This window comes from Delftia sp. RIT313 (assembly GCF_000632165.1).
In the GTDB taxonomy this organism is placed as follows: domain Bacteria; phylum Pseudomonadota; class Gammaproteobacteria; order Burkholderiales; family Burkholderiaceae_C; genus Comamonas; species Comamonas acidovorans.
This window is the reverse complement of record NZ_JFYT01000070.1, coordinates 1-41,659: the sequence shown is the minus strand read 5'-3', so window position 1 is coordinate 41,659 and position 41,659 is coordinate 1. Positions and strand designations below refer to the sequence as shown.

The following is a 41,659-nucleotide window of genomic DNA, read 5'->3' as shown; positions in this document are numbered from 1 at the left end:
GGCTGGTGGATGTGGCGGGGGGGGGGGTCGTTGGGCGCTGCCTGGGCTTCAGGCAAGGCCTGCGCCACGTCTTCCCAGTGCGTGCCGGTCCAGCGGCGGCCGAGCACCGAGGTGTCGTAGCGGGGCAGAGGGAGCAGGTCGGGGGCGTTGAGCTCGGCGTGGGTTTCGGTGATGGCGAAGGCCACGCCGGCGGGGGTGAGCTGGGCGTAGTGGTGGGGCATTACTTGAACTCCACCAGTTCCCATGACATGGAGAACCCAGTCCCATAGCCAGTATATGGAGGGAGCGTGCAAGTCCCCTCGATTTGGCTACCTGAAATCAAGGCAACGGTTCCTCCGTTAAGAATGCCTTCGTTGTTCCACTGCCGAACACCCGTACTGCCCAGGTAAGTCATGGACGCTTTGGCGGGATTGACTGGCGAAATGCTGACAACTACTCTGGTAGTGCCTCCGGTTGCATTGGCGGGGGTATCGATTCGTCCTCTCTGAACGCTCTTGATGACAGTGCTGCTGCTGACCTGATTGCTTAGTCCTGCAACCTCGCTGCGTGCGGCCGCAAGGGAGCTGTTCAAGGCGGCAATCTCCGCCCGCGTCTTCACCAGATCGGCACTGATGACGGCATCCAGGCTCATGCAGGCACCTTTGCGCAAGCTGCGGTGTTGACGGAATCGACAGTGATGGTCTGTGTCATGCTGAAGTTCATGCAGCCAAGGCGGCCAGGTTGTCCTTGCAGGGCTTGGCGCCTGCCGCCTGCAAGGCCGCTGGCGCTGTGCCCGGGTTGCATTGATGTTCTCGCGGCGGGGGCTTGGGCACCAGCGACCTTGGCTGTGCCGGAGGGCTGCACAGAGGCTTGGTTTGGCGCTGACTTGTTGTGCCGATCAAGCACGGCAAAGCCCCGGCCGCGTAGGGCGCCGGAGCTTGAGGATTGAATAGGGGTATCGCTAAGGAGGTGGATTGCCGACGTTCGGCCTCTGCGGTTCAGTACTCTTCGATGCGGATATAACCCCCCATACCTGGTGAAGGAGTTGTGGGATTGATATGGCCGTAAGTTCCGCCGCCACCCGCACCGTAGCCAGAAGCGTTGCCTGCCACTGGAGTGCCGTTGGCACCACCTTTCCCGAGCAGGGAGTCTCCCCCGCTGGTCAACGTGCCCGTATTGCCGGGTGTGATGCCATAGCCTTGGCGGGAAGACACAGTGGTGGGAGATGCATCCCCGTCCGTGCGTCCGCTATTGCCCCTGACGCCTCCTGCAACCCACAGATTTCCGAACTGGGTTTGGCCACCGTTGTTTACACCGCCGATCCCGACCTGATAGGCAATGCCACCTTTGAAGATAACTCGACGGTAGAGTTCATCGCCGGCTGCGCCCCCCGAGCCCCAGTAGGTGTATCCGTTGGAGTAGCTGCGGTAGCCGTTGCCGCCGCCGCCGCCAGCACCTATCAGCAGGATGTACTGGTAGGAGCTCTCCGGTAGAAAGACATGCATCCCCGAGCCTGACGTGTACTCCGTCACTCTCAACGGCTTGCGCGACGCAGCCTGCGCCGTTCCCAGATTGGCCAGCGCGCTCTCGATCTGCGCCAGCTTGGTGGTCAGCGCAGTCGTCTGCGACTGCACCGTGTTGACCTGACCCTGCAGCGCCTTGACGCCTGCATTCGTGATGGGGTCGAAACTCATCCCTGTACCTCCGTCGCATTCACCCCCGACACCCGCCCCGTGGCGGCGTCGTAGGCGTAGGTTTCCGTGCGCACGCGCCCGCGGTAGCTGGTCTGCTGCTGGGAGACGCGGCCGGCGCCGTCGTAGCTGACGGCGGTGGTGGCGCTGAAGCCGTTGACGCTGCGCGTGATGCTGCTGATGCGGCCCTGGGCGTCGTAGCCGAAGCTTTCGCTGGTGGCGCCGTTGGCCGGGCCCAGCGCGATGTGCTCGGGGTTGAGCTTGACGTTGACGCCGGCCACGCCGTTGACGCTGGCCACCTTGCCGGTGCTCAGCGACTGGACGGCGGTCTCCAGTTGCTCTATGCGGTGAGCCACCACGTCCATTGCGTCCTGCACGCCCTGGGAGCTGGCCTTGGTGTCGATGAGCTGGCGCGCGTTGGTCAGCGCCTGGTCCACGTCCTGCACGGCCTGGCGCAGGCGCAGCACGTCGTCTTCCAGGCGGTTGTCGGGATGGGGCAGGGGCCAGCCCTGCGCTGTCTTGTCGTCGTGCAATGTCATATCACGATGGCTCGCAGGTTGGTGACCTGGGGACGGGCGCCGTGGCTGCCCGTGAGGACCAGGCGGACACGCAGGCGCTCGGCGCTGATGCCGGTGAGGCGGTAGCTCAGCTCCAGCACGCCTGCGGTCTGGGGGCTGGTGCTCAGGTAGGGCACGTTGGTCCAGGCGCTGCTGCCTTCGGCCTGCATCTGCACGGCCAGGGCGCTGCCGGCGGGCAGTACGGCCTCGGCCACGACGTTGAGCGTGACGTTGGTGCCGGCGTTGATAGCGGGGCTGATGTAGTCGCCCGTGGCCTGCAGGCTGCCGGCTACCAGCTGCATGCCGGGCAGCAGGTGGGCTGCGTGGTTGGTGTTGCCAGAGAGCTTGGCGCGCACGGCCACGTTGCCGCTGTAGCGGCTGGCCAATTGCACGGGCTGGCCTGCGGCAGCCTCGAGCGTGGTGCCGTCCTCCAACTGCATGGCGAAGACCAGTTGCGCGTCGGCCGCGGGCAGCATGGCGCCGGCCTGGACCATGAGGTCGGTGGCGTCCTGCACGGCGATGCTGCCCAGCTCGATGGTGCGCGTGTTGGCCGTGTGTTCGGTCGCCAGCAGCTCGAATGCCATGTCGCGTGTCTGGTGCGGTGTCCAGGTGCTGGCGTTGCTGCTGGACAGCAGCACGCCCACGCTGTAGGGCTGGCTGGTGACCCACTGGGCACGTGCGGCGTCCCAGCCGCCCAGCTCGGCCACAGCCAGGGCCGTGGTGTTGTCGTTGGTCAGCACGACGATGGCGTATTCGACACCGGACTCCAGCAACGCAGGTGCCCATTGCGCCTGGGTGGGCTTGGCGCCAGCGATGTCGGCCTGGATCTGTGTGGGCTTGAGCACGCATTCCGCCAGGATGCTGCGCGATGGCACACCGCCGGTGACTTCGCGCAGCTGTACCTGCACATCCTTGTCACCCACGGTAGAGAACCACAGGCGCGTGCCGCAGATCTCCCGGGTGGAGCTCAGCGTGAACGTCTGGGCCAGCGGGTCGTAGATCTGGACAGTGATCTTGGACACGCTGCGTTCGAGCAGTTGGCCCTGGCCGGTGAAGACGGCTTCGGCGTGGCTGCCGGCGCGGCCTGTGAAGCGCACGCTCTTGGTGCCCGAGGGCACGCCCGCCGGGATCTTGAACTTGCCCTTCAGGCCCTGGGCCGTGGCCACGAGCGTGCCGCCTGCCAGCGGCTGGGGCGTGACGGCAATGCCGCCGAAGATCAGCTCGGTGAGGGTTTCGCCCAGCGGGAAATCCAGCCAGAACTGCACCTCGATCTGCCGCAGATGCTCCAGTGCCGAAGTGGACTCGGACAGCAGCTTCTGGGTCTCCGTGGGACGCGCCTGGCTGGGTGTGAGCCAGACCAGGATGGGGTTGGCCCACTGGGTCTGCACGTCGGTCCAGTAGTCCACGGCGGGTGTCAGAGTGGCGGCACTGGGCAGAACGTCGAAGGCGCCGTATGGGTTGACCAGCATGGTGCCGGTGCGCCCCAGCTGGCCCAGCACGGACACGGCCTGGTAGGGCGTGGTCTGGGGCGTGGTGATGTCGGTGCCGATCTGGTACAGCGCGGCGTTCATGGGCAGCTGCAGCTGTCCGCCCAGGATATGGGCGCTCTGGCTGCGCCCCGCATCGCGCAGGCCGTTATCCAGCATCGGATCCGCAAACAACCCCTTCTTGACGCCGCTGTGCCGCCCCGACACGTCCACCGACAGCCGTAGCTCGGCCAGGTCGGCGTAGATGGTCTGGATGTGGTCCTGGTAGGCCTTGAGGGTCTGCATGGGCACGACGCGCACGGCGTCCTGGTCCACGCGGCGGTTGCTGTCCCAGCTTTGGTAGACCGAGGCCAGGGCCAGGGTGCCGCTGGGTGCGGCCGGAACCTTGGGCGACCAGGCGGCGGGCACGCCGGGCACCCATTGCAGCTGGCCTTCGCTGTTGAGCACTAGGCGGTCGTAGCGGCGCAGCGCGTAGTGGTAGCTGACCAGTACCAGGGTGTCCTTGAGCGCGCCTTCCACGGTGAAGCCCGTGGAGTCCACGGCCGTGGGCGTGGCGTTGAGCATGTACTGGTAGGTGACCTGGTAGGTGCTGCCGGGAACGGGCTCGGCGCCCGAGGGGCTCCAGTCGATCTGGCCGCCGACCAGCTTCCAGTCCGTGCCCTGCACGTACGTGGTGCCGGCCTGGACCACGCTGTCCACGGCCAGCACGGCGTTGTCGGGCAGCGGGTCGGCCGCGCCCGTGAAGCCGCCATGCGTGAGCGTGACGGTCTTGCGCGCCTGCACGCGCACCTGGGGTGTGCCGACAGCGGGCTGGCGGTCGAAGCGGATGCGCTGGGCGGCCGTGCCGGCCGAGGTGTGGGGCTCGCTGTCCACGAAGAACAGGTCGGGCTTGGCCTCGTAGACCAGGCGGCGGCTGGCACCCAGTTCCAGCGGATGGCCGTTGACGCGGGCGGCGCCCTCGCGCACGGTGTAGACCTGCTGGCCGGTGGCCAGGTCCTCGCCCATGATCACGTCCAGGCCGCGCACCACGTAGGTGCCGCCCGCGCTGTCGCGGTCATAGCGGGCCAGGGCCTGGGTGACGGCGTCGATGTTGGGCGGCGGCTCCTTGGGCATGACGGAGCCGTCGATGATGGTCCACACGGGATAGAACGTGCCGGCCGTGCCGTCGCCCTGCGCACCCCAGACCAGGGTGACGCGCTCGCGCAGCGCACCGGGCTCGCCATAGCCGCGCGTGCCGGCGGCGGGGTTGAGCAGTTCGGGGTCCTGCAGCTCGGTGACGGTATCGGTCTGCAGGTAGGCGCCCACGTAGACCGTGCCCACGGTGGGCACGGTGAGCGTGCCCGGCGTGATGCCGCGCACGGCGCCGGCCACGTAGAGCGCGCCGGCCTCGATGGTGGTGGCACCCGTGTCGGCGGAGGTGATGCACTGGCAGCCGCGGACGATATCGCCCTCCTTGAACAGCACATCGGTGATGCCGCGCAGGCGGTGCTGCTGCATGCTCTGCAGCTCGTTGAGTTCGGCCGATTGCAGCACGCGGTCGGCCGCGAACTGCAGCCTGTCGTAGCGCTTGCCGGCGTCGAAGCGGTCGTAGATCTTGGTCTGGCTCATGGGGTGCCGTTCAGAAGGGGAGGATGATTTCTTCGACCTGGCGCACGCTGCCGCTGCGCAGGATCCGGGGGCGGCGCTCCAGCGTGTACAGCTCGCCCTTGCCGGTCAGCTGGCTGGCCAGCACCCAGCGCTGGCCGGGCGGCACGTCGGTGGCGACCTGGGTGCCGAAGAACACGCCCATCTCGCGCACGTCCTCGCCCTTGGCGTCGTCGAAGCCGAAGGCCGCGCGCAGGTAGACGAAGGTGGTTGGTGTGTCGCTGACGCTGTAGCGCGCGCCGCTGGGCAGCTCGATCTCGCCGTTGTCGTCCGGCCGCGCAAAGCGCACCTCGGTGACCAGGCGGCGGCCGATTTCGTCGACCAGGGCGTTGGCGGTGATGGGTTCGGGTTCGGGCGCGGCGTCCCAGGCGGGCAGGCCGCGGCCCCAGGCGATGTGGATGGTCTGGGCGGCGATGGCCTTGGCGAGGGCGATGCGGCCCGCTTGCTGCAGAACTGCCATGTTCAGGGTTCCTCGGGTTCTTCGGTGGTGGTGGTGCGGGTTTCGAAGGATCGGCGCCAGGGCGTGCTGTCCCAGCGTCCGGTCCAGGTACGGGTGTTGTCGTGCGGGCGCTCGGTGCTGGCCCAGGGATGCAGGCTGGCCAGGGCCAGCGGTGCGGGTGCCGTCCAGGCGCTGTGGGTGGCCATGGCCTGCGCGGGAATGGGCCGCAGCGGCGCGTAGTAGGCGGGTTCGCCTGTGGTGGTGGCGTTGACTTCGGTGATGCCCAGGCTGGCGTCTATCAGGATCTCGCTGTCCAGCGTCCAGGCATCGAGCAGCATGCGATCGGCATAGGTGGCGATGGTGGTGACGCGGAACAGCTGGGCCGTGAGCACGCCGTCCGAAGGCGGTGCCTCGGTGCCGGTGCGACGGGGCAGGCCCTGGCTGAGCTTGACGGGTTCGCCATACGGTGACACATCGATCCAGGTGCCGCTGTCGTTGTCCAGCATGCCGGCGTCCAGGCCCGGGCCGTGGTCCAGCCGCAGTGGGCGCAGGTCGTGGCCGTGGAAGACGCGGTAAAAGCGCACGTGCGCCGGCAGGCTGGCGCGCACCACATGGGCCACGCTGGCCAACTCTGAGTCGCCGATGATGCGGCCAAGGTCCAGGTGCAGCCAGGCACCATCCTCGTCGAGCTGCGCGTCGTCATAACCCAGCCAGCCCAGCGCACGCTGCATGGACGCGGCCGTGCCGCGCTCGCGCAGCCAGGGCAGGCCGTTGGCGATGAGGGCGGGCACGTCGTCGAAGTAGCGGTCGAACTGGGCAATGCCCCATTCGGCCGCCAGCCAGGGCAGAAAGGCCGCAGGCTCGCCATGGGCCGGCGTGGGAAAGGCGCCGGCCAGGCCGTCCCAATTTGGGACGACCTGGTCCACGGCCTTCTCCAGCGCCGTGGCGTTGGGCGGCAGCACGTGGCGGCGGGGCGCCGTCGGGACGATGGCGGCGGTGCTCATGCCTGCAGGCCCTCGTCCACCAGCTGGACGCGGCCCAGCACCGGGTATTCGTCGGCGGCCAGCGGCGTGAGCTCGGCCGGGGCCTGGGCGTCGGGGTAGGTGACGCGGGCAATGCCGTCCACATGCAGGCGCGTGGTGATCCACGAGCGCGGCACATCGCGGCCCAGCAGCGCGTAGGCCGCAATCTGGGCGGCCAGGCCGGCCTGCAGGCGCGCCACGATGTCCACGGGCGCACCGGGCTCGCGCAGCAGGCGCGCCGTGATGTCGATGGGGTGCGGGCGCGCCAGCGATACCGACACGGGTACGCCCAGCGGCCGTGCGCCTGGCGCATTGAGGGCCGACAGCACGATGGCCAGGGTTTCTTCGGCCTGTGCGGGCTCGACCAGCCACAGCTGCACGCTCACGCGGCCGGGCTGGGGCTGCGTGGCGATGGCGCTGTGCACATTGGCGCTGGCCGTCATGGCCAGGTGCTCGTAGTGCTCTGCCGTTCCGCTGCCGGCCAGCGCGCGCACGCGCAGCAGGATGCGCTGGCGGTAGCGTTCGTCGCTTTCCCCGGGCAGTCGGGCCACATCGTAGAAGGCGCCCTTGTGGTCCAGGTCTGAGCCCTGGGCGAACGCAATCAAATGCGCACGCGCGGCATCATTGACGCGCGCCCGATACAGCAGTTCGCGATAGGCGTGCGCCTCCAGCAGCTTGTTGAGCGGCTCGCTCTCCAGCGCCAGGACCTCGGCGGCCTCCGGGTGGCGCGCCAGCAGATCGGCGCGGTGGGCGTCGAGGATGCGCTCGAAATCCAGCGTCTCGACGACGCCGGGCGGCGGCAGGGCGTCCAGTGCAGGGGTCATGTCTTGCTTCATGAAAGGGTGCGGGCAATGGGCATCTGCAGGCTCAGCGGTGCCGGGCGGCGCGTGTTGTTGAAGGTGCCGATCAGCGTCAGGTCGGCGCGCCCGGGTGCGGCCGGATCGCGCTCGATCACGATGCGCGTCAGCCGGATGCGCGGCTCCCAGCGCATCAGCGCGCTGGCCACGGCGGCGCGCAGGCGCGCCTGGGTGGCGTTGTTGTCGGGCTGGTCCAGCAGCGCCGGGACCAGCGATCCATAGTCGCGGCGCATCACGCGGGAGCCGATGGGCGTGGACAGGATGTCGGCCACGCTCTGGCGCAGATGCTCCATGCCCTCGATGCGGCGGCCTGTATGGCGGTTCATAGCGGCCCCTGCGTGACGGCGTCGCCCGCCCTGACGCCGCTGTGTCGGTGGCGCAGCAGGCTGATGGGGCCGGTGGTCACATCGGGCGCGCCGGCCAGGCCCTGCGCATTGACGGTGGCCGAACCGCCGCCGGCCTGCAGGCTGATGCCTTGCTCGTCGATGCTGATCACCGAGTTGCCCACGCGCAGCGTGATGCCGTGGGCCACGTTGATGTTGAGACGGCCCGTGGTGCTGTCGTGCTCCATGAAATCGGTGGGGCTCCACTGCGTGTGGCACACCCCTTCGCGGTCGCTGGGCTGGGCTGCGGCACTGCTGTAGATGCCGGTCAGCGCCACGGCGCCCAGCAGGTCGCCGCCGGGCGACAGCAACACGCACTGCTCGCCCACCGCAGGCGGCCACCAGACGCTGGCGTTCTCGCCCGCGGCGCGCAGGGCCAGCCAGGGAATCCAGTTGGTGGTCAGGTTGCCGGTCTTGACGCGGCAGCGCGCAGGGCGCGCATGGCGGACTGCGGCGATGGTGCCCGTGCGGATCAGCCCCTCCAGGCGGCGGATGATCTCGTACGGGCTCTCGGTTTGTGCGACGGGCGAATCCATGGCATCGATGGTGCCGGCCGGGCCCTTGCGTGTCGCCGTGTGCCGGGCGTGGCGCACGCTGCCACATGCAGCCCGGCATGCGGCCCGGCATGCAGCCCGGCATGCAGCCCGGCCACGCCTCAGCGCGGGTCGTAATTCCACTCGGCCACCTTCTCGCCGAACAGGAACAGCTCCCACAACTGGCGCTGCGCAATGTCGAGCTGGCCCGGCGGCTCGGGCTTGTAGATCAGGTCGAAGGCGCCGGGGCTGCCCTCGCGCGGGCGCGCCAGCACGGCCTCCACCAGGTCGATCTCGATCGCGAGCTGCTGCGGCTGCGAGGCGGCCGCAGTTTCCGTGGAAGGAGGTGCAATGTCGAAGCGGATCGCCTGCTCGCGCCTTTCGGCATGGTCGAACAGGTCGGGCTGGTGGCGCCGCGCCCAGACCAGCAGCGGCACGGTCACGGCATCGATGCTGCCGGTGAAGTCCGCAATCACCAGGCTCAGCGTGTAGCGGTATTCCCAGGAAAGGGACGGCGTGCCCGTGTTGACCACACGGCCCCTCTGGATGGTGAAACGGATGTTCCCCGGCGACTGTTGCAGCTGGGGCAGGGCAGCGACGAGTGCATCGCGCAGGCTAGCGGGCTTGAGCATGGCGTGGGTCCTGGGTCATGGTGCTGGTCAGGGCGCTGGTCAGCGCGAGTCCGGCGTCGTAGGCGCGCTCGCAGGCGCTGCCTCGGTGGCGGGCGTCGTCAGCAATGCGCGCCAGCGCTCCCGCTCGCTCGTCAGCGCGGCGCTGCAGCTCGGCGAGCAGATCGAGGGCTGCGGTGTCTGGCGCGCACTGTCCGGCAGCGGCGCGAGCCTGGGCGGCGGCACGGTGGGCGGTGATGTAGTCGGCGAGGTCGCCGCGCAGCCGGCCAGCAGCAGCACGGGCAGCATCGGCATCCGCCGCAGCGCGCGCCAGGGCCAGGTCCGTGTCGCGTGCAAGAAAGTCGAGGCGTTCACGGTAGGCTCCTTCCCGTTGTCGATAGCGTTCGGATGCGTGCAGGGCGGCGGTGGCAGCGGCCTGGCGGTCGGTCGCCAGATCCGTGCGTGCCTGCGCCGCATCGCGCTCGGCACCCAGCCGCGCCAGCGACTGCCAGACCAGCAGTGCCGCCAGCAGCAGGGCCAGCAGCTGCCAAGCATGGGTTTGCAGGCGGTCCATCAAGGCTGGGCCTCCATGCAGGCCGCGTGGCGCGCCTGCTGGCGTGTCCACACGCCGCGGCACACCTTGTTGCCGGGTGCCGAGCAGTCAAAGCGCCAGCGCGTGGGCCGGCCTGCGCCATCCCATCGATAGGCGCTGAAGCCCTGCAAAGGCTGAGTGCTGGTCATGAATCGCCAAGCCAGGTAGGACTGGCAGGCGCCGGCGTAGTCGCCAGCCCGTGTCCTGGCCAGCATTGAGGAGCCGCGCCAGGCCCCGCAGCCGTACTGGCCTGCGAAGTCCACCGCCTGGGCGAACTCGGCCGGGTGCACCCGCGTGTCGCCCAGCGAATCACGCACGCAGGCGCCGTACTGCTGCTCCAGCAGGTTGATGGCCAGTTCGCGCGCCCGTTCGCGGGTGATGGGCGGGTCGGCCAGGGTCACGCGCGTGCCGTCCTCGTAGCGCGTGGCGCCGTGGCCGATGGTGGGCACATCGCCCTGCACGGGAATGATGGGCGCCGCGCTGAAGCCTTCTGCGGCAATCCAGGCAGCAACGATGGCCGCGCCAATGCCCAGTCCTGCCGCTGGCATGCGCGCTGTGCTCATGGGGCCGCTCCGGTGTCTGTGGAGGTCGAAGACGCCTTCCTGCGCGCGGCGTCCTCGGCCTGGCGCGCGCGCCGGTCCTCGCGTTCATTGCGCCAGCGCCACAGCAGATACACGGCCTGCAGCAGCACGTAGACGATGGTCAGCGCGGTGGCGGTATGGGTCATGGTCCAGCCATTGGCCACGTTAGCGGCCACGACGGTGACGGGAGGCGCGGCCTTGGCGCCTTCCAGGGCGGCGGTCTTGACGATGGTTTCTCGGTCCATGTCAATCCCAGAAACTGATCAGGGGCAGGCTGGGCGCCTGGGCGGGTTCGGTCAGCTCGACGGCCAGGCCGGCGGGCAGATGGGGACCGTGGGCCGACAGGCCCGGGTTGCGCTCCAGCGTGGCTTCCACCACGCCGCGCGTGGCGCCCAGCTGGCGCATGCAGAGCTCGTCCAGCGTTTCGTATTCACGGGCAATGGCCAGCATCAGGCGCGCTCCCTGTGTGCAGGGTCGGCGGGAGCGGCGGCACGGGCCGGTGGCGGTATCGCCTGATCCGGCGCGGGAAAGGGAATGGCAAGACTCACTGAAGCTCCTCGTGGGCCGGCCCGCGCGGACCTGTTCCTGGTGCACCCGCCATGCGTGTGGCTGCGGATGCCGGGAACGCCTCAGGCCACCGGATCGCGGTGGCACCGGGCAGGCGGTATGCCGGGTCCGGCGCGCGGGCCGGGTATGAATGCCATGTTTGCCGACGGGAGCAGGCCCCGCAATCGCTGCAGCCTGTGCGCGCTGCGGGCACGCCAGCGGCCATGCCGAACGCAGAAATGACAAGACCCCGCAGGGCGGGGTCTTGTCATGGTGGGGGTGAGCGGGTCTAGCAGCGCTTGCTGCCAACTACCTGGCTGCGATGCAGATGGTCGGACAGGTCACCCGCCGCCGCGCTGAGCTTGCGTGACACGGGCAGCAGCAATGCGGTAATGGCCGAGGCGTGCACGGCCGTGCCGCGGGCTGCAGCCAGCAGCTCGCAGATGGCGGCCACTTGCTCGCTGGCGCTTTCCACATCGTCCCTGACCGTCTCAATCTGGTGCTGCATCGCGTCTTCTTTCTACTGTATGCACATACAGTATAGGTCGAATGACCAGATGTTTCAATTTGATGTGACCCTTTTTCATCTGCTGATTGGCGATGACTGGCAGGGCCTTTGGTCGGGCTGCGCGCATGTTGGGTTGGCGTGTGCCGGGCGGCCTCGAAAGCCTTTTGTTGGCCCGCACGGATCCCGCGCAGTGAATGCAAGTGATTGTTTTTGAATGAATGACGACCCGCCCCCCGCGCACCACGCACCAACGCCGCTCAACTGCGGCGAACACTGCTAAACCCCGCTTCCTGTAGAGGAGGCGCATTGGCCAGGCGGATTGCGGGATTCCCCTGCAAGAGCGCGCGTCTGGAAGGCAAAACCGCCTCGTTTATAATGTCCGGCTTCGCTTACATCACGGGTTGAGCGAACCATGTGCGGTCCCCAGCGGCCAGGTGCATGTGATGTAAGCCCTTGAAATCTGAGGTGCCGCGCGGCCGACTGGCTTGGCTCGCGTCGCACCGTGACTTTTGCGCAATACGGTGCGGGCTGTACAGCAGCCGGCACGGTCCAATCCCTCATAGGAACAAACATGGCCGTTACTGTTGAAACCCTTGAAAAGCTCGAGCGCAAGATCACGCTGAGCCTGCCCCTGAACTCCATCCAGAGCGAAGTCGAGAACCGCCTCAAGCAAGTGGCGCGTACCGTGAAGATGGACGGCTTCCGTCCCGGCAAGGTGCCGATGAGCGTGGTGGCCCAGCGTTATGGCTACTCGGTGCAGTACGAAGTGCTCAACGACAAGGTTGGCGAGGCTTTTGCACAGGCCGTCAACGAAGCCAAGCTGCGCGTGGCTGGCCAGCCCCGCATCTCCGAAAAGGAAGGCGCTCCCGAGGGCGAGGCCCAGTTCGAAGCCATCTTCGAAGTGATGCCTGAAGTCAAGATCGGTGACCTGACCTCGGCCGAAGTCGAGAAGCTGACCGCCGAAGTGGACGACGCCGCCATCGACAAGACCGTGGACATCCTGCGCAAGCAGCGCCGCACCTTCGCGCAGCGCGCCCAGGCCGATGTGGCCGTGGACGGCGACCGCGTGACCGTGGACTTCGAAGGCAAGATCGACGGCGAGACCTTCTCCGGCGGCAAGGCTGAAGACTTCCAGTTCCTGGTCGGCGAAGGCCAGATGCTCAAGGAATTCGAAGACGCAGTGCGCGGCATGAAGGCTGGCGAGTCCAAGACTTTCCCGCTGGCATTCCCCGCTGACTACCACGGCAAGGACGTGGCCGGCAAGACCGCTGACTTCCTGGTGACGGTCAAGAAGATCGAAGCCGCCAACCTGCCCGAAGTGGACGAGGCTTTTGCCAAGGCACTGGGCGTGGCTGAAGGCACGGTCGAAGGCCTGCGCGCCGACATCAAGAAGAACCTGGAGCGTGAAGTCAAGTTCCGCGTCCAGGGCCGCAACAAGCAGGCCGTGATGGACGCCCTGGTGTCCAAGGCCGAGCTGGAACTGCCCAAGGCTTCGGTGCAGGCTGAAGTCGCACGTCTGCTGGAAGGCGCCCGCGCCGAGCTGCAGCAGCGCGGCATCAAGGACGCCGAGAAGGCCGAGATCCCTGAAGACGTGTTCCTGCCCCAAGCCGAGCGCCGCGTGCGCCTGGGCCTGGTGGTGGCCGAGCTGGTGCGCGCCAACGAGCTGCACGCCACGCCCGACCAGATCAAGGCCCACGTGGAAGAGCTGGCCGCCAGCTACGAAAAGCCCGAAGACGTGGCACGCTGGTACTTCGGCGACCGCCAACGCCTGGCTGAAGTCGAAGCCGTTGTGATCGAAAACAACGTGACCGAGTTCGTGCTGGGCAAGGCCAAGGTCTCCGACAAGGCCGTGTCCTTCGACGAACTGATGGGCCAGGCCTGAGGGTTTGAGCACCGCCTGCCTGCCGCTTCGTGAGATCGGCGGGCGGGTTGGCATCTGCGGGGCTTGTGCTTTGGCGCACAAGCCCCATTTTCTTTCCGGATACGGCTAAAGTAGCCCCCTAGTACTGGAGAAAACATGAGCGCATTGGAAACTCAGGGTTTGGGCATGATCCCAATGGTCATCGAACAGTCCGGCCGCGGAGAGCGGTCGTACGACATCTACTCGCGCCTGCTCAAGGACCGGGTGATCTTCCTGGTGGGCCCTGTCAATGACCAGACGGCCAACCTCGTCGTGGCCCAGCTGCTGTTCCTTGAAAGCGAAAACCCCGACAAGGACATTTCGTTCTACATCAACAGCCCCGGCGGCTCCGTGAGCGCCGGCCTGGCCATCTTCGACACGATGAACTTCATCAAGCCCGATGTGTCCACGCTGTGCACCGGCATCGCAGCCAGCATGGGCGCCTTCCTGCTGGCCGCTGGCACCAAGGGCAAGCGCTTTGCGCTGCCCAACTCCCAGGTCATGATCCACCAGCCGCTGGGCGGCATGCAGGGCCAGGCCACCGAGATCGAAATCCACGCCCGCGAGATCCTCAAGACCCGCGAGCGCCTGAACAAGATCCTGGCCGAGCGCACGGGCCAGCCGCTGGAAAAGATCCAGCACGACACCGAGCGCGACTACTTCCTGTCCGCCGAGGAAGCCAAGGACTACGGCCTGGTCGATCAGGTGATCAACAAGCGCTCCTGAAGTCCGGAGGCTGCATGAGAATGGGCGGCGTTTTCCCCCTACGGAAAACGCCGCTTTCCATTTGGTTATCATCCTTTTCCATATTTCTGTAACAAGGCACCGACCCCATGGCCGAGAAAAAAGGCTCCTCCAGCGAAAAAAACCTTTATTGCACCTTCTGCGGCAAGAGCCAGCATGAGGTCAAGAAGCTGATCGCGGGTCCGTCAGTCTTTATCTGCGACGAGTGCATCGATCTCTGCAACGAGATCATCCGCGACGAGCAGCCCAGCACCGAGGCCAAGGACGGCCGAGGCGACCTGCCCACGCCCGCCGAAATCAAGGCCAACCTCGACAACTACGTGATTGGCCAGGACCTGCCCAAGCGCACGCTGGCCGTTGCCGTCTACAACCACTACAAGCGCCTGCGTCACAAGGACAAGGCCGGCAAGGACGAGATTGAGCTGGCCAAGAGCAACATCCTGCTCATCGGTCCCACGGGCTCCGGCAAGACGCTGCTGGCGCAGACGCTGGCGCGCATGCTCAACGTTCCCTTCGTCATGGCCGATGCCACCACGCTGACCGAAGCCGGCTACGTGGGCGAGGACGTCGAGAACATCATCCAGAAGCTGCTGCAAAGCTGCGAGTACGACGTCGAGCGTGCACAGCGCGGCATCGTCTACATCGACGAGATCGACAAGATCTCGCGCAAGTCCGACAACCCCAGCATCACGCGCGACGTGTCGGGCGAGGGTGTGCAGCAGGCCCTGCTCAAGCTCATCGAAGGCACCATGGCCAGCGTTCCCCCGCAAGGCGGCCGCAAGCATCCGAACCAGGACTTCCTGCAGATCGACACGACCAACATCCTGTTCATCTGCGGCGGCGCGTTCGCGGGCCTGGAGAAGGTCATCGAGAACCGCACCGAGGCGTCGGGCATCGGCTTTGGCGCCACGGTCAAGAGCAAGAAGCAGCGCTCCATCTCGGAAGTGTTCCAGGAGATCGAGCCTGAAGACCTGATCAAGTTCGGCATCATCCCCGAGCTGGTCGGCCGCATGCCCGTGGTCACGGCCCTGGCCGAACTGGGCGAAGACGCCCTGGTGCAGATCCTGACCGAGCCCAAGAACGCCCTGGTCAAGCAGTACAGCAAGCTGCTGGCCATGGAAGGCGTGGAGCTGGAGATCCGGCCTGCCGCGCTCAAGGCCATCGCCCGCAAGGCGCTGGCGCGCAAGACGGGTGCCCGTGGCCTGCGCTCCATCCTGGAGCAATCGCTGATCGGCACCATGTACGAGCTGCCCAATGCCGACAATGTCGAAAAGGTAGTGGTGGACGAGTCCACCATCGAAGACGGAAAGGCGCCGCTGCTGGTTTACCGCGAAGCGGCCAAGAAGGCCTGATGCGCCGCCGCCTGCAAAGGTCCGGCAGCGCAAGTCCCTGCGGCACGAAATCCTTTCGGGCCGCAGGGTTGAAATACACCGGTGTGCGGACCATCTTCCGCTGACAAACCGAGGATTCCCATGTCAGGACATACCCCTTTGCCTTCCACCCCCCTAGACCTGGCGCTGCTGCCGCTGCGTGACGTGGTCGTGTTCCCCCACATGGTGATCCCGCTGTTCGTGGGGCGCGCCAAGAGCATCAAGGCGCTGGAGCTGGCCATGGAGGGCGACCGCCGCATCATGCTGGTGGCCCAGAAGACCGCCTCCAAGGACGAGCCCACGGCCGCTGACATGTTCGATGTCGGCTGCGTGTCCACCATCTTGCAGATGCTCAAGCTGCCCGACGGCACGGTCAAGGTGCTGGTCGAAGGCCAGCAGCGCGCGCTGGTCAAGCAGGTCATGGACGAAGAGACCCACTTCGTGGGCTCCGTCGTGCCCGTGGCGCCCGAGGCCGAAACCCACAAGCCCAGCGAGATCGAAGCCCTGCGCCGCGCCGTGACGCAGCAGTTCGACCAGTACGTCAAGCTCAACAAGAAGATCCCGCCCGAGATCCTCACCTCCATCGCCAGCATCGACGATGCCGGCCGCCTGGCCGACACCATTGCCGCGCACCTGCCGCTCAAGCTTGAGAACAAGCAGGCCGTGCTCGACCTGGTGGACATCAAGGAGCGCCTGGAGAACCTCTTCGAGCAACTGGACCGCGAAGTCGACATCCTCAACGTCGACAAGCGCATCCGTGGCCGCGTCAAGCGCCAGATGGAGAAGAACCAGCGCGACTTCTACCTGAACGAGCAGGTCAAGGCCATCCAGAAGGAACTGGGCGAGGGCGAAGACGGCGCCGACATCGAAGAGATCGAAAAGAAGATCAAGCTGGCCCGCATGCCCGCCGAGGCGCGCAAGAAAGCCGAGGCCGAGCTCAAGAAGCTCAAGCTCATGTCGCCCATGTCGGCTGAAGCCACCGTGGTGCGCAACTACATCGACGTGCTCACGGGCCTGCCCTGGAGCAAGAAGACCAAGATCAAGCATGACCTGGCCAATGCCGAGGACGTGCTCAATGCCGACCACTTCGGCCTCGAAAAGGTCAAGGACCGCATCCTTGAGTATCTTGCTGTGCAGCAGCGCGTGGACAAGGTCAAGGCGCCCATCCTGTGCCTGGTCGGACCTCCGGGCGTGGGCAAGACCTCGCTGGGCCAGTCCATCGCCAAGGCCACGGGCCGCAAGTACGTGCGCATGGCGCTGGGCGGCATGCGTGACGAGGCGGAAATCCGCGGCCACCGCCGCACCTACATCGGCGCCATGCCGGGCAAGGTGCTGCAAAGCCTGGACAAGGTCGGCACGCGCAACCCGCTGTTCCTGCTGGACGAAATCGACAAGCTCGGAATGGACTTCCGTGGCGACCCGTCGAGCGCCCTGCTGGAAGTGCTGGACCCCGAGCAGAACCACACCTTCGGCGATCACTACGTCGAGGTGGACTTCGACCTCAGCGACGTGATGTTCGTGGCGACCTCCAACTCCATGAACATCCCGCCCGCGCTGCTGGACCGCATGGAAGTGATCCGCCTGTCGGGTTACACCGAGGACGAAAAGGTCAACATCGCCATCCGCTACCTGCTGCCCAAGCAACTCACCAACAACGGTGTGAAGGACGGCGAAATGCAGGTCGACGAGTCCGCCATCCGCGACATCGTGCGCTACTACACGCGTGAAGCCGGCGTGCGCTCGCTGGAACGCGAGCTCTCCAAGATCTGCCGCAAGGTGGTCAAGGGACTGCAGCTCAAGAAGCTGGAGCCCACCGTCGTCGTCAATGCCGACAACCTCACCGACTACCTGGGTGTGCGCAAGTACAGCTACGGCCGTGCCGAGCACAACAACCAGGTCGGCCAGGTCGTGGGCCTGGCATGGACCGAGGTCGGTGGCGACCTGCTGACCATCGAGGCCGCCATCATGCCCGGCAAGGGCGTGATCTCGCGCACCGGCTCGCTGGGCGACGTGATGAAGGAATCCGTGGAAGCCGCCCGCACCGTGGTGCGCAGCCGCTCGCGCATGCTCGGCATCAAGGACGAGGCCTTCGAGAAGAAGGACATCCACGTGCACGTGCCCGATGGCGCCACGCCCAAGGACGGCCCCAGCGCGGGTGCGGCCATGACGACGGCCTTCGTCTCTGCGCTGACCGGTATCCCGGTGCGTGCCGATGTCGCCATGACTGGCGAGATCACGCTGCGCGGTGAGGTCACCGCCATCGGCGGCCTCAAGGAAAAGCTGCTGGCGGCCCTGCGTGGCGGCATCAAGACGGTGCTGATCCCCGAAGAGAACGTCAAGGACCTCCAGGAGATCCCCGACAACGTCAAGAGCGGCCTGGAAATCATCCCCGTCAAGTGGATCGACCAGGTTCTCAAGGTGGCGCTGGAGCGCGTGCCCGAGCCCTTGTCCGAGGAGGAGGCCGCAGCGCCGCCACCAGCGGAATCCAAGCCTGTGGAGCCAGCCGTCAAGCACTGAAGATGAAAAAATGTAGCGTTTTTCCTGAACCCTCCAAGAACTACGCTACAATTCATCCCATCGCAGCAAACGACGTTGTAGAATGTCAGGCTTCGGTAGAAATGCGGGAATAGCTCAGTTGGTAGAGCGCAACCTTGCCAAGGTTGAGGTCGACGGTTCGAACCCGTTTTCCCGCTCCAGTTTTAAAAACTGCAGCAATGCTGCATGTTTGATAGTGATCTTGGCGCGATAGCAAAGCGGTTATGCCCCGGATTGCAAATCCGGTTAGACCAGTTCGACTCTGGTTCGCGCCTCCAAAAATTCTAAAGAAATCAAATACTTATAAGGCCCCTCGGGGCCTTTTTTCATTTCTGGTCTGCCTCAATACAGGCTCAATCGATCTCAAACCGCGCCGAAACTGCGGTCGAACCACGCCTAATCTTCCGAGTTTGTCGATGAGGTGAGTACACTCCGCCCGAACATCAATGGGAGGTGAGTGTGTCGAGTGTGCGCAAAACGCCCCGCGGGCGCTATGAACTGACCATCCGCAGCAAGCTGCTGCCCAAGCCCGTCTACATGACGTTCGACGACGAGGCCGAGGCCCAGCAGTACGGCCATCAGGTCGACCAGTTGCTCGCTGCCGGCGTGGTGCCTGCAGGCTTGGTGCAGCCGCATGCTTCCGCGCCTAAGCCCACCGAGCGGCTGCGATTCGTGCTGATCGCTTGGATCAATACTGGTCAGCCAGCTGCCACCGATATCCCCGTTCTTGACCTGCTGGTAGCCGAGTTGGGTAAGGTTCTGATTGCCGACCTCACCTACAAATGGGCCGAGGCCTGGGTGCGCAGCCTCAAGCTGGAGCGCAATTTCGCGCCAGGCACCATTCGCAAACGCGTAGGCTCCCTCTCCCGTTGCTTGGACTGGTGGCTGCGGCAGCACCCCGATGCCATGGTGGGCAACCCGCTGCGGCTGTTGCCTAAGGGGGCTGCAACATACACCCCAAAGGATCGCGTTGACATTGAGGCGCTAAACGCGGCGGCCGGCGAACAAGCTAAACCAAAGGTGGCCAAGGAAGATGTTCAGCGCGAGCGTCGGCTGTTGCCTGGCGAGCTGGACCGCATCGAGCGGGTGCTGGCGGGCGAACGCCGGCCGGACCGCGAGCGCTCGATCAAGCTGGATGACGCGCCAGCCCTGCGTGTCATGTTCCTGTTGATCCTGTACACAGGGCTGCGGCTGCGCGAGGCCTACACGCTACGGCGTGGGCAGTTCAGTCTGGCGACGCGGGTGATCCGGGCAAAAGCCAGCAAGCAGTGGCATGGCAAGGTCAAGTTCCGCGAGGTGCCCATGCGGCCAGAGTTGTTCGGCGTGCTGGAGGCCTACCTGCAGACCCTGCCGGATGAGGGGGAGCTGCAGCTGGTGTTCCCTTGGTGGTCCGGGGGCGAGGACGCACAGGAGTTGGCCAGGGTTTCGTCGCGGCTCTCGAATCGATTTGCGAGCCTGTTTGGCTATGCGCAATGCGAGGGACTGACGGAGCACGATCTGCGCCATGAGGCGACGTGTTTGTGGTTCGAGATGCGCACCAAGTCGGGAGACTGGATGTTCCGCGACACTGAGGTCCACCGCATCATGGGTTGGACGCCGGGAAGCAAGATGGCCCAGCGGTACGCCAGCTTCCGCGCGGAAGATTTGGCGGCGCGGATGTTTGCTTAACATTTGTGCTTCTTGTGGGTTGAGCAACCACCAGCTCGTTGTGGTTGCTCAAGGGGTCTCGTTCTTCATCGATCACGATCCAGCTTCTGCGAGTATGGTTGCTTGGGCTGGCTGATGGGTTAGGCGCCTCAGTCTCGATCCATGTATGATGCACAAAGTTGTCTATAGTCATACACTATTTGAAATATCCACTCATATCGATGGAGTATGTGAATTTATCGTACATTCAAGGGTTTGAATTTATTTTGTAGGTTCCATTCGTTGGAAAAATATGCAAGAAATCCTAGATTTTCACTCAAAATTTTCTGAGGAAAATTCAATAGATTTTTGGGTAAATAAAGTTAAGAATGACTCAATTGCCGCTGAAATAATATCCTCGGATGCTTTTCAGCGTTTAGAAGATATTTCATTTCTCGGATCTTTGGATTATATTGGCGAGCATTCAAAAGAAAAAAAAGTAGAACGCAGTCGAGCTTGTCATTCACTTCATGTGGCTGCTTTGGCGAGTTATGTTTCTTTCAAAAGAAATTATTCTAAAGAGTTGACCGACCACTTGGTTGCGTCAGCTCTTTTGCATGATGTTGGTCACCCGCCATTTTCACATAGCGCGGAGCCATCCATAAAAAAGCAACTAGGGTATGGTCATCATGAAATGGGTGAGCAAATAATTAGGGGTAAAGAAGATAGTGTGGGCGTATCGCTAAATAAAATTTTAGCGAGGTATCTTGATGTTGATTTTGTTATTGATTTGCTAAATAAAAAGATTGACCCCGCTGATGGAGGAGACCTTTTTAGTAGCCAAATTAATATTGATACTATTGACGGAATTATTCGATCTCTTGGCTATTTTTCTAAGATAGAGTCAACGCTGACAATAGAAATAGCCGCAGCCTCATTTCTTGGTGATTCCAGAAGTAGTGCTGCGCTAGATAATTTTTGGTTGAAGAAGAATTTCGTTTACAATAAAATAATAAATTCTCGACAAGGGATTCTTCAAGATAAAATCTGTGAGCTTTATTTTGTAAATGAGGAAATCTTTTCAGAAGAAGATTTCATAAAAAAAGAAAGCGCTCTTAAGAGGCGGTATAAGTCATTGTTTTATGCCTTGAAGAATTCGTATAAATTATTTAAATATCCTGAGTGGATAGATGGCGAAGTTATTCGATTTACGCATCGTGAATATACGATAAATCCCGATGAAAATGGCGTGAATAGGTATCAGACAAAAAAGATCAAGAAGAAGCTAGAGATTAATAATGAATATATATATGGAGAAAAAACTAATGAGAGGCCTTTCTTTTCAAGAATATCCAACAATTGCCAGCGGGATTTCTTTCTCTAATGAAATTATCGCCGGACTGCGTAGTGACTTAAAGGAGTGCTTGGATAAATACTCTCTAAGCTCCTCTATATCTATAGTTGTTACTGGCTCTTTTGGTAGGAAAGAAGCTTCAATTAATTCGGATATTGATTATTTTATTATTTGCAAGGATCAGGTATCGCTAGATAAAATTAGAAAGCCTGAGATAGCGGCTGAGGTCCTTGAAATAATAAAAAAATATGTGGAAAAAGATCCGGGATCTACTGGAACATTTGGTGCTGATCCATCGCATCTAGCAGAACTTTCTGAGAATATTGGTGGTCCTATTGAGTCTAATAAGCAGTTGACTCGCCGATTGCTGTTGATACTGGAGGGTGATTGGATCTACGGGGAAAGTACTTTTAATGAAGCCAGAGATATATTGGCTGAGAAGTATTTGCAATCCTTTTCCCTTAAAAAAGTACCTAAGTTCTTTTTGAATGATGTCATAAGGTATCATCGGACAGTTGCAGTAGATTTCCAACAAAAAGTCGATGGGGGAAAAGGCTGGGGATTACGGAATGTAAAGCTCAGGCTATCAAGAAAAATGCTTTATTTTGGCGGTTTGATTGCTGCTACAGAGCTGATAAATATTGATCAGAGTCAGAGAAAATCCAAGCTATTGGAAATCATCCAGAAGCCCGCTGTTGAAAGAATTCAACACTATGGTTCTTGTGAGGAAATAAATCATAAAATACTGGATGTCTATAATAAATTTCTTCAAAAAATAGAATCTCCGGAAATTAGGGCTGAGCTTGATAATCTTCAGAGAGATAAGAGAGAGGATTCGCTTGTTTTTAAGGAGCTTCGGACTCTTGGTGAAGATATGACAAGGGAATGCATGAATTGGATTAAAGTTCGGCATAAAGACAATGAAGATTTGATTGGGCATCTGGTTTTTTGAGGTACCTTATTAAATAATAATTGGTTGAAAGAGCCTTTCATTGAAAGGCTCTTTTTATTTTGGGAGAGAAGGTAGCGCTGGAGGGCTGCGTCTCTTACGTCCTTTCGCCATTGGGATAGTTGCAGCAGTATATGGAATCTGCGGCGCGGAGCGAGAAGGTTTTAGGCTACTATTTGATTTCTGATCTAGTTGTTGATTTTTTTTGAATGTGCCCATTCGCTGGGCGCGCCTTTCGGCAGACTCTTCCTTTGCCTTCTCGTTTAAACGTTCGAATAGAGCTTGGCGTGGGATGATCCAGCCACGCCCCAACTTTACGCCCGGCAGATCTCCGCTGATCAAGCGCGCAGCAGCGGTTTCCTTGTCGCAAATAAACAGTTCGGCAAGGTCTTCAACTGTGAGGATCTCAGCATCAACGCGCTTCATGACCGTGAACCTTCAGTGCGCCTTCGGGAACGTTGAAGAACTGCAGGCGACCCTTCCATGGCACGAAGGGCATGGGCCTGCTGTCGCGCAGCACGAAGCCGAAGCTACCCTCCTGTTTCCACTTCGAGGTGCTGTGCTCCACGCAGTCCACAATACGAGTCCAGCCTACCAAACCTCCTCGCAGCAGATCCTCATATGAGGGCAAGCCGCCTGCGGGCAGCATGTCGGAGTTACCCAGCTCCTCCGTGATCTGATCGAAGTAAGCGCGGGTCATCGTCAGGCCGGCATGCACCAGCACCTGGCCGCGAAACGGCGTTGACCAATCCCGGTTCTCGATATCCTTGTACCCGTGGACGATGAGCCAGGCCCAGGGCTGGCGGATGCTGAGGGCGGGGATCATGGCGTTGCCTCCTGGGGTTCGGCATTGAGGATTTCCAGCTCGGTGTAGTCGGCTCTCAACTCCCAGCACTTGGCCGAGGCCATGGCTTCGTCGTCGTCCAGGAAAACCGAGGAATCGATGGGCAGTTCGACCATCCAGGCGCGGTCGCCCATGGGCTGGATGGCGACGGCCAGGCGGCCCTTGGTCGGCATGAGCTTCTTGCCCGGGCCACGCAGGTCCACGCGGATGCAGACCTGCTGCAGCGGCTCGATGGGGTTGGGGCTGGTGACCTCGGCTGCGGCCATCGCGTCGGCGATCGCGCGGCTGGCCTCTGCGGCCGTGGCCTTGCCCTTCTTGAGCTTGGGGGTGGCCTTGTCTGTGGGTGCTTCCTTGCCGGCGCGCTTGCCGGCCTCGGCTTTCATCTCGTCTTGCACCTGGCTTTGGATCGACTGGAGATCCACATCGGCCAGGTCCACCACGTCCTCGAGGAGTGGCTCGCCCTGGTCCAGGCCGAGGGTGCAGCCCATCATGAGCATGTACTGGATCTGCGCGGGCAGATCCTGCTCGGCCAGATCCTCCAGGGCATTCTCCAGGTCCATTTGTGCTCGGCCATCTTTGCCGTCGACCTGGAACATGCGATGCAGGAGTCGAGGGGGCACTTGGACGGCCAGCAGCTTCAGGATCTGCAGGGCAATGCGGCTGGGGATGTGATCCAGCCCTTCGGGTGGGCAGCGCAGGAGCCCGTCGATCGTTGCCTCGGCCGCGCGCTCGCGCCAACGGATCTCGTACTCGCGCTGCAGCGCTTCCCGCATGGGCTCGGCCGGCTGCTTGGCCTGGGCCTTGGCAGCCGCCTGGCGTTCGCCCTTGACCTTCACGGCCGCGCTGGCGGTGTGCGTGGGCACGGCCTCCACCAGGTTGCCGCTGGGCGCCTCGATCAGCACGACGCTGGCCGCTGGCACGTCCTGGCCTAGCACCTGGCGCACGGGCGCGCTGCTGCCCTGGCTGGGCTTGTCCAGCAGCAGGTAGCCACGCGGCGCGCCGTTCTCGCTGGGCATGATGTCGCGGGCCTGGCGGCCGGTGATGATCTGCTGGTCGCGCTGCTGGGCCTGGGCCTTCATGCGCTCGAAGTGGGCGTCTTTCTTTTCTGCAAAGCAGGCGGTATCGGTACAGACGTCCGCATCGTTCTTGTCCCACAGTTCGGGCGACGCGCCGGTGTGCTTGGGGCAGACCGAGCAGGCGCCTGCGGCCGGGCACAGCGTGGCATCGTCCAGCGCGAAGGGGGCCTGGTCCAGCTTGAGCATGTAGCTGCGCCGTGCCAGGTCCAGAGCGCTGCGATAGCTCATGGGGCCGCCGTCAGGGCCGCCCGTGAGCACGCGCTTGGTGTATTCGGTCTGGATGGCCTCGGTGGGGCGCTGGGCCACCAGCAGGGCCACGCTGCGTGTCAACGTGCGCGCGGCCAGGGCGGCCGTGGCCTCAGGGCACAGCGTGAGCAGGCGCAGCGACTCGAAGACATGGGTGCGGCTCTTGTGCAGGGCCTCGGCGGCGCCGTCGATTGAGAGGCCGTGGTCCATGGTCAGGCGCTGCACGCACAGGGCTTCCTGCAGGGGCGTGAGGTCGCTGCGGTGCAGGTTCTCGATCAGCTGCATCAGCAGCGCGTGCATGTTGTCCGCGTCGCGCTCGATGTAGGGCACGGCGCGCAGGCCTGCGATCTGGGCGGTGCGGTACCGGCGTTCGCCCGCAATGATTTCGTGCGTGGCGCGGCGTGTGGCTTCGTCCTCGAAGGTGTCCTGCAGGCGCTCGGCCGGCAGCCGGCGCAGCAGCAGGGGCTGCAGCACGCCGTACAGCTTCATGGTGGCAGCCATGTCGTGGAGTGCGTCGTCCTCGATCACCCTGCGGTTCGTGCGGCTGGGCGCGATCTGGGCGAGGGGCAGCGTGGGGTGCACGATCGCGCCGGCGTCAGCGCTGTCCTCGCGCTCGGCCTGCACGACCTCGAAGGCATCCATGGGCAGGTTGACCAGGCTGTCGCCCACGGCGATCTGGTACTGGCGCCCGCCGGGCGTCTTGCCGATCACATTGCCGCGCTGGCCGGCCTGAGGGTGGGGCTTGCCGCCCTTGCCGGTGGCCTCAGGGCTGATCACCACTTCGCGCTGGATCAGCGGATCTTTGGTCTTGGGTGCCATCAGCGCACCTCCTTGTGCTTGAGCTGGCGAACGCGCTGCACGGCGACCTCACGGCGCGCGGCGAGCTGGTCGGCAGGCATGGCTATCAATTGGTCGCAGCGCGAATCGGCATTGAAAGTGCGGCCCCTTCCGCCAGCGTGCAGCTGGCCAGGAAGGCGGCTGTGATGGGGTATTGACGCAGGTACCGAGCGAACTCCGAATGGCCATCCGTCGCACGCCAGTTGATCAGGGCGCGGTAGAACTCAGGCTCGCGCGGCGGCGCGGTTTCTATGGTGGCCGTGGCGCTCAGCGCGTTCAAGGCCATGGCCGACTATGCCCACGGCCGCGACGCATGGATCAAGGCCCTCGAGCATCCCATCGGCGCCGGCCTGGCCTTCCTGGCGCTGTGTGTGCTGCGCGGCGCCATGGTGGTGGCCATCGTCTGGGCGTCGATGACGCAGTTTGCCCAGGCGGGCGAGGTGCCGGCGTGCCAGCCTGCCGGCCTGGCCTGGCCTGGCCCTGGCCAAGGCCATGGCGCCGATGATCGTCGACGAGGTCAATGCCCATTGGCCCAAGATCCCCCGCCGCAGCTACCTGGGCGCGTTGTTCGAACAGGAGTCCTACCGATCGCTTTCGCACTCCATGTGCTGGTCCTCGACCGCGCGCCTGAAGGCCTAGCGGGAAGAGGGTGGTGGCCTGGCCCAGCTCACGCGGGCCTGGACAAAGACCGGCGCCCTGCGTTTCGACAGCCTGGACGAAGTGCGGCGCATGGCACCGTCCGCGCTTGAGGATCTGGATTGGCAATCCGTCTATGAGCGGCCAGAGCTGAGCGTGTGGGCGGCCATCATCAAGCTGCGCGGCTGCGATGCTCGTCTGCAGGCGCTATCGCCGGACCTCGATGCGCTGGTGCGCGTGGCCTTCTGCGATGCAGCCTACAACGGCGGCTGGAGCTACCTCCAGCAGGACCGCCAGCTGTGCGCGCTGCAGCGAGGTTGCGACGCCGACCAGTGGTTCGGCCACGTCGAGCTGCACAGCGTCAAGAGCCTCGAAAAGTGGCAGGGCTATGGCCAAAGCGCCTACGACATCAACTGCGAGCAGGTGCGCAACACCGTGCCGTTGCATTCCCGGCGTATGAAGTACTTGGGGGTGTAGCCATGCTCGAAGCCATCAAGTCCAAGGCTTGGCAGGCCGGCGCCCTGGTGCTGGCTGTGCTGCTGGCCCTGCAGACCTGGCGCCTGCACGGCGAGCAGCTTGATCACCAGCGCCTGATCGCGGCCCAGGCCCAGCAAGTGGCCGGCTAGGCCGTCGCGGGCCTGGCCCTGGAGCGAAAGCTCGCCACCGCCGAATCCACCCACGCAATCCAAACCCAGGAGGCATCCGATGCATTCACCCAGGCCCGCCCTGCGCGCGACGCTGCTATGCGCGCTGATCTCGATCGTGTTGAGCGGCTGCGCCTCGCCGCCGAACGCAGCGCAGCCACAGCTCGCGCGCAAGCCCAGGCCAACGCCGCTGCCGGCCGCGATCTTGCAGATCGATACGGCGCCCTCGCGCAGCACGTTGCAAGCGGGGCCGCAGTGGTTGCAGGACTCCGAGCGGATCTTGCAAGGCGAGACGATGAGGTAGTGTTGCTGCGTAGGCAGGTCGATGTTGACCGGGGCCTGCTAGCCCCTGAATAAAAGAACGAGGCGACTTGGTCGACGCTTTAACATCGTTCAAGCCGCCGAACTCACAAAGCACTCCTGTTATTCAGCTGAGTCCGTTCAACGGTACAGGCATGGCCATGCGTGCCAGCACGGCACGACGACCCATCAGCAAAGAAATACGGTACCAGCGATAAGCTCCAATCCCAATCGTCATTCCTTCTGCCAAAGCCGGTGGGTGAAATCTCACAGGTTTTTAAAATTGATGCGCGAAAGGCTTAAAGAATTTAGCGAGATACGAATCCGTTTGAATAACGAATATATATACATGAAGTGTTGCTGAAGTTTGCGGTGGCAGATAATCTACGCATTTTTCCTGGGTCTGTATTTTAAATGATATAAATAAAAATTCAATCAACAACAGCATTCACTTTCCAATTGTCGGCATTGTTTAAAAAATCCACAAATTCTCTATAATGAATCCTGTATCGATGTAATATTTTTCCTTCTGTACTTATAGGGTCTTCAAGCTCAGGGATATCAAAAAATGTTACTTTATCTATTGATGTGCTTCGCTCGAAGTCGAGCTCTAGATCCTTCAGGATTGGGACCGCAGCACGAACTAACTTGAGATGACGTTGAAGTTCGGCTTGACGTCTCTTTAATGGTTCGCTATAGCAATATTCTTCTTTTCGGTTGACTCCGAATGGATTCATCAGACTCTCTGCTCTGGCAATTGCACTCTTTAAATCATTTAAGATAGTTATATTTGAGACCTTGTTGTTCGGTTTTCTAGAGTGAAAGAAAAATAGTTGTTCAATTATATTGAATAGCGGAGCATGTCGATCTAGATAATTCTTTGCTCGATCTCGCTCTGCAATAATATCAACGGCACCATGCACTGGTAGCTTCCTTCCAGGCATTAGATCATCTAATGCCTGTTTGTTGGATTGCTCTTTCCATTCCTTGAGAAGCTCTGTTGGATACCCTTCGGGGTCGCGGTCAATCATTCTGTGGCAGCTGGTGCAAAGATATATCCCATTTTCAAAAGAATTTCGATTTATGTAAAAAGCATCATATCTGGCCGCACCTTTTTTCTCGCCAATAATATGCGCGGCTTCTCCAATAGTTCCGTTTCCAGGCATCTCCAGAAGCTGTCCACATGCTGGAGCGGCACATTTAAAACCTGAGTAACGCCAAAGTTTGATGCAAATGGGTTTTGTAAATGACATATGTACGCTGTATTCGGTAATTTTTTGGTGGTAAATTTAAGCAGAATTTTTCGAAAGTATAAGCATACTGCAGATTGTGCTACTTAAGGTAGCCTCGGCATGAGTCGACTTCCGCAGTTGTTGCCCACTTCAGGCGCGGACTTTCTATCATGGCAGTCACTAAGAATCATCGGCTTGCAATCGGTTGGCTGCCTGGAAGTATTTTCATGAATGGCTGGTGGCAGATTATTTTTGACTTGTGCAGAGATTCCTCAAGTGTTCTGGTAGCCCACGTTCAGGGTGGATCAGAAGAAAAACATCTGCGCAATTCATTAGTATCCTCGTAGTAATGTGAGTGGTATAAAGAATCCGGCTAAAAAAGAATGTCCCCCGCTCCTGCCGCAGCTCGCACCACGCCTCCATCTTCTCGTTGGTATGGCCTGACTTATACGGGCTCACGTTGCGCGTCGTCATCACACCATCAGCATCCACATAGTCGATCCGCAGCGTACATGGCCCAAGTTTCCGTGATCTGGTCCCCAGGCCTCGATTGGCTGCATCCACCTCTACGAGAAGCTCCCTCTGCAGTTGCTCTGCCCTGCTCACCATTGACTCATCGACAGGCGCCAGTGGGTTCGCATTTGCTAGGGGCGGGTATGCACGCCGTGCTGGAGTAGCTGCCGCTTCTGCCTTCCCGTTGTCTTCTAATGGAGCCAGCGGATGCGAGGGCTTGCGACCTCGAACCAGATCCCTCATTTCCTGCTTATGCCGCTCGCGCGCTTGCGCAAGTGCGAGTGAGACCGCAAGCACAGCGACCGCGACGCCTGCGGCAAGCAGTAGAAACCAGAACGTTCCCATAGGCTTCCCTCCGTTTTGTGCACGATACGAAAGATAACAGGGACACTGCGTGCGTCGCGCCCGTAAGCGCGGCTGTGTTTGGCGACCCAATGAAAGTTTGCGGCAAGAGCCGCATTGAACCGCACAGGTCTGCGGCTCTCTCTATTCACGCCTCCAGTTTTTGGTGGCTCGGTGGGAAGTCCGCAAAGGCCTGCCGGTTTGCGCAAACTTTCCCGGTTCGCCAACCCGTCGAGCCACCGCCCTTGTTTGGCGACAGGGGCGACGGTTGTTGCAAAACCGAAAGCTTTGGAGGCCCGCTATGGCCCAACCCGCATCCTTGCGTACTTCTGCGCAGATCATCCCCTTGCCCGGCGCTGCCGCTGAGCCCGTAGTCAACCTCAAGCGTGGCCCTGGCCGCCCGCCCAAGAATGTCATTGGCATCTGGCAGGGGCGCTTCTTGGGCTAACAGCTCCGGGAGCGCGAAAAGGCGGCAGATCAAGCCGCCCTGCTCGAAACATACAGCGGCACGCCTTCTCCCTGGCCCACGGCCAGCGGCGCATGGCCCTTCTGCAAGGTCGGGCGCCAGGATTTCGACGTACTCAATGAGGGCGACCGTATGTTGTACATAGAGCTGGCCATGATGGGGCTGGTGGCCGTGCGCAAGACGGAGGCCCGCCATGTCTGATATGAATGTCTTCGCGTTCGACAACCAGGCTGTGCGTGTGGTGATGGAGGGTGGGGAGCCTTGGTTCGTCGGCAAGGATGTTGCCGTAGTCCTCGGCTACGCGCGGCCGAGCGACGCGCTCCAGCAGCATTGCAAGGGGGCGGTGAAACGCCGCCCCCTTCAAACGGCAGGCGGCATGCAGGACGTGCGCATCATCAGCGAGCCCGACATGCTGCGCCTGATCGTGGGCAGCAAGCTGCCTGCGGCCGATCGCTTCGAGCGCTGGGTCTTCGAGGAAGTCCTGCCCAGCATCCGCAAGACCGGCAGCTATGTCCATCCCCAGGCGCCAGGCGCGCTGGGCGCGTGCGTGCAGCCGCTGCCACAAGCGCTGCCGCGGGCCAATGCCATCACCCAGGCCCAGACGGGCATGGACGTGCTCGCCATGCTCAACGCCGATGACCATCTGCTCGCGCTGGAGGCGCAGGCCAGGATGCAGGCGCGGCCCGCTTCTGGCAGGAGTGGATGGCGGGCGGCATCGACGGATTGCCTTACCAGACGTGTTTAGCCGCGCAGGCCTACCAAGCCTATGCTCATTGGTGCTGCCTAAACCGGGAGCCGGAAACTGCCCGGCGCGAAGTCTTCACCTCCAGCGTGATCGCCGCCGGTATGCAGGCCCGCCAGCCGCTGCGTGTTAAAGTCATGCGCATTGGTGAAGGCCCCCAGGCCCGCGCCGACCGGGTGCTGCTGGTGTCCGAGCCGCCGCACGAAGGGCAGGGCGTCTGGGCGACTACCCTGGTACAGTCCTTCGGCGATCGCCTGCGTGCCTACCTCGCCCAGCGTCGGCAAGGTCCATCTGAGGTGGGTCTTGGTTGGTTGCGATGGAAGTTATTGATTTTTAACAGGTTGCTTGGATGCAAATCCGGTTAGACCAGTTCGACTCTGGTTCGCGCCTCCAAAAATTCATTGCATACACAGTATTCAAAAGGCCCCTCGGGGCCTTTTTCTTTTTCTGTATCACGGATCGTTGTTCGCCCTTGGTGCGATGTCTCCGCAGCGGCCTCGACTTGGCTCATCTTCTTCTCTTCCGATTCAGTGCCGTGGCAGTGCTTCACGCTCTGTGCATCGAGAGCATGGCTGCATGCCTGTTTTGGTCATTCATCGCTGATTTGGTGAATTTAATTGTTTCCATTTGTTTTAATGAGCAGTCGTCATTGAAATTTGGCATTGCTTATCCATTGAGAAATTGCAAGAAATTGCAAATGGGTTGTCATTGCCGGTAGATTGAATTGGCGGGTCGTGGATATGATGCGCGCTTCATTTATCGGGAGGGATTATGAAGATCAAGCTATTGACGGCGATTGTTGCCAGCGGCGTGGTGCTGGCGGGCTGTAAAACCATGGAGTCTGCCGATGTGGGCGGGTTGCTGGATTCGGGCTCCACGGCCATGAAGGCCATGACGCTCACGGATGACGACGTGGTCACGCTGTCCAATGATTCCTGCGCAGCCATGGATGCCCAGAACAAGGTGGCAGATGCAAAGAGCAAGTACACGCTGCGGCTGAACAAGGTGATTGCCGGCATGCCGCAGGCTGTCAATGGGAAGAAGGCTGTCTACAAGGTCTATATGACGCAGGACGTGAATGCCTGGGCCATGGCCAATGGCTGCATCCGTGTCTACAGCGGGCTGATGGACCTGATGAACGATGACGAGCTGCGTGGCGTGATTGGCCATGAGATCGGGCACGTGGCACTGGGTCACAGCAAGAAGCGCATGCAGACGGCCTATGCGGCGTCGGCTGCACGCTCTATTGCGGCCAATAGCGGCAATTCGGCGCTGGCCTCGCTGTCGCGTTCGCAGGCGGGTGATCTGGGTGAGAAGTTCATCAATGCCCAGTTCTCGCAGTCGCAGGAATCGGCGGCCGATGACTACTCCTTCGATCTGCTCACGGAAAAGAAGATGAGCCGCCAGGGGCTGGTCACATCGTTCCAGAAGCTGGCCAAGCTCAGCGCTGGCAGCGGCGGCAGTTCCATCCTGAGCTCCCATCCGCCGTCCGAACAGCGGGCCAAGCGCATGCAGGATCGCATCGACGGCAAGTAGGCGTCGACGGTGAAGCAGCCTGCCGCAGCAAAGTGCAAGGCGGGCTGCGATCTGCCTTGGTGCAGATTTTTTGCGGGCTTCTTCCGAAGCACCAAAAATCTGCGCTAGAATTCAAGTCTGCTCTGTGAAGCGCACAGCTTTACAGATACGCGGGAATAGCTCAGTTGGTAGAGCGCAACCTTGCCAAGGTTGAGGTCGACGGTTCGAACCCGTTTTCCCGCTCCAATTCAGAAAAAAGGGAAGCGGTAACGCTTCCCTTTTTCGTTGGTGCTGCAGTTGCAGGTGTGAGCAGTTCGCGCTGACCTGTGACGCTGCGGTGCAGGGCCCCGATGGTGAAATTGGTAGACACTGCGGACTTAAAATCCGCCGCTTCCGAACAGGGGCGTGCCGGTTCGATCCCGGCTCGGGGCACCACAACCCAATACGTACTAGGCATTGTTGCTATCTATACGGTAGCGGATTGAAGCAGCCAAGGCGCCTGCTGTTCCGCAAATTCAGGCGTCGGGCCGCAACGTGCATCGACGGTCCTGCCCGCTTGCTGCGCTGCACGGTGTCCATGCCTTGCCAAGTCCTTGCCCGTTGGCATAACGTGCGAGAATCCATTCATCAGGCCCCGGGCTGCTTGCCTGGATGGCGCGGCTCGGGCAGACAGTGATGGCGATGCCTGCATGCGTTCCGTTGACGTTGATCGTGGCACATGGTGCGGCGTGACAGGTGTGGCCAAACTCATCCCAGACGAGAACATGTCGAATTACAACGCTCCATTTGAAATCCACGTGCACGGCCAAGTGCTGCTGCGCCCCGACACGACCTACGAGCAGTTGCAGGAAGCGCTGGGTCCGCTGTGGAAGTATGCGGGGGCCCGTTCCCTGGCCGATGGCGCTGGCAGCGTCTATGAGGAAGAGCCAGGCATCCAGTTCGATACCAAGGAGCGCCTGCTCCAGGTGTGCTGGACCGTGCGTGGTGACGAGGATTTCCGCCAGTCGCTGGACGACATGTGCATGGGCATCAACGAGCTGGCCGAGCAGGGCGCGGCCATCGAGGTGACCTTCTACGACACCGAGTTCGACGAGGAAGAGGAGTCCGAAGAGGCCGAGTCGCGCGACGACTTCGTCATGCTCTTCGTGGGCCCGACGCCCGCGGCCATCATGCAGGTGCAGCGCGATCTGCTGGTGCAGGACGTGGTCAACCTGATGGAGCGCCATTTCGACGGCTCCGAGCTGGGTGGCGTGGTGCAGGAGATCGACAAGCTGTTCTCCCAGCGCTTCGACGCCCTGGTCAGCTCGCTGGAGATCGGCAAGCCGCCGCGCGGCATGGGTGGATCGGGTTCGGGCCACGGCGGCAACCGCCGCCCACGCCACCTGCATTGAGCGCAAGGCGCTGCCCCGCGCAGCGTACAGCCATGGCGGCACAGGCCAGCACGCCCAAGTATTCCGGAGCAGTCACCGAGACCGTGCGCCGCCAGCGCGAGCAGCGGCGCGAGGTGGCCGATGGCGCGCTGCCTCTTCCCTACCTGTCCGCCTACCCGGCCGCGCTGCAGTCGCAGGTGCGTGGCTGGCTGGCCGATGACAAGGCCGAGGCCTGGCTGCTGCGCAAGCATCCCGAGGCCCATGCCGTGCGCACGGACAAGAGCCTCTATGACTACGTGGATGCCCTCAAGGGCCGGCACATGCGCAATGCCGGCACGCTGAACAAGGTGGCCTACGACGGCCGCATCCATGTGGTCCACAACGCCCTGGGCCTGCACACGCGCCGCACCGTGGTGCAAGGAAGCCGCCTCAATGCACGGCACGAGATCCGCATCGGCGCACTGTTCAAGCAGGCACCCGAGGCTTTCCTGCGCATGATCGTCGTCCATGAGCTGGCCCATCTGCGCGAGCCCGACCACGACAAGGCCTTCTACCAGCTGTGCACCCACATGGAGCCCGACTACCACCAGTTGGAGTTCGAGCTGCGGCTGTACCTGAGCTGGATGGACCACTCGGGCCGGCGCCTGTGGCAGGCGCAGCCCTGATTCAAGCGGCCGTGGGGACGGCGCTGGATTCGCCGACCTGAACGGCCGAGCAGCATTGCGCGGGCAGATCCAGCCAGCGCGATGCGGCCGATTGCAGGGCCTGCAGCGATCCCGTGGTCATCAGCTGGACCTGGCCCTCTGCTGCGGGCAAGGGTCCTGATTCGCTGGCCAGGGTGCCCAGGCGATCCAGCACACGCCGCGTCTGGCGGGCTACCGGGGCACCTGTGTCGATGAACTGGATGTCCGGCCCCAGCAGCGTGCGCAACTGCTCGCGGGCGAATATGTAGTGGGTGCAGCCCAGCACCAGGGAATCCATCTCGCCCGTCTTCTGTCCGAAGCTGCCCAGGGCATTCACATACTTGGCGCACAGTTGCGCCACCTCGGTGGCCATGGGGTCGGCGGGAACGGGTTGCTCCGTGCTTTCCTCGATGGCCTTGGCCAGTCCGTCGCAGGGCTGGACATGGAATTGCACGCGCTGGCCATGGTCGGCCACCAGGCGTGCAAAGCGCGCACTGCTCACCGTGCCGCGTGTGGCCATCACGCCCACGTGGCCGGTCTGGCTCGACAGCGAAGCGGGCTTGATGGCGGGCTCCACGCCGATCAGGGGCAATTCGGGCATTTCGGCGCGCAGCATGTCCACGGCCGCTGCCGTGGCCGTGTTGCAGGCGATCACCAGCACCTTGATCTGGTGCTGCTCGCGCAGATGGCGCGCAATGGTGCGCGTGCGCTGCTGAACGAAGGCATCGCCACGCGCATCGCCATAGGGTGCATTGCCGCTGTCGGCCAGGTAGACGAAGCGCTCATGCGGCAGTTCATGGCGCAGCGCCTGCAGCACGCTGAGGCCGCCGATGCCGCTGTCGAAGACGCCGATGGGAGAGGCCGGGGAGGTCATTTGGAGATGCGGATAAAGGCTTTTGGAGGCGGCGCCCAGTATGCCCGCTCCGGCGCGTTCATGCTGCGGCCATGGCTTGCTGCTGCAGCCATTGGGCATGCGTCAGGCGGTACAGGCAATGCCTGCGCAGCGCATGGACTGCCGGCACCTCCGGATGGTCGAAGTCATGGGCGTCGCGTTCCATGCCCAGGCGCTGCATCACGGCCTGCGAACGCAGGTTGGACAGCGCGGTGAACGAGACGATGGACTCCAGATGCAACGCGCCGAAGCCGTGCTCCAGCGCCGCCCGTGCGCCTTCGCTGGCCAGGCCCTGGCCCCAGAAAGGCCGGGCGAGCCGCCAGCCGATTTCCACGCAGGGCGAGAACGGCAAAGACGCGGCGGGAGTATGCAGCCCGATGAAGCCCATGAACTCGCCGCTGGCAAGGTGCTCTGCCGCCCAGAAGCCCCAGCCGCGTTCCTCGATCAGTGCCTGGATCCTGTCTGCCATGGCATCGCTTTGTTCACGACTGAGCAGTGCCGGAAAGTGCTCCATGACCTGTGGGTCGGCATTCAGCGCGGCAAAGGGCTGCTGGTCGCTGGCCTGCCACTGGCGCAGTATCAGGCGCGGTGTCCGTAGGGTCGCTACAGGGGAATGTGTGGTGGTCATGGTTGGAGAGGGCGCTGCAGTACCAGCAGATACGCGGCTGCATGGCCGTGGAAGGAGTGGGGGATGAAGCCTGCCTCGCCTGCCAGCTTTTCCACGCTGGTGCGGCGCTGGAAATGCGGGTCGAAGACCAGTTCGGCCACGGCCAGCAGGCCGCCGGGGCGCAGGCTCTGGAACACGTCGGCCAGCGCGGCCTGGCGGTCCGGGATCTCTCCCAGCACGGCGGCCATCACGGCGCGGTCGTGCTGCTGCGCTTCAAGCTGCCCCTGGCCCAGTGCAGCCGCCTGGGTGCGCACATTCTCCAGCCCCTGGGTGCGCGCCTTGGCCGCCACCTGTTCGAGCATGGCCGGCTGCAGGTCCACGGCCAGCACCTGTCCCTGCGCGCCAACGGCACGCGCCAATGGCAGGGTGACGCGGCCCGGGCCGCAGCCCGCGTCCAGCACTTTCATGCCTGGCTGGATCTGCAGTTGCCCGACGATGAAGGCGGCCTTGTTGCTGGCCGCGAAGGGGTTGTCAAGCTCGACCATCCAGCGCAGCCAGGACGGGCAGGGCAGGACATGGCGGCGGGAGGACAGGCGCCAGGCCAGGCTGGTCACGGCCAGCAGGGCGATGAGGACGAGCGCGATGGTCATGTTGAATGGGCTGTGTTGCAGGCAGCGGGCAGTCTGTCACAAATGCCCGCACCAATGAAAAGACCGCCCGAAGGCGGTCCCTTTGCGCTTGGCGCCGGCCTCAGGTCGAGGCGATCTCAATGGTCTTGAATTCGCCGGATGCAATGCGCTTTTGCCATTCGGCAGGGCCGGTGATGTGGGCGCTGGTGCCGCCGGCATCCACGGCCACGGTCACGGGCATGTCCACCACGTCGAATTCGTAGATGGCTTCCATGCCCAGGTCCTCGAAGCCCACGACCTTGGCGTTCTTGATGGCCTTGGACACCAGGTAGGCGGCGCCGCCCACGGCCATCAGGTAGGCCGACTTGTGGTTCTTGATGGACTCGATGGCCACCGGGCCGCGCTCGGCCTTGCCGATCATGGCGATCAGGCCGGTCTGCTCCAGCATCATGTCGGTGAACTTGTCCATGCGGGTGGCAGTGGTGGGGCCTGCGGGGCCCACGGCTTCGTCCTTGACCGGGTCCACCGGGCCGACGTAGTAGATCACGCGGTTGGTGAAGTCCACGGGCAGCTTCTCGCCCTTGGCCAGCATGTCCTGGATGCGCTTGTGGGCGGCATCGCGGCCCGTGAGCATCTTGCCGTTGAGCAGCAGGGTGTCGCCGGGCTTCCAGCTGGCCACTTCTTCCTTGGTCAGGGCGTTGAGGTCCACGCGGCGCGACTTGTTGTAGTCAGGCTCCCAGTCGATCTTGGGCCACAGGTCCAGCGAGGGCGCGTCCATGTAGACCGCGCCGGAGCCGTCCATCACGAAGTGCGCATGGCGCGTGGCCGCGCAGTTGGGGATCATGGCCACGGGCTTGGAGGCCGCGTGCGTGGGGTACATCTTGATCTTGATGTCCAGCACGGTGGCCAGGCCGCCCAGGCCTTGCGCGCCGATGCCCAGGGCGTTGACCTTCTCGTACAGCTCCAGGCGCAGTTCCTCGACCTGGTCGAGCTTCTCGCCGCGCGCGGCCTTGGCCTGCAGCTCGTACATGTCCAGGTCTTCCATCAGGCTTTCCTTGGCCAGCAGCACGGCCTTCTCGGCGGTGCCGCCGATGCCGATGCCCAGCATGCCCGGCGGGCACCAGCCCGCGCCCATGGTCGGAACGGTCTTGAGAACCCAGTCCACCAGGTTGTCGCTGGGGTTCATCATGATCATCTTGGACTTGTTCTCCGAGCCGCCGCCCTTGGCGGCCACGGTCACGTCCAGCTTGTCGCCGGGCACGATCTGCACGTTGATGACGGCAGGCGTGTTGTCCTTGGTGTTCTTGCGAGCGAACAGCGGATCGGCCACGACCGAGGCACGCAGCGTGTTCTCGGGGTGGTTGTAGCCGCGGCGTACGCCTTCGTTGATGGCGTCTTCCAGGCCGCCCGTGAAGCCTTCCCAGCGCACGTCCATGCCCACCTTCAGGAACACGTTGACGATGCCGGTGTCCTGGCAGATCGGGCGGTGGCCGGTGGCCGACATCTTGGAGTTGGTCAGGATCTGGGCCATCGCGTCCTTGGCCGCCGGGCTCTGCTCGCGTTCGTAGGCGCGGGCCAGGTGGGCGATGTAGTCGGCGGGGTGGTAGTAGCTGATGTACTGCAGGGCGCCTGCGATCGAATCGATCAGGTCCTGCTGGCGGATCGTGGTGGTCATCGGTGGGGTGTCTTTTTGATCGGGGGAACAGGGGAGGGGAATCCCGGGGGCGATTATCGGCGCTGCAGGGGGAAAAGTGCACGCAATGGGCGCAGTCTTGTACAAGAGTCGAGGGGTTTGCCTGGACAAGCCCGCCTCGGCGACACCTCAGTGGGGGACGGATGCGAGAGGTTCCCATTTACGGAGTTACCATGAGCGGGTTTTTGCCATTGCGGCCCTGCCAGCCAGATATCCCCGAGCCACGTCCTGCGCGGCCCGCCGACCTGCCTCCAGCCAACTGCGCCGCGTTGTTTTCACCAAGGAGTCCATACCAATGACCGCGACCCGCCAGGAAAAAGACACTTTCGGACCCATAGCCGTCCCCGCAGACAAGCTCTGGGGTGCGCAGACGCAGCGTTCGCTGCAGAACTTCGACATCAGCGGAGAGCAGCAGCCGCGCGAGATCATCCACGCGCTGGCCCAGGTCAAGAAGGCCTCGGCCACCGTCAACCACAAGCTGGGCCTGCTCGACGAGAAGAAGACCCAGGCCATCCTGGCCGCCGCCGACGAGGTGATCGCCGGCAAGCACCCGGACGAGTTCCCGCTGGTGGTCTGGCAGACCGGCTCGGGCACGCAGACCAACATGAACGTCAACGAGGTGCTGGCCAACCGCGCCAGCGAAATCCTCGGTGGCGAGCGCGGCGAGTCGCGCCTGGTCCACCCCAATGACGACGTGAACAAGAGCCAGTCGAGCAACGACGTGTTCCCGACCGCCATGCACGTGGCTGCCGTCACGGCCATCGAGCAAAAGCTGCTGCCCGCCATTGCCCTGCTGCGCAACACGCTGCAGGCCAAGAGCGAGGCCTATGCCGACATCGTCAAGATCGGCCGCACCCATCTGCAGGACGCCACGCCGCTGACGCTGGGCCAGGAAATCTCGGGCTGGGTGGCCCAACTGGCCCATGGCGAAAAGCATGTGCGCGCCGCGCTGCCGCACCTGTACGAGCTGGCGCTGGGCGGCACGGCCGTGGGCACGGGCCTGAATGCGCCCAAGGGCTATGCCGAGGGCGTGGCGGCCGAGCTGTCCCAGCTCACCGGCTACCCGTTCGTGACGGCGCCCAGCAAGTTCGAGGCCCTGGCCTCGTGCGACGGCCTGGTCCACGCCCACGGCGCGCTCAAGACGCTGGCCGCCAGCATGATGAAGATCGCCAACGACGTGCGCTGGCTGGCCTCGGGCCCGCGCAGCGGCCTGGGCGAGATCTCCATCCCCGAGAACGAGCCCGGCTCGTCCATCATGCCCGGCAAGGTCAACCCCACGCAGAGCGAAGCCGTGACCATGCTGGCGGCCCAGGTCTTCGGCAACGACGTGGCCATCAACTTCGGCGGCGCCTCAGGCAACTTCGAGCTGAACGTGTTCCGCCCCATGGTCTCGCACAACTTCCTGCAGAGCGTGCGCCTGCTGGCTGATGGCATGAAGAGCTTCAACGACCACTGCGCCGTGGGCATCGAGCCCAACCGCGAGCGCATCACCGAACTGGTGCAGCGCTCGCTGATGCTGGTGACTGCGCTGAACCCGCACATCGGCTACGACAAGGCGGCCTACATCGCCAAGAAGGCGCACAAGGAAGGCTCCAGCCTGCGTGAAGCCGCCGTGGCTTCCGGCCACCTGACCGGCGAACAGTTCGACGCCTGGGTGATCCCTGCCAAGATGGTCGGCAATCTGTAAGACCTGCTGATGCAATCAAAAAGGGGAGCCGGCCGGCTCCCCTTTTTTCTTCACCGCCTGGCCTGGCTCAGTTGTCCGCCTGCGGGCGGCGCACGGTGCGGAACACGTACTTGAGCGCGTCGCCGATAGTGCTTTCCCAGACCGGCCATTCATGCTTGCCGTTGACGATGCGCAGCTCGGCAGGCTGCTTGTTCCTGCGCAGCTGGGCGTAGAGCTGGGCGGCGTCGGACTCGATCATGAATTCATCGTCGTCGCCCGAGTTGATGTACATGGGCACGCTGATCTTGCGGGCGAGAAAGCTGTCCCACAGCACAGGGTAGTTGTAGCTCTTCCAGACCGTGGTGCTGTACTGGCCGCCCGTGTTGGGTTCGGCAAAGACCTTGACCGAGCGTGCCGAGGAATCGGCGGGCGGCTCGGGGTTGTAGATGGCGGGGCTCAGCAGGGCGGCGGCCTGGAATTTCTCGGGGTACTTGAGCACGTAGCGCAGCGCGCCGTAGCCGCCCATGGACAGGCCGCCGATCACGCGGCCATCGCGGCTGGTGAGGGCGCGGTACTTCTTCTCGACATGGGGGACGAGGTCCTGGAAGAAGGCCGTCTCCATGGGCTCCTTGAGGTCCACGTACCAGGTTGTTCCCGCGTCGGGCATGACGATGATGGCGGGCGGGATCTCCCCGTTCTGGATCAGCTGGTCCACCGTGCGCAGCAGATTGCCCTTGACGGGCCAGTCATTGCGCTGGCCGTCATTGCCGTGCAGCAGGTACATGACGGGATAGCGCAGCCTGGACTGGGCGTCGTAGCCCGTGGGCAGGTAGACGTTGTAGGTCCAGCTGCGCTGCAGCGTGGCGCTCTTGAACTCGGCGGCCTCGATGGAGCCGGCCTGGGCGGCTGTGCCGGCCAGCAGCGCGGCGGCTGCCAGCGTGCCGGTGGCGGCCTGGCGCAGGACGATGGAAAAGGAAAGTTGGCGCATGGTTTTTTGTCTCCTGTGGGCCGTGGCGGCTGGCCACGGCTGCGCCAATGTAATCGAGGGCCTGTGCGCCTCGGGCCCGCATGCGGGCGGAGCGTCGCCTGGGGGACTGTGGCCCTCAGCCGGGGCGGCCCTCGCCGGGGCGGCCCTCAGCCGGGCGCCCGCTGCGCGTGGCGCAGCGCGCTGCGAAAGCCCAGTTGCCCCAGCACGCAGGCCACCACCAGGGCCAGCGCCGCCGACAGCGCCGGGTTGCTGCCCAGGCTGGCGCCCAGCGTGCACAGGCCGCCCACGGCCATCTGGGTGCTGCCGTAGACACCGGCGGCCGAGCCCGTGAGGCGCGGATGCACGCTGAGCGCGCTGGCCAGCGCCGCAGGGCTGGTCAGGCCCGAGCCCAGCGCGAACAGCACCATGAGCCCCACCACGATGGCCGGCGTGAGCTGGTTGAGCAGGGCCAGCAACAGCAGCATGGCCGCGCTGGCCAGGCTCAGCAGATTGCCGTTGAGCATCAGCCGCTCCAGGGGCCAGTGGCGTATCAGCTGGCGGGCCAGCGCATTGCCCACGGCCATGCCGCCCATGAGCAGGCCCAGGTAGATGGCCACCTCATGCTTGGTGGAATGCAGTTGCTCGATGAAGACGAAGGGCGCCGCGGCCAGGAAGGCATAGATGGACGTGGTGGCGCAGCCGCCGCCCACGGCAAAGCCCACGAAGGCAGGGGAGCGCAGCAGGCTGCGGTAGTCGTCGCGGATGGTGCCCAGGTGCAGGCGGCCCGTGGGCTGGCCGGTTTCGGGCAGCAGCTTCCAGATGGCGAAGGCCGTCACGCCGCCTACCACGGCCAGCGTGCCGAAGATGGCGCGCCAGCCCAGGGCGTCGTCGATGGCCGAGCCGATGGCCGGCGCGATGCCGGGGCCGATCATCATCATCAGGTTGAGCAGCGCCAGGCTGCCCACGGCGTTCTCGGGCGTGCTTGAATCGCGCGCAATCGCGCGGCCCAGGGCCAGGCCCGCGCAGCCGCCCAGCGCCTGGAGCAGCCGCGCGCCGATCAGCCAGGGGGCGGACGGGGCGAGAAAGGCCGCCAGGCTGGCCAGCGCATAGAGGATGAGCCCGGCCAGCAGCATGGGGCGGCGCCCCAGGCTGTCGGACAGCGGGCCATAGATCAGCTGGCCCACGCCCAGGCCCAGGATGTAGACCGTGATGGTCAGCTGCATCTGGCTGGCGCCGGCCTGGAGCTGGCGTGCTGCATCGGGCAGGGCGGGCAGGAACATGTGCATGGCCAGCGTGCCGACGATGGTCACGATCACCAGCAGCCACAGCGGCGCCTTGCGGCTGGCCGCTGCATGGTCCTGGGCGGGTGGCAGCGGAGAGTGCTCGGCCGTCATCTCAGGCAGCCTGCTCGTCGGGCAGGTCCGTGTCGGAGGCGGGCTCGGCGGCCATGGCCTCCAGCAGGCGCTGCAGCGTGGCGTAGGCCGCGCCCAGTTCCTCGGGCGGCACGGCGCCCAGCACCCGGGCGCGCGCCTGCAGCAGCAGGCCCTGCACGGCTTCTACCTGGGCATGGCCGGCTGGCGTGAGCTGGATTTTCCTGACGCGGCGGTCGCTGTCGTCCACGCGCTCTATCCAGCCCTGGGCGGCCAGGCCGTCCACCAGCCGCACGACGGAGGAGCTGTCCAGCGCCAGGGAGTGGGCCAGATCCTTCTGGCGCATGGCCTCGGGCGAGCGCGCCAGGTGCATCAGCGGCATCCACAGTGCCTGGGTCAGTCCCATGGGGGCCAGCAGCCGGTCCAGGGTGCGGCGCCACTGTTTGTTCACCTGCCCCAGCGTGAACATGAAATGCCTTTGCAC

General features: G+C 63.3%; 44 protein-coding genes, 4 tRNA genes and 1 pseudogene. 21 read left to right on the top strand and 28 right to left on the bottom strand.

Annotated elements, in window-relative coordinates; translation table 11 throughout:
- From BW39_RS21960 to BW39_RS21890, 16 genes and pseudogenes are all read right to left on the bottom strand, one after another.
- Window positions 1–221: pseudogene (locus BW39_RS21960) on the bottom strand (hypothetical protein); the annotation flags it as partial.
- On the bottom strand, window positions 221–631 hold the full coding sequence (locus BW39_RS31305) for a hypothetical protein (protein ID WP_152547297.1): 411 nt from the start codon (window positions 629–631) through the stop codon (window positions 221–223). The pseudogene BW39_RS21960 and the gene BW39_RS31305, both read right to left, overlap by 1 nt.
- A 346-nt stretch (window positions 632–977) precedes the next feature.
- Window positions 978–1,673: a hypothetical protein gene (locus BW39_RS21955; RefSeq protein ID WP_043824243.1), complete on the bottom strand. Its 696-nt coding sequence runs from the start codon at window positions 1,671–1,673 to the stop codon at window positions 978–980.
- Window positions 1,670–2,209: a hypothetical protein gene (locus BW39_RS21950; RefSeq protein WP_043824242.1), complete on the bottom strand. Its 540-nt coding sequence runs from the start codon at window positions 2,207–2,209 to the stop codon at window positions 1,670–1,672. Before BW39_RS21950 ends, BW39_RS21955 begins: the two co-directional genes overlap by 4 nt.
- Window positions 2,206–5,322, bottom strand: coding sequence for a DUF4815 domain-containing protein (locus BW39_RS29915; RefSeq protein ID WP_052155409.1), 3,117 nt, complete (start codon window positions 5,320–5,322; stop codon window positions 2,206–2,208). Before BW39_RS29915 ends, BW39_RS21950 begins: the two co-directional genes overlap by 4 nt.
- A 10-nt stretch (window positions 5,323–5,332) precedes the next feature.
- On the bottom strand, window positions 5,333–5,818 hold the full coding sequence (locus tag BW39_RS21940; protein WP_043824240.1) for a hypothetical protein: 486 nt from the start codon (window positions 5,816–5,818) through the stop codon (window positions 5,333–5,335).
- A gap of 2 nt (window positions 5,819–5,820) precedes the next feature.
- On the bottom strand, window positions 5,821–6,801 hold the full coding sequence (locus BW39_RS21935; RefSeq protein ID WP_043824239.1) for a phage tail protein: 981 nt from the start codon (window positions 6,799–6,801) through the stop codon (window positions 5,821–5,823).
- Window positions 6,798–7,643, bottom strand: a complete 846-nt coding sequence (locus BW39_RS21930; protein WP_233174780.1) for a baseplate assembly protein — start codon at window positions 7,641–7,643, stop codon at window positions 6,798–6,800. The genes BW39_RS21935 and BW39_RS21930 overlap by 4 nt, the downstream gene beginning before the upstream one ends.
- 8 nt (window positions 7,644–7,651) lie before the next feature.
- Window positions 7,652–8,002, bottom strand: coding sequence for a GPW/gp25 family protein (locus tag BW39_RS21925; RefSeq protein ID WP_016445079.1), 351 nt, complete (start codon window positions 8,000–8,002; stop codon window positions 7,652–7,654).
- Window positions 7,999–8,652 (bottom strand): phage baseplate assembly protein V, encoded by a 654-nt coding sequence (locus BW39_RS21920; RefSeq protein ID WP_235264262.1) that lies wholly within the window; start codon window positions 8,650–8,652, stop codon window positions 7,999–8,001. The genes BW39_RS21925 and BW39_RS21920 overlap by 4 nt, the downstream gene beginning before the upstream one ends.
- Before the next feature lie 62 nt (window positions 8,653–8,714).
- Entirely contained in the window at window positions 8,715–9,224 is a 510-nt protein-coding gene (locus BW39_RS21915; protein ID WP_043824237.1) for a phage tail protein, read from the bottom strand.
- A complete protein-coding gene (locus BW39_RS21910; protein ID WP_012204522.1) occupies window positions 9,208–9,774 on the bottom strand; it encodes a DUF2514 family protein in 567 nt (188 codons plus the stop codon). Before BW39_RS21910 ends, BW39_RS21915 begins: the two co-directional genes overlap by 17 nt.
- Window positions 9,774–10,355 carry a glycoside hydrolase family protein gene (locus BW39_RS21905; RefSeq protein ID WP_043824235.1) on the bottom strand — a complete coding sequence of 194 codons (582 nt, stop codon included), beginning with the start codon at window positions 10,353–10,355 and terminating at the stop codon, window positions 9,774–9,776. The genes BW39_RS21910 and BW39_RS21905 overlap by 1 nt, the downstream gene beginning before the upstream one ends.
- Window positions 10,352–10,618, bottom strand: coding sequence for a hypothetical protein (locus BW39_RS21900; RefSeq protein ID WP_043824234.1), 267 nt, complete (start codon window positions 10,616–10,618; stop codon window positions 10,352–10,354). Before BW39_RS21900 ends, BW39_RS21905 begins: the two co-directional genes overlap by 4 nt.
- Window position 10,619: 1 nt before the next feature.
- On the bottom strand, window positions 10,620–10,823 hold the full coding sequence (locus tag BW39_RS21895; protein ID WP_043824232.1) for a tail protein X: 204 nt from the start codon (window positions 10,821–10,823) through the stop codon (window positions 10,620–10,622).
- Window positions 10,824–11,208: 385 nt separating this feature from the next.
- Window positions 11,209–11,427, bottom strand: a complete 219-nt coding sequence (locus BW39_RS21890) for a hypothetical protein (RefSeq protein WP_012204526.1) — start codon at window positions 11,425–11,427, stop codon at window positions 11,209–11,211.
- Between the two features lie 571 nt (window positions 11,428–11,998).
- Here BW39_RS21890 and tig point away from each other — a divergent pair.
- The 9 genes from tig (at window position 11,999) to BW39_RS30575 (ending at window position 21,908) form a co-directional block, all read left to right on the top strand.
- Entirely contained in the window at window positions 11,999–13,309 is a 1,311-nt protein-coding gene (gene tig / locus BW39_RS21885) for a trigger factor (protein WP_012204528.1), read from the top strand.
- A 135-nt stretch (window positions 13,310–13,444) separates the two neighbouring features.
- Window positions 13,445–14,053: an ATP-dependent Clp endopeptidase proteolytic subunit ClpP gene (clpP, locus tag BW39_RS21880; RefSeq protein ID WP_012204529.1), complete on the top strand. Its 609-nt coding sequence runs from the start codon at window positions 13,445–13,447 to the stop codon at window positions 14,051–14,053.
- Window positions 14,054–14,160: 107 nt separating this feature from the next.
- Window positions 14,161–15,423: an ATP-dependent Clp protease ATP-binding subunit ClpX gene (gene clpX, locus BW39_RS21875; RefSeq protein WP_012204530.1), complete on the top strand. Its 1,263-nt coding sequence runs from the start codon at window positions 14,161–14,163 to the stop codon at window positions 15,421–15,423.
- A gap of 120 nt (window positions 15,424–15,543) precedes the next feature.
- Window positions 15,544–17,958: an endopeptidase La gene (gene lon / locus BW39_RS21870; protein ID WP_012204531.1), complete on the top strand. Its 2,415-nt coding sequence runs from the start codon at window positions 15,544–15,546 to the stop codon at window positions 17,956–17,958.
- A 103-nt stretch (window positions 17,959–18,061) separates the two neighbouring features.
- Window positions 18,062–18,137: transfer RNA gene (locus tag BW39_RS21865), tRNA-Gly, on the top strand.
- 43 nt (window positions 18,138–18,180) lie between these two features.
- Window positions 18,181–18,254, top strand: a tRNA-Cys gene (locus BW39_RS21860).
- A 259-nt stretch (window positions 18,255–18,513) separates the two neighbouring features.
- The gene (locus BW39_RS21855; protein WP_152547296.1) at window positions 18,514–19,644 is read left to right on the top strand and encodes a tyrosine-type recombinase/integrase; all 1,131 of its coding nucleotides are present in this window, start codon (window positions 18,514–18,516) and stop codon (window positions 19,642–19,644) included.
- Window positions 19,645–19,915: 271 nt separating this feature from the next.
- Window positions 19,916–20,986 (top strand): HD domain-containing protein, encoded by a 1,071-nt coding sequence (locus tag BW39_RS30580; protein WP_081816276.1) that lies wholly within the window; start codon window positions 19,916–19,918, stop codon window positions 20,984–20,986.
- Complete coding sequence (locus BW39_RS30575) at window positions 20,913–21,908, top strand: nucleotidyltransferase domain-containing protein (RefSeq protein ID WP_161787008.1); 996 nt, start codon at window positions 20,913–20,915, stop codon at window positions 21,906–21,908. The genes BW39_RS30580 and BW39_RS30575 overlap by 74 nt, the downstream gene beginning before the upstream one ends.
- 54 nt (window positions 21,909–21,962) lie before the next feature.
- On the opposite strand, the gene BW39_RS31300 is transcribed toward BW39_RS30575, so the two are convergent.
- The 4 genes from BW39_RS31300 to BW39_RS21835 all read right to left on the bottom strand — a co-directional run bounded on the left by BW39_RS31300 (window position 21,963) and on the right by BW39_RS21835 (window position 25,194).
- Window positions 21,963–22,331, bottom strand: coding sequence for a helix-turn-helix domain-containing protein (locus tag BW39_RS31300; RefSeq protein ID WP_152547295.1), 369 nt, complete (start codon window positions 22,329–22,331; stop codon window positions 21,963–21,965).
- A complete protein-coding gene (locus BW39_RS21845; RefSeq protein WP_235264261.1) occupies window positions 22,318–22,731 on the bottom strand; it encodes an ASCH domain-containing protein in 414 nt (137 codons plus the stop codon). Before BW39_RS21845 ends, BW39_RS31300 begins: the two co-directional genes overlap by 14 nt.
- Window positions 22,728–24,890, bottom strand: a complete 2,163-nt coding sequence (locus BW39_RS29910) for a ParB/RepB/Spo0J family partition protein (protein ID WP_052155408.1) — start codon at window positions 24,888–24,890, stop codon at window positions 22,728–22,730. Before BW39_RS29910 ends, BW39_RS21845 begins: the two co-directional genes overlap by 4 nt.
- 85 nt (window positions 24,891–24,975) lie before the next feature.
- Complete coding sequence (locus BW39_RS21835) at window positions 24,976–25,194, bottom strand: hypothetical protein (RefSeq protein ID WP_043824228.1); 219 nt, start codon at window positions 25,192–25,194, stop codon at window positions 24,976–24,978.
- A 215-nt stretch (window positions 25,195–25,409) separates the two neighbouring features.
- On the opposite strand from BW39_RS21835, the gene BW39_RS31570 reads away from it, so the two are divergent.
- The 4 genes from BW39_RS31570 (at window position 25,410) to BW39_RS32065 (ending at window position 26,492) form a co-directional block, all read left to right on the top strand.
- Window positions 25,410–25,547, top strand: a complete 138-nt coding sequence (locus tag BW39_RS31570; protein ID WP_161787007.1) for a hypothetical protein — start codon at window positions 25,410–25,412, stop codon at window positions 25,545–25,547.
- Between the two features lie 90 nt (window positions 25,548–25,637).
- Window positions 25,638–26,021 (top strand): hypothetical protein, encoded by a 384-nt coding sequence (locus BW39_RS21825; RefSeq protein ID WP_043824225.1) that lies wholly within the window; start codon window positions 25,638–25,640, stop codon window positions 26,019–26,021.
- A 2-nt stretch (window positions 26,022–26,023) separates the two neighbouring features.
- Entirely contained in the window at window positions 26,024–26,170 is a 147-nt protein-coding gene (locus BW39_RS32070; protein ID WP_235264260.1) for a hypothetical protein, read from the top strand.
- Window positions 26,171–26,249: 79 nt separating this feature from the next.
- A complete protein-coding gene (locus tag BW39_RS32065; protein WP_043824223.1) occupies window positions 26,250–26,492 on the top strand; it encodes a hypothetical protein in 243 nt (80 codons plus the stop codon).
- Between the two features lie 427 nt (window positions 26,493–26,919).
- Here BW39_RS32065 and BW39_RS31295 read toward each other — a convergent pair whose 3' ends face one another.
- Window positions 26,920–27,741 carry a hypothetical protein gene (locus BW39_RS31295; protein WP_152547294.1) on the bottom strand — a complete coding sequence of 274 codons (822 nt, stop codon included), beginning with the start codon at window positions 27,739–27,741 and terminating at the stop codon, window positions 26,920–26,922.
- Between the two features lie 1,493 nt (window positions 27,742–29,234).
- Between BW39_RS31295 and BW39_RS29905 the strand changes: the two genes are divergently transcribed.
- The 7 genes from BW39_RS29905 to BW39_RS21785 all read left to right on the top strand — a co-directional run bounded on the left by BW39_RS29905 (window position 29,235) and on the right by BW39_RS21785 (window position 33,333).
- Entirely contained in the window at window positions 29,235–29,786 is a 552-nt protein-coding gene (locus BW39_RS29905; RefSeq protein ID WP_081816274.1) for a BRO-N domain-containing protein, read from the top strand.
- The gene (locus BW39_RS31290) at window positions 29,744–30,148 is read left to right on the top strand and encodes a hypothetical protein (RefSeq protein ID WP_152547293.1); all 405 of its coding nucleotides are present in this window, start codon (window positions 29,744–29,746) and stop codon (window positions 30,146–30,148) included. The genes BW39_RS29905 and BW39_RS31290 overlap by 43 nt, the downstream gene beginning before the upstream one ends.
- Window positions 30,149–30,554: 406 nt before the next feature.
- The gene (locus BW39_RS21805) at window positions 30,555–31,319 is read left to right on the top strand and encodes a M48 family metalloprotease (protein ID WP_043824220.1); all 765 of its coding nucleotides are present in this window, start codon (window positions 30,555–30,557) and stop codon (window positions 31,317–31,319) included.
- Between the two features lie 149 nt (window positions 31,320–31,468).
- Window positions 31,469–31,544, top strand: a tRNA-Gly gene (locus tag BW39_RS21800).
- 98 nt (window positions 31,545–31,642) lie between these two features.
- A tRNA-Leu gene (locus BW39_RS21795) sits at window positions 31,643–31,733 on the top strand.
- A 329-nt stretch (window positions 31,734–32,062) separates the two neighbouring features.
- The gene (locus BW39_RS21790) at window positions 32,063–32,689 is read left to right on the top strand and encodes a DUF6806 family protein (protein WP_013803265.1); all 627 of its coding nucleotides are present in this window, start codon (window positions 32,063–32,065) and stop codon (window positions 32,687–32,689) included.
- A gap of 32 nt (window positions 32,690–32,721) precedes the next feature.
- The gene (locus BW39_RS21785) at window positions 32,722–33,333 is read left to right on the top strand and encodes a M48 metallopeptidase family protein (protein ID WP_043824218.1); all 612 of its coding nucleotides are present in this window, start codon (window positions 32,722–32,724) and stop codon (window positions 33,331–33,333) included.
- Between the two features lies 1 nt (window position 33,334).
- Here the strand turns inward: BW39_RS21785 and murI are convergent, their stop codons facing one another.
- The 4 genes from murI to BW39_RS21765 all read right to left on the bottom strand — a co-directional run bounded on the left by murI (window position 33,335) and on the right by BW39_RS21765 (window position 37,154).
- Window positions 33,335–34,225 carry a glutamate racemase gene (murI, locus tag BW39_RS21780; RefSeq protein ID WP_043824217.1) on the bottom strand — a complete coding sequence of 297 codons (891 nt, stop codon included), beginning with the start codon at window positions 34,223–34,225 and terminating at the stop codon, window positions 33,335–33,337.
- A gap of 58 nt (window positions 34,226–34,283) precedes the next feature.
- Window positions 34,284–34,871 carry a GNAT family N-acetyltransferase gene (locus tag BW39_RS21775; RefSeq protein ID WP_043824215.1) on the bottom strand — a complete coding sequence of 196 codons (588 nt, stop codon included), beginning with the start codon at window positions 34,869–34,871 and terminating at the stop codon, window positions 34,284–34,286.
- Window positions 34,868–35,500: a class I SAM-dependent methyltransferase gene (locus tag BW39_RS21770; RefSeq protein WP_043824212.1), complete on the bottom strand. Its 633-nt coding sequence runs from the start codon at window positions 35,498–35,500 to the stop codon at window positions 34,868–34,870. The genes BW39_RS21775 and BW39_RS21770 overlap by 4 nt, the downstream gene beginning before the upstream one ends.
- 100 nt (window positions 35,501–35,600) lie before the next feature.
- A complete protein-coding gene (locus BW39_RS21765; protein ID WP_043824209.1) occupies window positions 35,601–37,154 on the bottom strand; it encodes a fumarate hydratase in 1,554 nt (517 codons plus the stop codon).
- Window positions 37,155–37,467: 313 nt separating this feature from the next.
- On the opposite strand from BW39_RS21765, the gene fumC reads away from it, so the two are divergent.
- Window positions 37,468–38,859 (top strand): class II fumarate hydratase, encoded by a 1,392-nt coding sequence (gene fumC / locus BW39_RS21760; RefSeq protein WP_013803259.1) that lies wholly within the window; start codon window positions 37,468–37,470, stop codon window positions 38,857–38,859.
- 67 nt (window positions 38,860–38,926) lie between these two features.
- Here the strand turns inward: fumC and BW39_RS21755 are convergent, their stop codons facing one another.
- From BW39_RS21755 to BW39_RS21745, 3 genes are all read right to left on the bottom strand, one after another.
- Window positions 38,927–39,826: an alpha/beta hydrolase gene (locus BW39_RS21755; RefSeq protein ID WP_043824208.1), complete on the bottom strand. Its 900-nt coding sequence runs from the start codon at window positions 39,824–39,826 to the stop codon at window positions 38,927–38,929.
- A gap of 146 nt (window positions 39,827–39,972) precedes the next feature.
- Entirely contained in the window at window positions 39,973–41,199 is a 1,227-nt protein-coding gene (locus BW39_RS21750) for a multidrug effflux MFS transporter (protein ID WP_043824206.1), read from the bottom strand.
- 1 nt (window position 41,200) lies between these two features.
- The coding region (locus BW39_RS21745; RefSeq protein WP_043824204.1) for a MarR family winged helix-turn-helix transcriptional regulator at window positions 41,201–41,659 on the bottom strand (459 nt) is incomplete at its 5' end.

Coding starts and splice junctions, on each gene's coding strand:
- BW39_RS31305 (WP_152547297.1), bottom strand. CDS start 631: ATGAGCCTGGATGCCGTCATCAGTGCCGATCTGGTGAAGACGCGGGCG.
- BW39_RS21955 (WP_043824243.1), bottom strand. CDS start 1,673: ATGAGTTTCGACCCCATCACGAATGCAGGCGTCAAGGCGCTGCAGGGT.
- BW39_RS21950 (WP_043824242.1), bottom strand. CDS start 2,209: ATGACATTGCACGACGACAAGACAGCGCAGGGCTGGCCCCTGCCCCAT.
- BW39_RS29915 (WP_052155409.1), bottom strand. CDS start 5,322: ATGAGCCAGACCAAGATCTACGACCGCTTCGACGCCGGCAAGCGCTAC.
- BW39_RS21940 (WP_043824240.1), bottom strand. CDS start 5,818: ATGGCAGTTCTGCAGCAAGCGGGCCGCATCGCCCTCGCCAAGGCCATC.
- BW39_RS21935 (WP_043824239.1), bottom strand. CDS start 6,801: ATGAGCACCGCCGCCATCGTCCCGACGGCGCCCCGCCGCCACGTGCTG.
- BW39_RS21930 (WP_233174780.1), bottom strand. CDS start 7,643: ATGACCCCTGCACTGGACGCCCTGCCGCCGCCCGGCGTCGTCGAGACG.
- BW39_RS21925 (WP_016445079.1), bottom strand. CDS start 8,002: ATGAACCGCCATACAGGCCGCCGCATCGAGGGCATGGAGCATCTGCGC.
- BW39_RS21915 (WP_043824237.1), bottom strand. CDS start 9,224: ATGCTCAAGCCCGCTAGCCTGCGCGATGCACTCGTCGCTGCCCTGCCC.
- BW39_RS21910 (WP_012204522.1), bottom strand. CDS start 9,774: ATGGACCGCCTGCAAACCCATGCTTGGCAGCTGCTGGCCCTGCTGCTG.
- BW39_RS21905 (WP_043824235.1), bottom strand. CDS start 10,355: ATGAGCACAGCGCGCATGCCAGCGGCAGGACTGGGCATTGGCGCGGCC.
- BW39_RS21900 (WP_043824234.1), bottom strand. CDS start 10,618: ATGGACCGAGAAACCATCGTCAAGACCGCCGCCCTGGAAGGCGCCAAG.
- BW39_RS21895 (WP_043824232.1), bottom strand. CDS start 10,823: ATGCTGGCCATTGCCCGTGAATACGAAACGCTGGACGAGCTCTGCATG.
- BW39_RS21890 (WP_012204526.1), bottom strand. CDS start 11,427: ATGCAGCACCAGATTGAGACGGTCAGGGACGATGTGGAAAGCGCCAGC.
- tig (WP_012204528.1), top strand. CDS start 11,999: ATGGCCGTTACTGTTGAAACCCTTGAAAAGCTCGAGCGCAAGATCACG.
- clpP (WP_012204529.1), top strand. CDS start 13,445: ATGAGCGCATTGGAAACTCAGGGTTTGGGCATGATCCCAATGGTCATC.
- clpX (WP_012204530.1), top strand. CDS start 14,161: ATGGCCGAGAAAAAAGGCTCCTCCAGCGAAAAAAACCTTTATTGCACC.
- lon (WP_012204531.1), top strand. CDS start 15,544: ATGTCAGGACATACCCCTTTGCCTTCCACCCCCCTAGACCTGGCGCTG.
- BW39_RS21855 (WP_152547296.1), top strand. CDS start 18,514: ATGACGTTCGACGACGAGGCCGAGGCCCAGCAGTACGGCCATCAGGTC.
- BW39_RS30580 (WP_081816276.1), top strand. CDS start 19,916: ATGCAAGAAATCCTAGATTTTCACTCAAAATTTTCTGAGGAAAATTCA.
- BW39_RS30575 (WP_161787008.1), top strand. CDS start 20,913: ATGGAGAAAAAACTAATGAGAGGCCTTTCTTTTCAAGAATATCCAACA.
- BW39_RS31300 (WP_152547295.1), bottom strand. CDS start 22,331: ATGAAGCGCGTTGATGCTGAGATCCTCACAGTTGAAGACCTTGCCGAA.
- BW39_RS21845 (WP_235264261.1), bottom strand. CDS start 22,731: ATGATCCCCGCCCTCAGCATCCGCCAGCCCTGGGCCTGGCTCATCGTC.
- BW39_RS29910 (WP_052155408.1), bottom strand. CDS start 24,890: ATGGCACCCAAGACCAAAGATCCGCTGATCCAGCGCGAAGTGGTGATC.
- BW39_RS21835 (WP_043824228.1), bottom strand. CDS start 25,194: ATGGCCTTGAACGCGCTGAGCGCCACGGCCACCATAGAAACCGCGCCG.
- BW39_RS31570 (WP_161787007.1), top strand. CDS start 25,410: ATGATCGTCGACGAGGTCAATGCCCATTGGCCCAAGATCCCCCGCCGC.
- BW39_RS21825 (WP_043824225.1), top strand. CDS start 25,638: ATGGCACCGTCCGCGCTTGAGGATCTGGATTGGCAATCCGTCTATGAG.
- BW39_RS32070 (WP_235264260.1), top strand. CDS start 26,024: ATGCTCGAAGCCATCAAGTCCAAGGCTTGGCAGGCCGGCGCCCTGGTG.
- BW39_RS32065 (WP_043824223.1), top strand. CDS start 26,250: ATGCATTCACCCAGGCCCGCCCTGCGCGCGACGCTGCTATGCGCGCTG.
- BW39_RS31295 (WP_152547294.1), bottom strand. CDS start 27,741: ATGTCATTTACAAAACCCATTTGCATCAAACTTTGGCGTTACTCAGGT.
- BW39_RS29905 (WP_081816274.1), top strand. CDS start 29,235: ATGTCTGATATGAATGTCTTCGCGTTCGACAACCAGGCTGTGCGTGTG.
- BW39_RS31290 (WP_152547293.1), top strand. CDS start 29,744: ATGGCGGGCGGCATCGACGGATTGCCTTACCAGACGTGTTTAGCCGCG.
- BW39_RS21805 (WP_043824220.1), top strand. CDS start 30,555: ATGAAGATCAAGCTATTGACGGCGATTGTTGCCAGCGGCGTGGTGCTG.
- BW39_RS21790 (WP_013803265.1), top strand. CDS start 32,063: ATGTCGAATTACAACGCTCCATTTGAAATCCACGTGCACGGCCAAGTG.
- BW39_RS21785 (WP_043824218.1), top strand. CDS start 32,722: ATGGCGGCACAGGCCAGCACGCCCAAGTATTCCGGAGCAGTCACCGAG.
- murI (WP_043824217.1), bottom strand. CDS start 34,225: ATGACCTCCCCGGCCTCTCCCATCGGCGTCTTCGACAGCGGCATCGGC.
- BW39_RS21775 (WP_043824215.1), bottom strand. CDS start 34,871: ATGACCACCACACATTCCCCTGTAGCGACCCTACGGACACCGCGCCTG.
- BW39_RS21770 (WP_043824212.1), bottom strand. CDS start 35,500: ATGACCATCGCGCTCGTCCTCATCGCCCTGCTGGCCGTGACCAGCCTG.
- BW39_RS21765 (WP_043824209.1), bottom strand. CDS start 37,154: ATGACCACCACGATCCGCCAGCAGGACCTGATCGATTCGATCGCAGGC.
- fumC (WP_013803259.1), top strand. CDS start 37,468: ATGACCGCGACCCGCCAGGAAAAAGACACTTTCGGACCCATAGCCGTC.
- BW39_RS21755 (WP_043824208.1), bottom strand. CDS start 39,826: ATGCGCCAACTTTCCTTTTCCATCGTCCTGCGCCAGGCCGCCACCGGC.
- BW39_RS21750 (WP_043824206.1), bottom strand. CDS start 41,199: ATGACGGCCGAGCACTCTCCGCTGCCACCCGCCCAGGACCATGCAGCG.